Below are 55,986 nucleotides of genomic sequence, written 5' to 3'. Positions count from 1 at the left end.
GACCGGCCTTTTCCTGCATATCGCCAACGAGGCTGCGGCGGGTGATCTGATGGCGCGTTTGAGGTCAGCAGGCGTCAATGCGCGGTTTGCGGCGCTCTATCGCACGCTGCCCGTGTCTGCCGTGAACGACGCTGCGGCGAGCGCGCTGACCCGGGCGGCGCGTGTAGTCATTCTGGTGCATTCGGCGAAAGGGGCCACTGCGTTCCGGAATGCGGCGAGGGGGCTGGACCTCAGGCGGTCAATTGTTGTTGCGATCTCTGAAGCCGCCAGCAAGCCGCTTGTCAGTTGCGGTGCGCGCGCTGTCGTCAATGCGGCGCAGCCCAGTGAGACGGCGCTGATGGAAGCGCTCGACACTGCCGTTCTGGCGCTCTGAAGGCGACCTTTGATCGCCATGGGCGTATGTGTCAGTGTATTTGAAATCCCGCCTGCTAGGAGCAGACAGACCTATGAGTGACGATCCCGAAGACGATATCGCTGTCGACTCCACAGAGCCGATTGATGCTGACTTCGAACCGGCATTCGAAGACCAGAAAGCATCGCGCGCAAGCAAGGCGGGCGCGGGTCCTGGCTGGCTCGGTTTGGGCGTGGCCAGTCTTGTCGCTGCCGGTATTGGCGGCGCGATCGGCATCGTCGCCACAATGGCGCTGCCCGGGACCAGTGCAGACGGCGATGTGTCGGCCCTCACCGCAGAGCTGGATACGCTGAAGGCCGAACAGGCAACGGCAGATGTCGAGCGCAACAAGGTGATCCGGAATTCGGCTGACCTCGAGGCGCGCCTTGATGCACGACTCAAGTCTGTTGCTGCTGCAGGCGGGGACGACCTTGGGCCCTTGCTAGAGGAACTCGATGCTGTGTCAAAGCGCATCGACGAAGTGATTGCCAGCGATGATGGCGGCGAGGCGCTGGCAAAGCTGTCAACGCGGCTTGAGGCGCTTGAGGCCGTCGACACAAGCGGTGAGGCTAGCGCGCAGGAGCTGGCGCGGTCTGTGGGGGCGCTTGCCGAGCGTGTGACATCTTTGGAAACCCGGCTTGCTGACCTCCAGTCTGATATTGTGCGCAGCGGCGGGGACACGACGGAACTGACAAGCCTGATCGAGCGCATGCGCGATGATGAGGCGGCCGTCCGGGCCAAGGCTGAAGTTTCTGAAAGCAATGCAGATGCAGCCCTTGCGCTATCGGCGATAGAGGCGGCTTCACGGCAGGGCCTGACGTTTGAATCCGACTATCGCAAGCTGCGGGTTCTGTTGCCCCAATCGGCCGAGGTTCGGTCTCTTAGCGGCGTCGCGACCACGGGTGCGCCGACGCTGGCGGACCTTCAGCGATCCTTCGGGCCAGCGAGTGCCAAGGCGCGCGCCGCTGAGCCGCGTGAAAAGGAGGGGCGTTGGGGGTGGCTCAATCATGTGTTCGGCGATGCTGTGACCGTGCGGGGTGAAAACGCTGAAGAGGCAGGTGCGCCGGTCATCCTCTCGCGCGCCAAGGACGCGCTCGATACGGGAAAGCTGGAAAGCGCCGTTGCAATCATAGGCAATCTGACCGGTGAGCCAGCTGCGGCCATGGCTGACTGGACCGAATCGGCAAACCGGCGCATCACACTCGAAACAGGGCTTAAAGCCCTGAGGCTGGACATGATCGGTGGGGAGAACCAGGCGCAATGAATCGCATCTTCCTGTTTGTTCTTATCCTTCTGATTATCGTTGGCGGCGCCCTGATCGGCTTCTGGGCCGTGAATCTGCCGGGCAGCGTCGTGATCAATGATAGCCGCGGCGAGCTTGTTTCCCTTCATATGGGTGTCGCAGCCATTGCGCTGATTGTTTTTGGCGGACTCGTGGCGGCGGCCTGGTGGTTGATCAGCGGTCTTTTCGTCCTGCCGGGCAAGATTGGCCGTGCCCGCCAGTCCAGTCTCGCCCGCAAGGCCAACATGGCACTGACTGAAGGCCTGCTGGCCGCAGAGGCAGGTGACCCGACTTACGCGCTGAAACTGGCACGCAAGGCGGTCAAGCATGCCGAAGACGAGCGGTTGAAACTGCTCCTTGAGGCCCGTGCGGCCGAAGCCAATGATGACTGGGCGGGTGCCGAGCGCGCCTGGGGCCAGCTGACGCGCCTGCCGGGCGGGCAGCTCGCGGGACTGCGCGGATCTGCCATGGCGGCAGCGGAGCGCGGTGACCAGGCCACTGCAGAATCACGCGCGCGCGAAGCGCTCGGCCTGAAATCCAATGCGGACTGGCCGTTCAATTCCCTGTTCGACCTGCAAGTGGCACGAGGTGAGTGGGAGAAAGCGCTTGAGACGCTCACCATTGGTGAGAAGCGCGGCCTGATCACAGGTGACAGCCTGCGGCGACGCCGCGCCGTCTTGCAGACGGCGCGCGCTGTCGGCCTGCCGCATGATCGCAAGCAGGATGCCCAGAAGGCACTCGCTGAAGCCATCAGGGGTGCGCCGGGCTTCCCGCCTGCGGCCTTCCATGGCGCGCGGCAGCTGATGATCGACTCCAAGGAAAAGGCCGCGCAAGGCGTGTTGGAGCTAGGCTGGAAGGCGCGGCCACACCCGGCGCTGGCGCAGCTGTCACGTCGCCTCGTGCCGCAGGATGACCGCCATAATATTGCGGCACGCCTGAAAGCTTTGGTCGCCACGCATCCGACGCACCGCGAAAGCCGCATCCTGTCGGCCGAACTGGCGATGGACGAAGCCAACTGGGTCGAGGCAATCCGCTTGTTGGCGCTTCTGGTTGAGGAAAATCCGACGGCGCGCCTGTGTCTCCTGATGGAGCGCGCGCTCAAGGGCTATGGCGACAAGGACGAGGCGCAGCGTTGGGGCCGTATGGCGGCTTCAGCGTCCCGAGAGGCCGACTGGTCGGACATTGATCCCAAGGGCAACGCCTTTGACTTTGCCCAGCGCGACTGGAGCCGGCTGGTTTATGCCTTCGGCGATGTCGGGGATCTGGTTCATCCGCGCTATGAATCCTATGGCCGGGAACTGGAAGCTGGCCGGGTTCTGGCGATTGCCGGCCCTGAAGAGGAAAAGGTTGCCCCGCCCAAGGCCCCGAATGGCCCGCTGACGCCGCCGCTGGATTATGCCTCTGACGATGACTGACCGGCAGGACGCCTGAACGGCAAAAGCGTCTTGCGCTGATGCCTCGGGATGAGTATTCAGGCCGAACGCTCATTGGAGCATGCCGCTATAGCTCAGCTGGTAGAGCATCGCATTCGTAATGCGGGGGTCAGGTGTTCAAGTCACCTTAGCGGCACCATTCCCCAAAATCCTTGGAATTCGCCCGCTCGGTTCAGGACTGGACGACGAACAGTCCGGCGATGATCAGGCAGGCGCCGATCGCATATTTCAGGGTCAGCGGTTCTTTCAGGAAAAATGCGGCCATCAGCGGGACCAGTACGAAGGTCAACGCCATGAAGGAATAGGCCATCGATAGCGGAACCATTTTCAGGACATAGACCCAGGCCAGCGTCGCAACGCCATAGAGGAAGACCGCGACAATGAAAACCGGGTTGAAAAGGATGGAATAGAAGGGCGTGTCAGGCCCTTCCGCGAGCTTTGCGCCTGTCATTTTGAAGAGAACCTGACCGAACGCAATGGTCATGGGCGTCAGAACGAGCAGACCATAGACGGGCGCTGACAGGGCCTTGATGGCGCTCATCGTGCCTTGGTCTTGCTCGTGTCAGAGACGGTGTGGTGACCGGCTGGCTGACGGCGCTCGATAAGCGGCGTTGTCCCTGCGTGGTATCGTTCGCCGCGCGATGGCGCCATCGAGAGATAGTGTATGCGTTTCTGTTCAGCCCGGCCTCGGGCGACAGAGTCCAGGATAACACCCGCGATGAACGTCATCATTGAGCCCAGTAGCAGGGTCATGGCCAGCATCCAGGTCGGTATGCGGTCAACAAGTCCGGTCTCGAAATAGTCGCGGACAACCGGTGCCATCAGGAAGATCGAGGCCGCCAAAATGAAGACGGCGATATAGCTGAAGAAAAGGAATGGCCGCGTCTCCTTCATCAGCATGCCCATCATACGCAAGATGCGGAAGCCATCCCGGAAGGTGGAGAGCTTGCTGTGCGAGCCTTCCATGCGGCGACCGTAATCGAATTCGACTTCGGAGACTGGCAGTCGGAGGACAGATGCGTGAACCGACATTTCGGTTTCGATTTCGAAACCGGTCGACGACGCTGGAAAACTTTTTGCGAACCGACGGGTAAAGGCGCGGTACCCGGAGAAAATGTCCGTGAACTCGTTGCCGAACAGCGCTTTGTAGGCCGCATTGAACACACGGTTTCCAAAGGCGTGACCGCTACGTCCTGCATCCTGTTTGATATGGCGGCGCGTGCCGACGACCATGTCGGCATTGTCTTCGAGCAAGACCTGTATCATGCGCGGCGCTGCGGTGGGATCATAAGTGCCGTCGCCATCGGCCATGATGTATATGTCGGCGTCGATGTCGGCAAACATCTGGCGCACGACGTTGCCCTTACCCTGTCGGCGTGACGGGACAACGGTGGCTCCCGCCATCGCAGCCTGCTCGGATGTGTTGTCTGACGAATTATTGTCGTACACGTATATTCTTGCGCCCGGCAGAGCCTTGCGAAAGCCGATGACAACAGCTGCGATCGACTGCCCTTCATTATAACAGGGCAGCGTCACGGCTATACTGAGATTGTCGAAAGCACTGTCAGTCACACGCGGGCCACTTTCCGAATTTAGTCATTTCTACACAGGCAAGGGTTAAGGTCGTCTTTCACGCATGCTGCGCGGGGGACGATATGCGACGACCGGCCATCTCGATGACGCCAGACCGCTGGATCGCGGTTGGGTTTGGTGTGCTGATGGTTGCCTCACTTTTGGTGATGAGCGCCTTGTCGGGACACATGTCGGCGTCTGCCATGGAGGCTGACAATGCGATGCGGCTTGTCCAGATTCAGGATTTCCTGAAAGGGCAGGGATGGTTCGATTTGCACCAGGATCGGCTCGGTCTGGAAGGTGGCACGGCGATACACTGGTCACGGCTTGCTGACGTACCGATCCTTGTTATCAAATCAGGGCTCGACATATTCCTGCCATCGCAAAAGGCCCTGGAGATCGCCTGTCTTGTCTGGCCACCCTTGAGTGTTTTGCTGGTCGTCTGGGGATTGATGAAGGGCGCGCGCTTCATGGGCGGGCGCGTGGTTCTGGCTTATGTATGCATCATTGCCGCGACAGTCCTGTTCCGAAACGCCAACTTTCTGAGCGGCAGCATTGACCACCACAATATTCAGCTTGGTTTCCTGGCGATAGCCGCAGGATTTTCGCTGGATCCCGAGAGGCGCCCGGTGAGCCTGGCAATCGTCGGCGCGGCGCTTGCCTCCTCCACTGCCGTCGGTGCGGAAGTCTATCCGTTTGTAGGCATTTTCTGCGCCTTCCATGCGCTGGACTGGGCTTTTGCCGGAGCACCTGCGCGCCGGGGAGTTATCGCCTTCGGGGCAAGCTTTGCGGCTCTGACGGCCCTGTTCTTCGCGGCTTCCGTGGCTCCTGCCAATTACGGCATTGTGCATTGTGACGCGCTTTCGCTGGTGACCCTATCGGCAGCCGTTTCGGGCGGCGCAGGCCTTGCCATTGTGGTTGCGGTCTTGTCGGAGAAGCCTTTCGCCTGGCGTCTCGCCAGTCTCGCCACGCTTGGTCTGGTGTGCGGACTGTTGCTGACGGCGCAGGCGCCGCAATGCCTTGCAAATCCGCTGGATGGCTTACCGCCGATTGTCCGCACACTCTGGCTAGAAAAAGTGGACGAGGCGCGGCCCCTTTTTGCCGTCAGGCCGAATATGGCGCAGGAGATGCCTTTCATGGTCGGGGTGTCGCTGGTCGCCCTCATCGTATCGATATGGCGCGTATGGCGAGGGGTGCAGCGTCGCGCCCACTTGCTGTTTGTCGCTTTGCTGGCCGTGGATCTGCTGCTTACGTTACAGCAAGTGCGGTTCTATTCGTTCGGACATGTCTTCGCGATCCTGCCATTAGGGGCATGGGTGGCGGGCCTTTTCGCGACACGAGAGGACGGGGAGCGAAGCGCCGCTTACCTGCTGGCCCTCGCAGTGTCCCTGCCTTTGGTCTGGGGCGCGCCCGGCAGGATGTTTCGCACGCCGCCAGGTGAACTTGTGGATAATGGTAATGGCGCCTCGGCGTGCGCGAGTCCTGACATGCTCGCGGCGCTGGATGAATTGCCTGTCGGCCGCGTGCTCTCAGTCGCCGATGTGGCGCCGGATATATTGCGATACACTCGGCAGAGTGCCCTCCATGGACACTATCACCGCAACGCTGCCGGCATCGAAGCGGCACTCAATATCTTTACGTCACCGGCAGAAGAGGCGTCTGGCCTTATGCGGGAAGCAGGGGTGGATTATATTCTGGCATGTCCCGGACATGCCGAGTTGCGGATGCTTGCAGATGAATCTCCCGGCGACTTCGCTGATGGGCTTAACGCGGGGATTATTCCTGATGGCCTGAAGGTTATCCGCCGGGCCGGTGATGGCGAAACGCTCTACGCCCTTCAGCCGCTGGCTCCGAGAACATAGTCGGCTTCCGCCACATACCGGCTTGGCCCTTTACCGGAATGGCTGGAATAAAGGTGGAAACTGTCTGCCCAGAAGGCCTCACTGCAATAGGCGTGACGCGGCTGCGCCCATGCCGTCACTTCTTCCGGCGTTGCCCCGTGCAGGTAAGCCAACGTGACATGAGGCAGGAAGGGGCGGCGGTCTGGTGACAGGCCGAGGCGCCGGGCCGCCCGCTCGCACTGACCTGAAAGGGCGCGTAGCTCGTCAGTCTCTCGCACCCGTGCCCAGACAGCACTCGGCTCGCGCCGCCCGAACCAGCCAACCCCTTCTAGCCGAAGCTCCATCTCCGGCGCGCGGATTTCCCCCAGCATATCATCAAGGTCGCGGGCATGCTCGTGCGTGAGATCACCGAAGAAGCGCAATGTGATGTGAAAATTGCGCTCAGGTCTCCAGCTTGCGCCGACCAGACCTTTCTGAAGCGCTTTGAGGCCTGTTGTAATGTCCGGTGGCACAGGAAGAGCGGCGAACAAGCGATACATCGCGCCATCTCAAACAGGATTGCAGGCAAAAGAAAACCCGGCTCCACCAAGCCGGGTTCCTTTTCAGCCCCTGGTATCCCGCTTAACTGGCGAGATGGTCCAGCTTTCCGAAATGCTCGGCGAGCAAATAATAGAATGTCACGCGAGACTTGTTGCTTCCTTCTGGTTGCAACTTGTCGCAAACGGCCTTCATCGCTGCGTCGAGGTCATCCTTGGTTTGGGCCAGACCGAGCTTGCCCCGGCACCAGCGCTCTCGCACGCGGTCCAGTTCGCCGCTATCCGAGCATGAGACCAGTGAACTGTCGCGATTGCGTAATGCAATGCCAAGATGTCCGACGATCTTCTCTGCGGCGGCTTGATTGTAGCCGCTCGCATATTTCTTGATGTTTTCGGCGTAAGCCGATGCGTCTGCCATGATATATCCCCTTAGATTTTCTGGTGCCCCAACCGTTGGAACTACACCAGATCGGCGAAATTACCCTTTGGTTAATCTGAGTCAATGCAAAAGACGAAGACCTGTCGTCTTGAAGAGGCCTCTGATTCAATCCCGTTCACTTGAGAATCCCTGCGCTCCATAAGCAATGATAAAGTAAAGACATTCTGTTCTACGATAATGCTGCAAATGGCGCGGTGTATTCGGCGGGAGGGCAAGCGTCCGCTGGAGGACAAGGCAAGGGATCATGTCCGGTTTTCCTTGCAGTCGCTGATGAGTTTCACCATATTCAAAAGTAACACGCGCGCGTTTACGCGTGGAACCAAAACAGAAGGGTATTAAACCTATGAACGAATTCAATCGGGCCTACACGCCAAGAACCGGCGCCGACTCGATGGACATGTCCGTGGATGCTGGTCTGCGTGCCTTCATGTTGGGCGTTTATCAGAAACTTGCCCTCGGGATTGCCCTGTCGGGCGCCATTGCCTTCGTGGTTGGCTCGGGCCTGGTGCCGGGGCTGACGCAGCTCCTGCTCGGGACGCCGCTGTTCTATGTGTTCCAGTTCGGACCGCTGGCTCTGATCTTCGGCTCGGCCTTCCTGATGAAGAACCCGTCGCCGCTCGCGACCGGCATCCTTTACTGGGCCATCGTTTCCATGCTCGGCGTCTGCCTGTCGATCTGGGTGCTCATGGCGATGTCAGGCAACAGCGTGACGACCCGCGGCGGCGCGTCAATGACCGTCAACTTCCTGATCATGACGAAAGCGTTCCTGCTGACGGCCTCTGCCTTCGGCGTGCTCAGCCTGTTCGGCTACATGACCAAGATGAACCTGCGCCCGATTGGCATCATCGCCGTGTTCGCGCTGTGGGGCATCATCGGCATCTCGCTGCTCAGCTTCCTGTTCCCGCCTTCGGGCATGATGGAAGTGCTGATCCAGGTCGGCGTGCTGGGCATCTCGGGTGTCCTGGTGGCCTTCCAGACCCAAGAGTTGAAGCAGAGCTATTTCGCCTTTGAAGGCGATACCCGCTCGCTGGCCGTGATGACGAATTCGGGCGCCCTGAACTTCTTCATCATGTTCTACAACATGTTCACGATCCTAATGTCGCTGCTCTCGCGCGACTGATCCGGGATCCTGAAGGATCAAGAATGGACGCCCCGCAAGCCAGCCTTGCGGGGCGTTTGCTTATCCGCCGCATTGCACCCTGGCGCCGTGTGGGCTAGGGCTCGCGCGAACCTGTTTCCAGGCCCTTTTTTCGAGGAGAAACACCATGGCCCGCAAGAAAATCGCCCTTATCGGTTCCGGCATGATCGGCGGCACGCTCGCCCACATCGCAGCGCGCGAGGAGCTCGGCGACGTGGTCATGTTCGACATCGCCGAAGGCCTGCCGCAAGGCAAGTCGCTGGACCTCGCAGAATCCACCCCCGTTTATAATTCGTCGGTCAGCCTCAAGGGCGCGAACGACTATGCCGACATCAAGGATGCCGACGTCTGCATCGTGACGGCCGGTGTGGCCCGCAAGCCCGGCATGAGCCGTGACGACCTGCTCGGCATCAACCTGAAAGTCATGAAGTCGGTCGGCGAAGGCCTCAAAGCCAACTGCCCGAATGCCTTTGTCATCTGTATCACGAACCCGCTCGACGCCATGGTCTGGGCGCTGCAGCAGTTCTCCGGCTTCGACACGAAGAAAGTTGTCGGCATGGCTGGCGTGCTGGACTCGTCGCGCTTTGCCTACTTCCTGTCCGAGAAGACCGGTGTGTCGGTGGCTGACATCCACGCCTGGACACTTGCTGGCCATGGCGATGATATGGTGCCGATGGTGCGCCACTCGACCGTTGGCGGCCTGTCGCTTCCGGAACTGGTGAAGCAGGGCTGGATGAGCCAGGCAGACCTCGATGGTATCGTCGAGCGCACCCGCAAGGGCGGCGGCGAGATTGTCGCGCTGCTGAAAACCGGTTCGGCCTATTATGCGCCTGCCGAAAGCGCCATCTCGATGGCGAAAGCCTACCTGAAAGACCAGAAGCGCGTCCTGCCTGTCGCCGCCTATTGCGACGGTCAGTACGGCCTTGATGGCATGTATGTCGGCGTGCCGACCCTGATCGGCGCCGGCGGCGCAGAGAAAGTTGTCGAGTTCGATCTTAACGATGATGAAAAGGCGATGTTCGCCAAGTCGGTTGAGTCCGTGCAGGGGCTCCTTCAGGCCTGCAAGGATATCGACGCCTCGCTCGCCTAGGAGCCAGACTATGGCCATTGGGCCGACAATCGAAACCGAACGCCTGATCCTCCGCCCCCCAAGGGCGGAGGATTTTGACTCATGGTGTGCATTTCACGCCGACGAGGACGTGATGCGCCATCTCGGTGGCGTTCAGGGGCCGGAGCTGACCTGGCGGTCGATGTGCGCCATGACGGGTGCGTGGACCATTGAAGGCTTCTCGATGTTCTCGGTTATCGAGAAGGCGACCGGCGAATGGGTTGGCCGGCTCGGCCCGTGGCGGCCTTATGGCTGGCCGGGAACGGAAGTGGGCTGGGGGCTTGTGCGGTCCGCGTGGGGCAAGGGCTATGCGAGCGAGGGCGCTGCGGCAGCGATGGACTATGCCGTGGACATTCTCGGCTGGGATGAGGTGATCCATACAATTGATCCGGCCAATGCTGGCTCGATACGGGTTGCAGAGCGGCTCGGCAGCCGCGTGTTGCGTCAGGCCACGTTGCCAGCGCCGCTCATCCTAACGCTGGATGCCTACGGCCAGAGCGCCGATGAATGGCGGGCGCGGCGGATCAAAGGCGCGTGATCGGCGTCTGATCCGGCTCGCAGGCGACCGCCTTTGCGGCTAGCGTCTCTACAAGCGTCCCGAGGAGATTGCCGCCATGATCCGCACTTTGTCCCTTGTTTCCGTACTTGCCCTGCTGCCAGCGACCGCCTGTGGGCAGGAGCCGTCGGAAGAGGCCCTGAATGCCAAGGCTACTGAAGCCGAAATGGCCATCGAGGCCAAAGCGGAAACGCCTAAGGTCGGCCTGCCGAATGGGGTTGAAGCACCCGTGGTGAGCCTCGTTGATACAACAGGCATGACGCAGACGCTCGGATCGCTGGCGGGACCAAAAGGCACGGTGATTGCCTTCGTGCGCTCAGCCGACTGGTGCCCCTATTGCAAGAAGCAGCTGCTGGATCTTGAGGCCGCTGCTGCGCCGCTTGCTGCGGCGGGCTGGACGCTTGTGGCAGTCTCCTATGACCCTGTCGAAACGCTTGCAGGCTATAAGGCCGATAAGGGCCTGACATATGAATTGCTCTCCGATGAAGGGTCTGCCGCGATCAAGGCCTTCAACCTGCTGAACACGGAAGTGAAGCCGGGGTCTCGCTATGAAGGCATACCGCATCCCGCCATCGTGTTCGTCAATGCAGACGGTCATGTCGTGAAGACACTGCGCGAGGAAGGCTACAAGACGCGGCCCGCTGTGGATCTGGTGATAGAGACAGCCGAAGGCCTCTAGGCGGGTTTCATTGGTCGGCGCTCTGGCATAGTTTGCCGACAGAGAAGCCGGAGCTGACGCCATGAAACATATCCTGACCCCCCTCACTCTGGCGGCGGCCTTTACCGCCCTGCCGGCCATTGCAGATGATGCCGCCGTGCTGGACCCCACGATCAAGGCGCAGGCCGAAGCGCTTATGGAGGCTGGACTCAAGGATGATGTCGGGCTGGAATTCACGGAAAGCCTGACAACGGAGATCGGCCCGCGACTTGCCGGGTCGGATGCCGAATGGCGCGCTCGGCAATGGGCGATGATCAAGCTGAAGGACCTGAATTTCCAGCAGGCCTATATCGAGGACTTCAACATTCCCTATTGGGAGCGTGTTACCGAGACGGCGTCGGTTACAGGTAGCAACCCGCAGAATCTGGCGATCACGGCACTGGGCGGCTCCAAATCGACAGCCAAGGATGGCGTTGAGGCGGAGGTTGTGCGTTTCACCAGTCTTGCAGAACTGAAGGCGGCGCCAGCGGACTCGCTGAAAGGCAAGATTGCGTTCATCGACGAGCGGATGGTGCGGGCGCAGGATGGGTCGGGTTATGGCTACGCTGTGGGAAAACGGAGTGGCTGTGCGCAGGCGGCGGCAGACCTTGGCGCGGTTGCGTGCCTGATCCGTTCGGCAGGCACCGACTCGCACCGGATGCCGCATACCGGGGGTATGGCGCGCGAGGGGGCCCTTGGCGCGCTGCCTGCAGCAGCACTTGCAGCACCGGATGCTGACCAGCTGGCGCGCCTGCTGGAGCGCGGGCCAGTTGAGGTGAAGCTGAACATTCAGGTCAAGACGGCTGACTCGGCGGCGTCAGGCAATGTGATTGCCGAAGTGGAAGGCGCGAGCCTGAAGGAAGAGATCGTGCTGATCGGCTGTCATCTCGACAGTTGGGACCTCGGGACAGGCGCGATTGATGATGCGGCCGGGTGCGGGATTGTGGTGGCGGCGGCGAACCTGATTCAGCAATTGCCGGGCAAGCCGAAGCGGACGATCCGGGTTGTGCTTTATGGGTCGGAAGAGGTCGGCCTGTTTGGTGGCAAGGCGTATGGAGAGGCGCATGCGGATCAGTTGGACAAGCATGTGCTTGTTGCCGAGAGCGATTTCGGCGCGGGCCGCATCTGGCGCCTGGCAACGGGGTTTGGCGAGGGTGCCATGGCCTATGCCAAGGCGATGCAGGACCTTGTGGCGCCGCTGGGTGTCGTTCCGGGCGATAACAGTTCCAAGGGGGATTCAGACGTATCTGTCCTCGGGAACGCGGGGGTGCCAGCCATCTCGGCAGACCAGGACGGAACCGACTATTTTGACCTGCATCACACCCCGGATGACACGTTTGACAAGATCGATCCGGAGGCGTTCCGGCAGAATGTCGCTGTCTATGCGGCGCTGACCTATGTGGCGGCGGAAACGGGATGGGATTTCCGCAAGGCTGCGGCGCCTGCGACTGAAGACCAGTAGGCATGATCGCCGACAGGCAGGCGCGCATCGCGGCGAGTCTAGACTCGGTGCATGAGGCCCTGCGCTTTGTGCACCGCGAACTGGAGGGCGTCGCGTCAGATACCCAGCGCTGGAGATGGATTTCGGTCGGCGCGGTGATTGCCCTGCAAGGGGCGCTCGTCGCGGCTCTGAGCGGATACGAGACGGCGGAGGTGGATGATGTTGTCGATCCATCTTACCCGGAGCGCTACGCGCCCGTGACGCTTTTGCTGCGCCGCGCGCGCTCGACAGACTATCTCAATCCTCCGGAAAGACTGGTCCTGACCGGGGCGGCCGCGCGCCGGATCGAGCAGGTCATCGCCTTCCGCAATGGGGTCGTCCATGGGACATCGCCGGACATTCATGGGTATTCCGAGTCCATTCACGGACCATTCCGGGAGACTTTCTCGGCCATTCGGCACGTATTGCGGGCCCATCCCGCGTTCGAGCCGGGACCGCACGGGCTTGTCAGCGCCCTGATCGCCGACCAACTCGCTGCCATCTCGCGCAGGCTTCTCCCCGATGGTTAATGTCCGGGTCATGGTCGCGTGGCATGAATGGCTTTCATGCGACCAATCCTTCGCCCTTTCATGCTTTCGTGCGCCGCCTTCGCGTTGATCGCGGCGGCGCCGGCGACCTTCACGCGCGAGGAGCTTGATGCGCTTGAGGCTGAGCGGCAGGCGGCGATCACGCGTCTCGAGGCCTTGCAGACGGCGGGGCAGGAAACCGAGACGGACCTCCGGCAAATCGACAGCAAGCTGATCTCTGCCGCGATGGAGGCGCGCCGCCGGGAAGAGCAGGCGGCTGCCTCCGAGAAGGCGCTGATCGATCTGGGCACGCGCCGGGTGGTTGCGCAGTCGGCCTTGCTGGAAGACCGGCAGGCGCTGGAAGACCTTCTGGCAGCGCTCGCAGCGGCAAACCGTCGGCGGCCTCCGGCGCTGATCGTGTCGCCGGGCAAAGCGAATATGGCGATCCGGCGGGCGATCCTGATGAGTGAGACAACGCCGCGACTGGCGGCGCGTTCTGATACGCTCTCGGCCGAGATAGACGAGCTGAACCAGCTGGAGCGTCAGATACGCGGCGAGCGCGCGCAGCTCGAGACGGCCGAAGCGACGCTGGCGCTGAAGCGGGTCGAGATCGAACAATTGGCGGCAGCCAAGCGCGGCAGCTTCGAGGACATAACCGGCGACATAAACGTGTTGAAGCAGCGGGCCGATACACTTGGCCGCCAGGCCGAGACGCTGCGCGACTTGCTGTCGGCGCTGGAATCCAGTGCGCCTTCGGCGCCGGGCGTGAAGCCGGCAATGCGTCCGACTTTGGCTTCGGCGTCCAAGACTGTGTCCCGGCCCAAGGCGCCTTCGCCTGCGCCGCAAAGCAGCCCTGTATCGCGGCCGCTTGGCAAAGCTGCATTGGGCGGACTTACCCAGCCGACAGCCGGTAACGTACTCTATGGTTTTGGCGACAAGATGCCGACGGGCGGCAAGACGGAATGGATCACGTTTTCGACAAGACAGGCCGCCCAGGTGGTCGCGCCGACCGACGGAAAGGTCGAATATGCGCGTCCATTTCGCAGCTATGGATCAATGTTAATTTTGCGCACAAGTGACGGATACCATGTTATTCTTACAGGTATGAGCCGGATCTATGTCACCGAAGGCCAAACAGTGTCAGCGAACGAGCCAGTGGGGCGTATGCCCGACCGGGCAGATCCGCCGCCTGAGCTGAATATGGAATTAAGGCTTGGCGACAAGGTGATGAATCCGGCACAGTGGTTGCCGAGTGACAGATGAGGTCACGCATGACGGAGGATTGGAATATGCGTTCACTGCTGACGGGTGCCGCGCTTGGCATCGTTCTGGGTGGGTCGGCGGTCGGATTCTCCGCACTGGCCTGGCCACAGGAAAAGCCTGCCGATTCGCGCATGGTGACCTACCAGCAGCTCGAACTCTTCGCTGAAATTCTCGCCCGTGCCCGTCAGGACTATGTGGTCGAGGTTGACGAGAAGGCAGCGATGGAATCGGCCATCAATGGCATGCTCACCTCACTGGACCCGCATTCCGGCTATCTCAATCCGGACGACTTCCGCTCCATGCAGGTGCAGACCTCCGGCGAGTATGGCGGCCTTGGCATTGAAGTGACGATGGAAGATGGCTTCGTCAAAGTCATCTCCCCGATGGACGGCACCCCTGCAGCGCGCGCCGGCATCCAGCCGGGCGACCTTATCACCGCAATCAATGGAAAGCCGATCATCGGCCAGACCCTGAACGATGCCGTCAAGGAAATGCGCGGCGAGAAGGGGACGGACATCCTGATCACCATCCTGCGCGCGGGTGAAGACCCGTTCGACGTGACGCTGACGCGTGAAGTGATCGAACAGAAATCCGTTACCTGGGAAATGGAAAAGAACGATGTCGGCTATTTGCGGATTTCGAGCTTCAACGAGCGCACCACGCTGCTGCTCGAAGAAGGCATCGAAGGCATTTCGAAAGCCACCGGCGGCCGGCCCAAGGGCCTGATCATCGACCTGCGCAATAATGGCGGCGGCCTGCTCGACCAAGCTGTGTCGGTGTCCGACATGTTCCTGTCGGGCGGCGAAGTCGTCTCGACGCAGGGCCGCAGGGCTTCCGATGTTGAGCGCTACAATGCGCGCACGGGTGAAGTGTTCAAGGGCGTGCCTGTTGTCGTGCTGATCAATGGCGGCTCGGCTTCTGCCTCCGAGATCGTTGCCGGGGCGCTCAAGGATCGTGGACGGGCAACCATTGTCGGCACGACGAGCTTCGGCAAGGGTTCGGTCCAGACGGTGATCCCGCTGGGCGCAGATCGCGGTGCGATCCGCCTGACGACGGCGCGCTATTACACGCCGTCGGGCCGGTCGATTCAGGCATTGGGCATCGATCCCGATATCGAGATCACAAATACGCGCCTGACCGAAGAGGAACTGGCGAAGATCAAGCGCTGGTCTGAAGCCGACCTGCCGCATGCCCTGGCCAATGAAGACGGTGAAACCCGGCACCAAATGGAGATGCCGGACGAGCAGCCGCCGGAAGACTACAAGGGCGAAGACTTCCAGCTCGAACGCGCCGTGCAGATGCTCAAGGAAGGCACTGTAACGGCTAGTGCATTTCAGCGGGCTGGTTAACGAATATTTGTAAAGCGTTAACCAGATTGCGGCATCTATGGTCGTTCAGGATTCCATTTGTTGATTACATGAGGTCGCCCCATGCCTTATCGGAGAGACGCTGATCCGTCTCCTCTGCGTACCGGACTTGTCCATGCGGGGTTGAGCCTGCTGGTGTTCGGCGGACTTGCTGGCGCCCTTGGTGCCGGTATCCAGTTTTCAGGTGACCCCTCTGCGGCAGGCCCGCGCCAACAGCTTGCCTTGTTCGAAGTGATCGATGAGGGGAAACCGGAACTGAAAACCCGCCTCAAGACGGACGGAACCGACATGGCGATGCTGCCGCAGGTCGATACCGATGGTTATGCGGAAGTCGAAAGTGGCGACGAACCGAGCCTTGACGTGGCCTATGCCGAGGGCGCCGAAGCGACCGGCACCGGTGGGCCTTCGGATGATGTGATGGCCGATGGCGAGGGTGTTGGTGTTCGCATCAATGGCAAGCTCGTGAAGCCCGGCGAATCCTATGGCGAAGTCACCAAGATCGCGTCGCTGGATGACGCGCCGATTTCAGGCATGACCGAAACGCTGAACGGTGTGCGTCTGCCGCGTATCGCGCCCGATGGCCGGACGCCTTCCGAAGTCTACGCACGCCCGTTTGCCAATCCGAGCCAGAAGCCTGTTGTGGCGCTGGTCGTCGGTGGGCTGGGCATCAATGCCACGCATACGAAATCTGCGATCGAGGAATTGCCGCCGGAAGTGACGCTCTCGTTCGCGCCGGATGCAAACCGTCTCCAGTACTGGATCGACCGGGCCCGCGCTGCCGGGCACGAAGTGCTGATCGAGCTGCCGATGGAAAACTACGATTATGGCCGCATGAAAATGCATCCGCAGACACTGCTGGCTGGCAAGGGCGCCGATGTGAACGTGCCGCGCCTGAATACGCTGCTCGGTCGGGCCTCGGGCTATTTCGGCGTGATCAATTACCAGGGAGCGAAATTCGCCGAGGATGCGGCCGCTGTGCGTCCGGTTCTCGATGTGCTCGGTAAGCGCGGCGTGGCGCTGGTGGAGGATGGCAGCCTTGAGGAGGCCAGCCTCGACAAGGTGGCTGACCAGACGCATGTGCGTTACGCCAAGGCCGCCTCGCCCATCGACACCAAGCTGACGGCGGACGACATCAATCTGGAGCTGATGGAGCTTGAGACCATCGCCAAGGAGAAGGGCGCCGCCATGGGCGCAGGCTATGCTTTCCCGATCACGATCGAGATGGCGAAGATCTGGGCCAGCGAGCTTGGGCCAAAGGGCATCATTCTGGCGCCTGTCTCTGCGCTTGTCGGCACGACGCCTGCAGAATTGGTCGACGCAGAGCGTGTTGCCACTGGCAGCAAGGCGCCGGCTCCTGTAAACCCTGCCGGGTGAAAACATCTATTATTGACCCTGAACGCTATCGCCCGAATGTCGGGCTCGCCCTTTTCTCGAAGGCGGGTCACGTCTTCGTCGGCCGCAGGATAAACGGTCGCGGCGCTTTCCAGTGGCAGATGCCGCAAGGCGGTGTCGACAAGGGCGAATCACCGCGCGATGGCGCGCTGCGAGAGCTTGAAGAAGAGATCGGCGTTCCCGAAAAGCTCGTCGATGTGCTCGAAGAGACCGACGACTGGCTTTATTACGATTTCCCGCCGGACCTGAAGAAGCGCCTGCCGGGCCCCTATATTGGCCAGCGTCAGAAGTGGTTTGCCTTTCGCTTCAAGGGATCTGACAGCGATGTGCGGCTCGACCGCCACACGCCGGAATTCGATGCCTGGCGCTGGGCCCCGCTGGAAGAAACCCCGGGCCTGGTTGTGCCGTTCAAGCGTCTCGTCTATTCCGAAGTAGCCGAGCGGTTCAAACCCTGGGCCGAACCTGTGCATGGCGGCAAGATCGCCCAAGGCTGAGGGAGCGATGCATGCCGAAATCCCTGTTGATGATCCATGGAATTGGTTGCGGCGGCGACGCCTGGGACCATATGCGTCCGGGATTCGAAGCGGCGGGATGGACCTGCGAAGCGCCGACGCTTTTTCCGGATCAGCGCACATTGGAGAACCCACCGGCAAGCCTGCCGGACCTCGGCTTTGATGACTATGTCACGGCCATGCTTGAGGCCGCGCGGAAGATTGAACGCGATACGGGCAGTAAGCCTGCCGTTATCGGACATTCGATGGGCGGCCTTATTGCGCAGTGCCTGGCTGAAAAGGGCGCCGTGTCACAGGCCGTGTTCCTGACGCCGGCGCAGCCCAAGGAATGCGCCAAGATCGGATTATCCGTCGTCTACACGTTCCTCAATATTATCCTGACGCGTAATCGCCAGAAGGCCTACAAGGTGTGGCGGTCGGGCTTCCGCTTTGGGGTGCTGAATTGTGTGCCGAGGCGGCGTCATGACGCGATCTATGCGCTGGCACGCTACGATTCCGGCCAGGTCTATGGTGATATCACTGACGGGATCGAGGTGGACGAAGGACTGGTGACAGTCCCGACGCTGACCATTGCCGCATCGCAGGACCGGGCAACGCCGGCGAGCGCCGTGCGCAAGGTGGGCGAGAAATATGCGCGCTCGCCCGTGCCGGGAGACTTCTTCGAGTACCCGGACAATGCACACTGGATCGTTGATGAGCCGGGCACGGATGCTGTCGTGGCTGACATTGTGGAATGGCTGGACGAACCGTTTCCGGCGCGCGGCTGAGCGACCCATCGCTGCTTTCGGACATGAAAAAAGGCGCTCGCAATTAACGAGCGCCTTTTGAATTTTACGCCTGAGCGCGGCGGAGCCTATTGATTGGCGGCGCGCAGGAAGCGGTTGCGAAGGTCTGCATCCGATTTGAAAACGCCCGTGAACTGGGTCGTGATCGTGGTGACATCCTTGTGGTGCACGCCGCGTGTCGACATGCACTCGTGAACGGCTTCGATCAGGACGGCCGTACCCATTGGCGCGAGGCTGTCCGTGATGGCGTCGCAGATTTGCGCGGTCATCGTTTCCTGCGTCTGGAGGCGTTTGGCAAAGATTTCGACGACGCGGGCGAGTTTTGAGATGCCGACAACGGCGTCCGACGGCTTGTAGGCCACATAGGCCTTGCCGATGAAGGGCGCCATGTGGTGCTCGCAATGGCTCTCGACGTCGATATTGCGCAGGATGACGATGTCGTCATAGCCCTGAACATCTTCGAACGTACGCGAGAGATATTTGACCGGGTCTTCGTCGTAGCCTGAGAACCATTCCTTGTAGGCATTCACGACACGCTTGGGCGTATCGATGAGGCCTTCACGGCGGGGGTCGTCTCCGGCCCAGGCAATGAGCGTGCGAACGGCTTCTTCAGCTTCCTGCACGGTCGGGCGAACGAGAGGTTCCCCCCGCGACTTGTCATTCTTGGGCGTAATGGCGTCCATGGCCATGTTTAAGTGTCCTTCGACTGAGGGACGGAGGTCGAGCCGAGGCTTGGTCTGGGAAACCGGATGGCCCCCTGCCCGGACTTAACGCCCGCCCGAGTTGATACCCTCAGGGCGATGCATGATTAGATAGGCTGGCAATTCAGGCGTTTCCAGAAAATTCTTCCGTGACGCAGAGTAAATCCTTGACTGGAATCGCATTGCCCGCAGCGGTAGCCAGTGGTATCTGCCCCCTCATGAAGCTGTTTCGGACCCTGCTCGCATTGCCAAAAGGCTGTTGCTGTTAAGGCAACTAGTGCCCATTAGGGCATCCGGCCCTGCTGCAGGGCGCTGATTTTACCCCTTTTTCCGTTCGAGCCCGAAATTCCATGACTCTTCGCATTTACGATACCGCTGCCCGCGCAAAGCGCGTTTTTGAACCGCAGGATCCGGCCCGGGTGACGCTCTACGTGTGCGGTCCGACGGTGTATAATTATGCGCATATCGGTAATGCGCGGCCGCCTATCGTGTTTGACGTGCTGCGCCGGGTGCTGGCCAGCCAGTATGGCGCCAAGGCCATCGTCTATGCGCGCAATATCACAGACATCGAGGACAAGATCATTGCGGCGTCGCTTGAAACAGGCGAGCCGATCGAGACGATCACGCACAAGTTTGCGAAAATCTATAATGACGACGTGGCCGCACTGAATGTGATGGCGCCCACGATTGAGCCTTGGGCGACGGGCCATGTGCCGGAAATGATCGAGATCATCGAGAAGCTGGTGCGGACGAAGTATGCCTATGTTGGCACGCAGGGTGTCTGGTTCGCGGTGGGCTCAATGCCGGACTATGGCAAGCTGTCGGGCCGCAAGCCGGAAGACAATGAAGCCGGTGCCCGCGTCGAGGTCGAGACTGACAAGCGCGATCCGGCCGATTTCGCGCTCTGGAAGTTCGCCAAGCCGGGCGAGCCTGAAGACGCGATCTGGGATAGCCCGTGGGGCCGCGGCCGGCCGGGCTGGCATATCGAATGCTCGGCCATGGCGGCCAAGCACCTTGGCAAGACGATCGACATCCATGGTGGCGGCATCGACCTCCAGTTCCCGCACCATGAAAACGAGATTGCCCAGTCGGAATGCGCGCATGGGCAGGTGATGGCCAATTACTGGATGCATAATGGCTTTCTCGACATGGGCGGGGAGAAGATGTCCAAGTCGCTCGGCAATGTCGTGCTTATCCATGACCTGCTGAAGGCATGGCCGGGCGAAGTGCTGCGCTTCGCCATGCTGAGTGGGCACTACCGCGCTGCGCTCGACTGGAACGAGGACCTGCTGAAGCAGGCCAAGACGACGCTTGACCGCGTGTATGGCGCCCTGCGCCGCGTATGGGACGAGGAAGGTGGCAGCGCGCGCGACAAGGGCGTGCTGAAGGCCCTGTCGGATGACCTGAATACGCCCGAGGCGCTGGCTGAACTGTCGCGTCTTGCAAGCGAGGCCAATACGGCCGCCGACCACAAGGACCGCGACGCGATGGCGGATGCGCGGGCGAACCTATTGGCGGCGGGCGCACTGCTGGGCCTGTTGACCCATACGCCGAAGGATTGGGAGCAGGGCGGCGACAGCGACGGCAATGCCCGTATCGACGCGCTGGTTCAGGCCCGTATCGATGCGCGCGCCGCGAAGGACTGGGCTGAGGCAGACCGGATCCGGAATGAGCTGGCGGCTGAAGGCGTGGAAATCATGGATGGCGCGGGCGGATCGACCTGGCGGCGCGTTTAGGGCGCGCGTAAATTTCATCGAAATTCGCGCGGCGAACTGAACGCAGCGTTGGTGTGGCCGGTGTATGGTGCCTCATCACCAGTATTTCGAGGGGCCCATGCAAAGGGGCACTGGCCCGTCGTTTACCTCTCAACTAGGGTCTTCCGGTCACTCGGGAGACCCTTTTTTATGTTCCGGATTTTCGTTGTCTGCGCGGCCATGCTCCTTCTGCCCGGATGCGTGGCGACAAAAGTTGCCAAGACGGCTGTTACCGTTCCCGTGAAGGTCGCATGGGCCGGCGGTAAAATGGCGGGGAAGGGCGTCTATCATGCCGGCAAGGGCGTGCTGAACCTTGCGCATGACAATTATGAAGTTGCCGGGGCGCCCGTGGGCTTTACTGACGCGGCCCAGACGCAGAAATCGGATTTCCTGATGCTGCGGGCGGAATTCATTGATCATGACGGGCGCACGCGCGTGCTGGAGCGAAAGGTGCCTGCTGAGTCGCTTGAGGCCGAACTCGCGGCGCTGGAGCGCAAGCTGGATGGCGCGCCCATGGTGGCCGAGGTCGTATCAATCACAGTTGATGTCGTCTGAGAGCGGTATCCTGACGGATCGTTAAATTGACCATAGTGGGCGGCGCGTGGGACGAATGGGTCTCGGGCCTAGAACCCCCGTTTCAATGCACCCAATTCTTTAAAGGTCGTCCTCTTCACACCTGTTGAGGGCGGCCTCTTTTTGTCGGCCTCTGGCAGCGCTGCTTGTCATCAGAGCCGCCCAAGGCCATCTGTATGCGTGATGAGCGAACTCTATCACAATCGTATCCTGGAACTGGCAGCGAACATTCCGCATGTCGGCACGCTTGAACGCGCCGAGGCCTCTGTGCTGAAGGTGTCCCGTGTGTGCGGGTCGACGGTGAATGTCGAGATCATGCTGGACGAGCGCGGCGATCATGTCGTGGCCATTGCTGTCGAGCCAAAAGCCTGCGCGCTGGGGCAGGCGTCGACGGCGATCCTGTCGGAATATGTGGTCGGGGCGCATGTCGATGAAGTTGTCGCTGCGCGCGATGCGCTGAAGGCGATGCTGAAGGACAAGGGTCCGCCGCCGGAAGGCCGGTTCTGGGAATTGCGGCACCTGCAGGCCGTTGCCGACTATCCCCCGCGCCATACAAGCACGCTGCTGGCCTTTGAAGCCGCTGTGGCGGCGATTGAGCAGGCGCGGGCAGCACGCGGCCTTGCGCCCGTCGAGGCGTCTGAGGGATGAGTGGGCTGCGCCGCAAGACGGCCTATGTGCTGCTGCGGGTCTACAAGGCCAGTTTCTCGCTGGTCTTCTACGCGGCGGGCGCGCGCTGCCAGCACAAGCCGACCTGTAGTGAATATGGCGCTGAATGCGTGGCGCGGCATGGCTGGTGGCCGGGGGGCTGGATGGCGATTGCGCGGTTCATCCGCTGCCGTCCCGGCGGTAGTTTCGGGTATGATCCGGCGCCCGAGACAAAACCTGATGTGCCTGCGTGGCTGCCCTGGCGCTATGGCGACTGGACAACAGGCGGCAGGCCCTTCCCGAACCAGACAATTGAAAACCCGCCGAAAGCGTGAGATAAGCCCGCCCAATGACATGTTCGAACCGTCTCCTGCTGCCCAGCGGCCTGACCACGCGAACCCGCCGGGGTGCATGATCCCCGCGAGGCTGCGTCGCTGTGCGCGCTTCACGTCTCATGTACCCGGTAAACTCCCTCAGAACCCCGGCACGCCAGCCTGATGTAATCGCCACCTTGAATGGGGTGGGATTTTTAGCGAACTCGCGCTAAGCACACCGCCGCAGGCAGGCCTTTCGGAACAAGACTTTGCCGCGCCCCGTGCGCCAGACCGCTGAAGAAGACTGAAACATGATCAAAGTATCCCTGCCCGATGGATCGGTGCGTGAGTTTGAAGAGGGCGCGAGCCCGTTCGATGTCGCAAGTTCCATCTCGAATTCCCTTGCCAAGAAGGCGATTGCCGCCCGTGTCGATGGCGAATTGCGTGACCTGATGCGCCCGCTGGATGGCGATGCGCGCGTTGAAATCGTGACGCCAAATGACGCTGAGGGCCTTGAGCTGATCCGGCATGATGCCGCGCACGTGCTCGCGCAGGCTGTGCAGGCGCTCTATCCCGATACGCAGGTCACGATCGGCCCGGTGATCGATGATGGCTTTTACTATGACTTTGCCCGCGAGACGCCGTTCTCGACGGAGGATTTCGACAAGATCGAAGCCAAGATGCGCGACATTGTCGACGCCGACTATCCGATCATCCGCGAAGTCTGGGACAAGGACGAGGCGATCGCGATGTTCCGGAAGATCGGCGAAGACTACAAGGCGCAGATCATCGACGACATCATCCCGCCGGGCGAAGCGATCACGCTTTATCGTCAGGGCGACTGGTTCGATCTTTGCCGCGGCCCGCACCTGCCATCGACGGGCAAACTGCCGAAGGCTTTCAAGCTGATGAAGCTGGCGGGTGCCTATTGGCGCGGCGACTCCAAGAACGAGATGCTGCAGCGCATGTACGGCACGGCCTGGGCCAATGAGAAGGACCTCAAGGCCCATCTCGAACGCCTGGAAGAGGCCGAGAAGCGCGACCACCGCAAGGTCGGTGCGGCGCTGGACCTGTTCCACTTCCAGCCCGAAGCGCAAGGCTCGGTCTTCTGGCACCCGAAAGGCTTCATGATCTGGCGCCAGCTGGAGGCCTATATCCGCCGCCAGCAGGACGCAGACGGTTATGTGGAGGTGAAGACACCGCAACTGCTGAACTCGGTGTTCTGGGAGCAGTCGGGCCACTGGTCTAAATTCCGCGAGAACATGTTCGTGGTGCCGGACGAGATCCCGTCGACTGAGGATGATGCGCCGATCCTGACAGGCGAAGGTGACCTCATGGCGCTGAAGCCGATGAACTGCCCGGCGCATGTGCAGATATTCAAGAACGGGCAGCGCTCGTATCGTGATCTGCCGATCCGCATGGCGGAGTTCGGTTGCTGTCACCGCAACGAGGCGCATGGCGCCCTGCATGGCCTGATGCGCGTGCGTCAGATGACGCAGGACGATGCGCACATCTTTTGCCGCGAAGACCAGATCGCGGACGAGACGCTGCGCTTCCTGAAACTGTTCGAGCGCGTCTATGGCGATTTCGGCCTGTCGGAGATTTCCTACAAGCTGGCAACGCGGCCTGAGATGCGCGCCGGTACGGACGAGACGTGGGACCGTGCCGAGAAGGCACTGGCTGATGCCCTGACGGCGGCAGGCATGAAATTCGAGATCGCCGAAGGCGAAGGCGCCTTCTATGGTCCGAAACTGGAATTCCACCTGACAGACGCGATTGGCCGGACATGGCAGTGCGGTACATTCCAGCTCGACTATGTTCTGCCGGAACGCCTTGATGCAGAATACACAGGGTCTGATGGTGCCAAGCATCGTCCGGTCATGCTGCACCGCGCCGTGTTCGGGACGTTCGAACGGTTCATGGGCATCCTGATCGAGAACTATGCAGGTGCGTTCCCGCTCTGGCTCTCGCCTGTGCAGATCGTCGTGGCGGCCATTACGGACGCGGCGAACGATTATGCGCTTGAGGCGGCGGCTGCGCTGCGCAAGGCAGGGCTGCGGGTCGAGACAGATCTTCGCAACGAGAAGATCAATTACAAGGTCCGTGAGCATTCGGTGCAAAAGGTGCCGATCATTGCCGTCGTGGGCGGCCGGGAAGCAGAGGAGCGCACGTTGGCGCTGCGGCGCCTCGGTAGCCAGGGCCAGCAGATGATCAGCCTTGATGAGGCCATTGTCAGCCTCGCGCTGGAATCGCTTGCGCCTGATCTGAAGCGGGAAGTGTGATCAAGGACTCGTGACAAGTCAGGGCGTTGGCGACAGAGTGAACGGCATGTCATATGCGCCCATTCTTGCAGCCGCCTTTGTGCTCTGGCCTGTCATGGGCCTGCTTGGCGCGCAGGGTTATGGCCCGCTGCTTGCAGTTGCTGCGGTTCCTGTGCTGGCCATAGCACGCCCGAAAACACCGCCCGCAATCTATGCCCTCATGGCGCTTGTTTTTGTCGGCTGGGCAGCCTTGAGCGATATGTGGTCGCCTGCTTCTCGCGGGTTTGTCTCGGGCAACCTGCTGGAAGGCGACTTCGCGATCCGCGCTTCAGGGGTGCGGATCGTTTTAACGGCCGTTTTCGGCATGCTGGCGGTCGCAGGCGCGCTTCAGATCAAGCAGGGCAATGCGCAGCGCTCTGCGCGCGTCATGCTCGGGGCGTTTGCCGTGCAGGGCCTGCTGGTCGCGCTGAGCGCCGTGATTGGTGGTGCGGTCGTGGCGATGATCTATGGCGCAGACCCTATGGAACAGGCCAAAGGCGCGCAGAACATATCGCGCAATGCCAACGCCTTCATGATCGTGCTGCCGATATTACTGGCTTATCTCGTCGCGCGCCCCGGGTGGAAGTGGCGGGCCGTTGCAGCCGGACTTGTGGTCGCCAGTATTGTAAGCGTGATCTTCGACGACACGGATTCCGGCCTGATCGGCATCGTCTTCATGCTTGCTGCGGCTGCTGTCGTGACGCTGGCCCCCAAGACAGGATATCGCTGGCTGCTGTGTACGGTGGCAGCCTATATTGCCTCAGCGCCATTGCTGATCGGCGCCGGCGTGAAACTCATTTCACAATTGGGCATCTCGCTTCCTGGCTCGTTCCAGTCGCGCGTGTATTCATGGCAGCTGGTCATCAGCAAGTCTGTGGAAGAACCGATCATCGGTCATGGCATCGCGGCCTCAAAGACCTGGCGCGACACCTATGCTGACCATCCGGCGTGGCTCGCGCAATTGCCGGCTTCATGGGCCGAGTATCCGGTCATTCCCGGCCATCCCCATAACATGGCATTGCAGATATGGGCCGAGACAGGCGTTATGGGTGCCGTCGTGGCGGCCCTGACACTTGTTGTCATAGGGTTTCGCCTGCCGGCACCTTCCACGCTGCGGACGGACATTCGCTATGCGATTGCCGGGCTTGTGGGTGTCGTCGTCAGCCTGTTCAGTTTCTCCTATAATGTCTGGAACGATTCCTTCTGGGCGAGCATCATACTGGCCGTGTGCGGGATCATCCTGCTGTCGCGGCGGGAACGACTCTCACTGTGAGCGCACTGCCAACGACCTCCGCCATTGTCGTGAGCTATCATACCGGGCCACGGCTGCAGGAATGTCTCTACGCACTGAAGTCAGACCCTGATATTTCCGAGATCATCCTCGTGGATAATGGCAACACGCCTGAAGCCGAAGCGTGGATCGACAGTTTCATTGCGCGCACGGAGACGGCGTGTCTCATCCGGGCGGGCGACAATCCGGGGTTTGGGACCGCCGTCAATCGCGGGGCAGCCAGCGCCCTTGGGGAGCTGCTTCTTGTGATCAATCCGGATGCCATCATCAGGCGCGGGTCTGTCGGTCCTCTCTTTGCAGCGATGTCGGGACAACCGGACCCGGTTCTGGTCGGCGGCAAGATCTTTGATCTGCACGGGCGGGAGGAGCGCGGATGCCGCCGTAATACGCTGACGCTCGCGCGTGCGCTGGGACTTGGGCAGTGGACACTGGACCATGAACCGGCTCCCCTCGGACCTATCGCCGTAGGCGCTGTTTCAGGGGCGTTCTTCCTGATGCGTCGGGATGGCTTTCATGCGCTCGGCGGATTTGACGAGGATTATTTCCTCCATGTCGAGGATGTCGACCTCTGCCGGCGTGTGATCGAGGCGGGTGGCGCGGTGATCTACCAGCCGCTGGCGGGCGCCCTGCACTATGGGGCGACATCGGATGCGCCGTCCGGTGTGGTGCAGGCTTACAAGGCCCGAAGCCTTGCGCGTTATTTCCGCAAGTTCGCAAAAGGCCCGTTTGAGCGGGCGCTGGTGGCCGCGATTAAACCGCTCTTCGCTGTGGCGCTTAAGCTGCGCGCCTAGAGGATCGCTGGGATCACGCGGTCCGGTGGACGGTGACCATCGGCGAACGTCTTGATGTTAATGATGACTTTCTCACCCATCTCGGTGCGGCCTTCGATTGTGGCTGAACCCATGTGAGGCAGGAGCAGCACATTGGGCAGGCCAATCAGGTCTTCACTGACGGCAGGCTCGCGTTCGAATACGTCAAGGCCAGCGCCGGCAATCTTGCCCGATTTGAGCGCCCTTGCGAGGGCGGCTTCGTCAATTACCTCACCGCGCGCCGTATTGATGAGATAGGCTTCCGGCTTCATCAGGTCGAGGCGGCGGGAATTCATCAGGTGGAATGTCGCCGGGGTGTGCGGGCAATTGATGGACACGATGTCCATGCGCGAGAGCATCTGGTCGAGGCTGTCCCAATAGGTTGCCTCCAGCAGCTCCTCGGTGCGCGGGCTGACGGGCTTGCGGTTATGGTAGTGGATCTGCAGGCCAAAGGCCTTGGCGCGGCGGGCAACCGCCTGACCGATACGGCCCATGCCGACGATCCCGAGTCGTTTGCCAGCGAGGCGGCGACCCATCATCCAGGTGGGTGTCCAGCCATCAAACGTGCCGTTTTCCATTACCATGGCGCCCTCGTGGAGGCGGCGCGGCACGGCGAGGATCAGCGCCATCGCGACATCGGCTGTGTCGTCTGTCAGCACTCCGGGCGTGTTGGTCACGGTGATGCCGCGCTGCACGGCGCTTTGCACGTCAATATTGTCAACGCCGGCCCCGAACTGGGCGATCAGGCGCAGCTGGTCACCGGCGCGGGCGAGCACCTTGCTGTCGATCCGGTCGGTGACTGTGGGCACGAGGACGTCGGCCGTCTGGACGGCGGCGACAAGTTCCTCGTGAGTGAAAGCGTGGTCGTCCTGGTTCAGGCTTGTGTCGAACAATTCCTTCATGCGCAGCTCGACGGGGGCGGGCAGCTTCCGGGTTACGACGATCTTCAGTTTCTTGGCTGGCATCTGGCCCCCTCGTAATTCTTTCCTCGGGCTTAGCAGAGCGATCCCGGAACGCCAACGCCTGTTGTTTTACACGTGATTCATCTGGGTGTGAGAGTGTGAGGGTCTCAACAGCGAGTTTGGCTTCCTGCGCATGAAATGGGCACCCTTTTTAGTATCGGGAATCTTCCTGTTCGGCGGCTTTGCGGCGGCCGAAGGCCCGCAGGTTACGCGCATCAGCCAGTTCTCCGGCAAGGCAGTTCCGCGCTTTGAAGTGTTAAAATTTGCCGCAGTGAACGGTCGCAAGGGACCGAGCCGGGATCAGGAAATCCTCTGGCGCTACGAGCGCAAAGGGTTGCCCATGTTGATCATCAAGGAGAGCCGCGACTGGCGGCGGGTGCGCGACCCATCTGGCGACGAGGTTTGGGTGCATGCGCGCATGCTGGAGCCGGGCGCGGCGGCGATGGTGCAGTCGGCGACCGTGATGCATGAGACGGCCGATGCGGCGAGCCCGGAAGTCGCGTCACTGGAAGCTGGCGTACTTGTGCGGCTGGGCGATTGCGAAGTGAAATGGTGCGCTGTCGAGGTGCAGAATTTCAATGGTTGGGCGCTGCGCGAAGCGCTGTGGGGCGCTGACACAGGTGAGGCAGGTCTGTAATTCCGGGTGGCTCGGACGGTTGACAAGCCGGGCCGGTCACTGTGGTTAGGCGGTTACGCTAAATTCCAGGAGAATCCGCGATGTCCGGTCCGCACGATTATCACACGCCGAAGTCCAGCTATACGAAGGCTGACCTGCTCGAGTCGGGCAAGGGCGGGTATTTCGGGCCCGGCAATGCGCAGCTGCCTGCGCCGCCAATGCTGATGATGGACCGGATTACCGAGATCAGCATGGATGGTGGTGTTTACGGCAAAGGCCACGTCATCGGCGAGCTGGATATCGATCCGAGCCTCTGGTTCTTTGCATGCCACTTTCCGGGCGATCCGGTGATGCCGGGCTGTCTCGGTCTCGATGCGATGTGGCAGGCTGTCGGCTATTGGCTCGGTTGGTCCGGCAGCCCGGGCAAGGGCCGTGCGCTGGGTGTTGGCGAGGTCAAATTTACCGGCGAGATTACGCCGGATTGCAAGCTGGTGCGCTACGAGATCGACATTCACCGCGTGCGCCGCGGCAAGCTGGTTCTGGGCATTGCGGACGGCAAGGTGTTCGTCGACGAGCGCCACGTCTACACGGCCAATGACATGAAAGTGGGCCTGACGGTTCCGGGCCAGGCGACGCCGGTTTAGGGCGTAGAAAATCCGACTGAAACCCGTCAAAGGCCCTGCATATGCCGTGCAGAAACCCTTGGTCGCACGCCAAACCCTTGGATCGGTTGAGCTGTGCGGCGCTTGACGGTTTGACCGTGTCCGCCTAGCCCCTTGGGCAGAAAAACAGCCAATGAGGAGGCCCGCATGGCCGAAGAATGGAACCTGCCGTCCGGTGACCTGATGAAGGGCAAGCGCGGCATCGTCATGGGCGTCGCCAACCAGAACTCGATTGCCTGGGGCATTTCCAAACAGCTGGCTGCCCAAGGCGCCGAGATTGCCTTCACGTATCAGGGCGAGACGCTGGAGCGCCGTGTGCGCCCGCTCGTCGAGAGCATCGGCATGGACATGATGATCCCGGCTGACGTGACCGATGATGCGAGCATGGACGCCGCGTTCGCCGAGATCAAAGCCAAGTGGGGCAAGATCGACTTTCTCGTCCATTCGATTGCCTTTGCCGGCAAGGACGAGCTGCAGGGCTCTATGGTGGCCAACACGACGCGCGAAGGCTTTCGCCGCGCGATGGATATCTCGGTCTATTCCTTCATCGACTGCGCGCGGCGCGGCGCCGAGCTGATGCCGGATGGCGGATCGATCATGTGCATGACCTATCTCGGCGCAGAACGAACCGTTCCGTCCTATAACGTCATGGGTGTCGCCAAGGCGGCGCTTGAGGCCTCGACGCGCTATGCGGCGCGCGATCTCGGGCCGCAAGGCATCCGCGTCAACGCGATCTCGGCAGGCGCCATGCGCACGCTGTCGCTGGCGGGCATCAAGGGCGGCAAGAGCCTGATGGGCACGGGCCGCGACTGGTCGCTGCTGAAGGAAGACACGAGCATGGAAGGCGTCGCCGGCTGCGCGCTCTACCTGCTCTCACCGCTCGGCCGCTCGATTGCTGGCGAAGTCATCCATGTCGACGCTGGTTTCCACGTCGTCGGCGTGCCGGATGTGCCGGAGGAATAGGCCTCAGTTCACGATCGTGACGGATGGTCCTGCCAGCCGGATTGAATAGATCATGCCTTTCTTTTCGCCCATCTGGATGCTGAAGGCGGCGAGGTCTACGTCGCCCTTGAGGCCGTCGGGGACAATGGCGCCGCGCGGGGTTTGCCGGAAGGGCGTGTAGGCATGGCCCGGTGTTTCGGCTTCGAAGTGGCGGAAGGTCCAGTCATTGAGCGAGGGCTCTGCGGTGAGGCTCTGGCCCGCCGCCATGCGCAGCGGCACGTCTTCGCTGAGCGTACCGGAAAGGCCTGCAAAGACCTGCGTGGCCCAGACGCCTTGCCTGGTGACGAGGACGCCAATGGCGACATGTGTGAAGTCCGGATTCAGGATATTGGCGCGGTGGCTGGGGCTGTTCATCAGGTTCGCGTGAAGCTGCGGCAGGCTTTTCGCGAAATTGTAACGGCCCTTGACGATTTCGAGCATGGCGAGGTTTTCGGCTGAGCGCTGCAGGAGCGCGCGCCGGTCGAGCGCCGTCAGCCGGTCACCCGGAGTGCGCCCATCGGGCCCGATATGATCGAAGAAATGATTGGCGGCCATGTCCAGGCTCTGGAAGCGGGCCGGGGCGAGCAGTTCCCGGCGTAGCTGTAGGGGCGGGAGGTCATGGGCAGCGCGCGCTTCGTTTATGCGCGTCAGGAAGCCAGCCTCCATTTTCAAGTCAAACCTGTAGCCGGGAGGCAGTTGCGCAAGGCACGGGCGCACCGTCTCCACATAGTCGGCTGTGCTCTGGCCACGCGCGCCAAGGCGCAGGTCGCAGGCCTGTGCGGCGCTGGCCATGAGAATGCCGGCGCCTGCGAGTGCCAGCCATTTGGACAGGGTTCGCCTCATGCACGAAAGCCTAGCGGCGCCCAAGGGCGTGGCCCAGCTTTTTGTGCAGCCGGAACATTCCCCTTTGAGGCCGGTTTACCCGGAAGGATAAGACGGATGGGAGGTGTGGCATGTTGATGATGGTGATTGTGGTGGCGGTTGTGTCCGGGGCCTTGGTCGCCGGCGCGGCATGGGGTCTCTACGGCAAACTGCCCAAGCCATTGGAGGGCTTTCTCGTGGCGCTTGCGGGCGGCGCGCTGATCCTTTCTGTCGTGACAGAGCTGATTGAACCGTCGATTGAGACTTCCACCCTCTGGCTCTCCATGCTGATGACTGCTGTGGGCGCGGCCGTGTTCACGGGCGTCGATTACCTGATCGATGAAAAATGGAATAGCGATAGTGGCGGCGGCCTGCTGGCGGCGATCACGCTGGATGGCGTGCCGGAGAACCTTGCGCTGGGCGTTGCGCTGATTGGCGCGGAGCCCATGGCTGTCGCGGCCCTTGCCGGATCAATTCTGCTGTCGAACTTGCCCGAGGCTGCGGGTGGAGCAAAGGAGATGGCAGAGAACGGCACATCGAAAACGAAGGCGCTGATGATGTGGCTCGCTGCGGCGGCCCTGCTGTCAGCGGCGGCTGTTCTCGGCAACCTCCTGCTTGAAGGGGCAAGCCCGCATTTGCTGGCGGGGATCCGCTGCCTGGCAGCCGGCGCCGTGATTGCTTCACTGGCGACCGAAGTGTTCCCGCAGGCCTATAAAGAGGATTCCCATATGGCGGGCATTGCAACAGCGCTGGGTTTCATCCTGGCGCTTGTGCTCAGCGAGATTGGCTAGAGTTTCGCCCTGTCAGCGAGGACGCCGAGCGAGCGCAGGCGCTCGAGCACGGGCGCAACCATGCGCTCAATCGCCTCGGCATTCGGACGGACATTGCCATAGGCGGGCAGGCCCTCGTCAGCGATGACGAGATCGGCCTCGAACTTGGCCGGATGGGTCCAGCGATAATGCGCGGCGCGGACAGTGGACATGTATTGCTCAAGCACATTATCGACGTCGCGGCCGCGATCGATCACGTCGCGCCGGATGCGGCGGGCGAGGCGCAGGTCGTCGGGCGTGTCGACATAGACGGAAAGGTCGATCTGGGAGCGGATCTTGGGCATGGAGAGGGCATGGATGCCTTCGAGCAGCAGGATTGGCGCCGGCTCGATACGGCGGGTCTTTTCACTACGGTCGTGGCGCTCGTAATCATAGATCGGTTGGTCAACGCCGTGGCCGGATTTGAGGGCTTTAAGGTCGCGGACAAGGTGGTCGACTTCCTTGGAGATCGGGTCGTCATAGTTGACGCCGGCGATGATGGCCTGTCGCTCTTCCTCCGTCGTATAGTCACCATAGTGGCGCATAGGGTGGTAGTAGGCGTCTTCCCCGAACATGACAGCCTGGCCTGGGCCGAGGTGTTCGAGCAGCGCTTCGGCGAGCGTTGACTTGCCAGAGCCGGAGCCGCCGGACATGGCGATGAGGAAGGCGGATTTGCGTTTGGTCATGAGGGCTGCTTAGCGCCAAACCGGGGCATTTTCCAATAGTTCCGGTCTGTTCAGCTGTGCAGAAATGAAAAGCCCGGCCCCTGTGCAGGGCCGGGCGGGGGACGCACGATAGATGCGTGTCTACCGGCCGACGACAAGCGGGCCGCGCAGGGCGTATTCCTGCGTGTTGCGGGCCATGTCGAAGGTGACATAGGCCTGCTGGCCGGGCGCTAGCGTGCCGGTCATGTTGGCGCCATAGCCGCGCGCAACGGTTTCGCCTTCGGGTGTGGTCAGGCGCCAGCCGACGGGTTGCACGCCTTTCTCGTCAAATGTCGCCTTGATATCTGCCGGGCCCGAGACTTGAACGGGTAGGGGAGATTCAAGGTGGCCATCGACGCGCGCGAAGAGCTGGACGATGTAAGTGCGGCCATTGGCTTTGGCGATGCCGATGCCTGTATGGGTGAAGGCATCGCGCGTCATGTTGCTCGCATTGACCGGGTCTGCCCGTAGCGCTTTGAACACCGCATCAGCATCCCCTTCGCCTTCGAGGATAGCAATGTTGGCACCTGCTGCGCCAATCAGCACTGAACGGTCCAGCATGCGGACGCGCTCCAGATGGCCACGGCCTTCCTTGTCCATGTGGCCGGCATAATTGCGGGCGGCCATGTCCATCGCGTGGATGCGCGCGGCTTCTTCGAGTGAGGCAAGGGGAATGAGGGCGGGCTCATTGTTTGCAGCCCGGACGGCATCCGTTGCCTGAATGAGCGATTTCTCGAGCCTGGCATCCTTGGCGATGCTTGTCGGCGTGCTGTAGCAGGCCGCGACTTCCTGATTGTAGGCCACGGGATCGAGCGGCAGGCCGTCTGCGAGTTCGCAGGTCGACACGGCCGACGCGGGAAATGCGAGCGCCGCAAAGGCTAGCGCCGACACTGACATATATTTGTAATGTGACTGTAACATAAGTGTCACATTAGTTTCATGACACTTCCGTGTCAATGAAAATTCATCCGGGTACAGAAAGATGTAGTATTTGCGGCAGGCCGGATTGGACACTGACGCAAAGAAAAAGGGCCACCCCGAAGGGCGGCCCTGATCTGCTGCTTACAAGAAACTGTAAGTCTATTCTTCGCCTTCGGCGCCTTCGAACTGCTTGCCGGTCGCTTGATCGACAACTTTCATCGACAGGCGAACCTTGCCGCGATCGTCAAAGCCCATGAGCTTGACCCAGACCTTGTCGCCTTCTTTGACCAGTTCCTTCGGATGGCCGATGCGCTCTTTCGCCATTTGCGAAACGTGCACGAGACCGTCCTTCGGGCCGAAGAAGTTCACGAAGATACCGAAGTCTTTCAGGCCAACCACGGTGCCCTGATAGATTTCGCCGACTTCGGCTTCTGCGGTGATTTCCTTGATCATCTTCATGGCCTTTTCGATCGCCGGGCGGTCGAGCGCAGAGATCTGCACTGTGCCGTCGTCGTCGATATTCACCTTGGCGCCGGATTCTTCGACGATGCCACGGATGACCTTGCCGCCGGAACCGATAACGTCACGGATCTTGTCGGTTGGCACTTTCATGATTTCCATCTGAGGTGCGTTTTCCGACAGGCTGTCGCGCGACGTGTCGAGGGCTTTCGCCATCTCGGCGAGGATGTGCATGCGCCCACCCTTTGCCTGCTCGAGCGCCGTTTTCATGATGTCTTTCGTGATACCGGCGATCTTGATGTCCATTTGCAGGGACGTCAGACCTTTTTCGGTACCGGCAACCTTGAAGTCCATGTCGCCGAGGTGGTCTTCATCGCCAAGAATGTCGGAGAGGACGGCCACGCCGTTTGGTTCCTTGATCAGGCCCATGGCGATACCCGAGACAGGACGGGTGACCGGCACGCCGGCATCCATCATGGCAAGCGAGCAACCGCAAACCGTTGCCATCGAGGACGAGCCATTGGACTCGGTGATCTCGGAGACGAGGCGGATCGTGTACGGGAACTCGGCGTGGTCAGGCAGGACAGCCTGAAGCGCGCGCCATGCGAGTTTGCCGTGACCGATTTCGCGGCGACCAGCGCCACCCATGCGGCCTGTCTCACCGACCGAATAGGGCGGGAAGTTGTAGTGCAGCATGAACTTGGACTTGGACGTACCGTCGAGACCGTCGATGAATTGCTCATCATCGCTGGTGCCGAGCGTTGCGACGCAGATCGCCTGCGTTTCACCGCGGGTGAACAGCGAGGAGCCGTGCGTGCGTGGCAGGAAGCCGGCAATGGCTTCGATCGAGCGGACCTGATCAAGGGCACGGCCGTCGATACGCTTGCCGGTCTTGATGATGTCACCACGGACGACCGAAGCTTCAGCTTCCTTGAACGAGGCCTTGAAGGCATCGCCGGTCATCTCGCCGGGTGCTTCTTCGGTGCCGACGAGGGCCGCTTTGGCCTTGTCGCGGGCAGCGCCCACAGCAGCCTGACGCTCAAGCTTGTCAGTGATCGAGTAAGCAGCCGACAGGTCCTTGCCGACCAGTTTCTGGATGGCTTCGAGGGCAGCGGAGTTGTCGTCCGGTTCGAAGTCGAAGGGTTCCTTGGCAGCTTTTTCGGCGAGATTGATGATCGCGTCGATGATGGGCTGCATGGATTCGTGACCGGCCATGACAGCGCCGAGCATGACATCTTCGGAAAGCTCATAGGCTTCCGATTCAACCATCATCACTGCGTCGGCGGTGCCGGCGACAACGAGATCAAGGTCGGAGTCTTCGAGTTCGGCGATGGTTGGGTTGATGACGTACTCGCCATCGATATAGCCAACGCGTGCCGCGCCGATCGGGCCCATGAATGGGGCGCCGGACAGGACGAGGGCAGCCGAAGCGCCGATCATGCCGAGGATGTCGGCATCGTTCTCGAGGTCATAGGACATGCAGGTGAGGACGACCTGGACTTCGTTCTTGAAGCCTTTGACGAAAAGCGGGCGGATCGGGCGGTCGATCAGGCGCGATGTCAGCGTCTCTTTGTCCGTCGGGCGGCCTTCACGTTTGAAGAAGCCACCTGGGATGCGGCCCGATGCGTAGTATTTTTCCATATAGTTGACGGTCAGGGGGAAGAAGTCCTGGCCTGGCTTGGCCGACTTGGCGAAGCATGCGGTCGCGAGAACCTGGGTATCCCCGTAGGTTACCATGACGGCGCCGTCTGCCTGACGTGCCACTTGGCCCGTTTCAATTGTCAGCGTGCGTCCCGCCCATTCCAGCGACACGGATTGTTTGTTGAACATTTCGATTGTCTTTCTTTTCACATACGAAAAGCCCGCCGCGGCCCTATTGCCCGGCGGGCTTGTTTTTCGGACCTAGCGGCGGATGCCGAGTTCCGTGATGAGCGTCGTGTAACGCGCTTCATCTTTGCCTTTGACATAGTCAAGGAGCTTCCGGCGCGTGGCGACCATGGTCAGCAAGCCGCGGCGGGAGTGGTTGTCTTTTTTATTGGTCTTGAAGTGGTCGGTCAGGTTGTTGATGCGTTCCGTAAGGATCGCGACCTGAACTTCCGGGGAACCTGTATCACCATCCTTGATGGCGAATTTCTTGATCAGTTCCTGCTTTTTTTCTGCCGTAATCGACATCGGGTCTCTTTCTATAAAATCGCCAAAAGGCGAATGTTTGCAGTGTATTGCGGCCTCATGGACGCGGGGTTTTGAGAGAATTCGGGGCCTGGTGTCCGCAGCCGGGATGTCGTCCAGCAAGGGATTCAGGGCGATATTCGCCTCAAGGGGCGGCTTATGACGGATTTAGGCCCGTTTGGGAAGGGGGCGGGGTGATATGGCCGGTCGTCTGGCGCTGTGCGTTTTGAGGGCGTCAGGCTGTCCAAATCCCTATTCGAGTGGATGTGGTTTCAGATCGCTGGAAGCGATATGCCAGCGCAGCTGCTCTTCCGTGGCGCCAGGCACGTCGTTGACCCGTTTAATCGTGACCGGGCCGACCATGCGGAAGGGCTGCCCATCCGTCATCTCACCCGTCATGGTGACTTCCGGCTCATAGTAGAGCGAGCCGGCTGCGCCCTCGGCCTGGGCGTCCGTGTATTCGATATGGATGGACTTGTACTGCTGATAGGCGGCCGCGAATTCGGCCTCCGAGAGGCCACTCTGGGCCCCTTCGTCTCCCCATTGGGCCCGCGCTGTGGACCAATCGCCCGCTTCAAGCGCGCTGGCCCAGGTTTGCAGGACGCTTTCGGGTGTGGACGCGGTGACCGGCGCCTCAGGGGCAGGATTGGTCTGTTCCGGTGCAACGGCGCCCGGCTCTGCCATCGTGGCCGGCTCCGGGACGGGCACTTCGGTTTCAGGTGGCTGGCAGGCGGCAGCGAGGAGCGCGAGTGTGCAGATGGCGATACGGTTCATCCTTTTACTCCTTTCAAGAGTGTCGGGACATCAATCGCCAGGGTGCTGACTCGTTCCGCGATCAGGCGCTTTGGGTCTCGCGAATATTGAAAACGCGGACGGGTTCGAAATGGCCTGCGCGCACATCGCCCAGGGCGACGGCTGTTCCGTTGCAGGTGGCGAGCGCGACCCGGTCTTCCTCGTCGGCCGGATTGCGGGCATCGCGCCAGGCCTCGAGAATGTGCGGCATCAGCATGATCGTGCGGCCCTGGCGCAGGCTGGCAGCATCGCCCGGGCTGACGGCCAGATCGGGAATGCCGGTGAGGACCGATTGCAGAGGCTTCAGCGCGGCGAGCAGGTCTGCCTTTTCAGTCATGCCCTGAAGGGCCTCAACCGAAATGGCGTCCGGCGCCGAGAAGGCGCCGACGCGCGTACGGCGCAGCTGGCTGATATAGCCTTCGCACTCAAGATCGAAGGCAAGGTCCCGGGCCATCGCGCGGACATAGAAGCCCTTTCCCGAGGTAACGTGCACAACCGTATGGTCGGCATCCGGCATGCCGATCACCTTGGCCGAATGGACCATGACTTCGCGGGATTTCAGCTCGAAATCCTCGCCTTCACGGGCAAGATCATAGGCGCGCTGCCCGTCGACCTTGATTGCGGAGAATTTGGGCGGGACCTGTTCGATGAGGCCGAGATAATTGGCGAGCACCGCCTCGACGGCTTCGCGGGTGGGGCGGGCGTCGGATGTGGCCGTGATTTCGCCTTCGGCGTCCTGGCTGGCGGTGGAGACGCCCCAGCGGATGGTGAAGACATATTCCTTCTCGGAATCCATCGCCCACTGGACCGTCTTGGTGGCCTCGCCAAAGGCAATCGGCAGGATGCCATCGGCCAGCGGGTCCAGCGTGCCGCCATGACCGACTTTCTCGGCATTGTAGAGGCGTTTCAGGATGGCGACCGCTTGCGTGGATGTCATTTCAACGGGTTTGAAGAGGTTGAGCCATCCGCTGACCGGATCACCCTTGCGTTTTCTTTGACGGGCCAAATTTTTTGTCTCCTGCGGACCCGTGGCGGTTCGAACGCCGACGATCCGTCTCTTGCGGGCATATTCAAAATGAAGGCGCGGCCTTAGGCCGGGCGGCGGCTGGCGTCAACCGCAGAGGTTCAGGATGCGCTCTTGAGCTGGGCGGCGGCTACCGCCTCTTCCTCATCGGCATCGAACAGGATTTCCGGGTCGTCTGATCCAGGCGCCAGTTCAGGCCGGGCAGGGGACCTTGCCGCGGGCTGGGCCGCCTTCGGAAGTTTCAGGTCGACAATATCGAGGTTGAGGTCGAATTCACCGACGGTTTCAGTGTCGCCCGTATCCATCTTGTGGCGGACAATGTCGCGGATCTTGATGAGCACGTCGCGATTGTCGTCGACAATGGGAATCTGCCGGGCATCGGATGTGCCGATGGTAAGGCGGTAATAGGGTTCGCGCCTGCGAATTTTCGCGGCGATCATGGCAGCGCGAATGCCGAGGAAGATGCCAAGCAGCAGAAGCACGCCAGCGATGAACAGGGCGACCGTGCTGGAGGGCTTGTTGGGCATCAGGCCCCACCAGGCGAGCGCAGCCAGCGCAAAGAAGAGATTGGCGACGCAAAGCGTGGCGTGCAGGCGCTGGCTCTGGCGGTTACGGGGCATGTCCCACGGCGCAAATTCCATGGATTCGACACACATGGTGGCGATGCGGCGAATGGCGATCGTGTCATCGCCCAACTGTAGCGATGCCGCCGATATTTCGCCGTGGCGGGCGCCTTCCATATCGAGTGTCTGGCGGTCCATGAGGCCCGTCCCCCTGTCACAAGTCCATTAACGGTCTCAACAGATGGCCGGGATGTCAAATGACAATGCGGATAAGACGCCTGTGAGGCGAAGCTCAGTCTTCGAGATCGCGTTTGACGCGCGGATCGGCCAGAAGACGGTCAATATGCGTGGCTTCGTCATAGGATTTGTCGGCGATGAAGTGCAGCTGTGGCGTGAACTTCATGTCGATCTCGCGGCCCAGTTTGCCGCGCAGGAAGGCGGCCGCCCGGGTGAGGGCCTCGGCGAGCTTGTCGCGGCCTTCCTGTGTGTCATCGCCCAGCGGCGTGACGAAGATATTGGCGTGGCGCAGGTCGGGTGAGCAGCGCACCTCGCCCACGGTGATGATGACACTGGCGAGATCGGGATCGCGAAGGTCTTCCCGCGTGAGGATGTCAGCGAGGGCGTGACGGATGATCTCGCCGGCGCGGAGCTGGCGCTGGGAGGGCATGCCGGCGGAGGCGGGTTTACGAGCCATCAATTAGGAGCCTTTTCCTGCAGGCGTGTGGTGAATGCGGCGCGGGACGCCTTGTCCTTGCCGAACCATGCGTCCGGAATGATCAGCGCATCCGCACCGTTAATAAGCACAGATACATGACTGCGCGATGTGCGGACTGCTTCAACACAGGCCCAATCTATCCGGGTTTCGATACCGCCGCGCTTTACAAGAATGGCTGCGTCATCAAGTGAAATGGCCGTTTCAAGCGTCATTTCAGTGCCCCGTCCGAATTTGTGCCGGTAGGACCAGCGGATGAAGATGAGATACCAGCTGATCCCGGCAAATGCCGCCACAAGCGCCGCAATGAACCATTGCCAGTATTCCGACAGCCCGGCCATGCGCATGGCTTCGCGTACCATGACAGACATGCTGGCCGAAATGACCGGCGCGGTAACCCCGGCATAATAGACGGCCGTGGGGCCGACCGAGCCGCCGCGCGTGAGACGGGTAAGGCGTCTCACATCTTTCTCCCGGAGGAGGCCGGATATGCGCAGCGGCTTTGTCATACTGCCTGTCTTTAGGCGAGCGTCCTTGCGATTTCCTCAACCTGGAAGCACTCGATCTTGTCGCCGACGCGGATGTCTTCATAGCGTTCGAAGGCCATGCCGCATTCCATGCCGCTGGAAACTTCGTTCACTTCATCCTTGAAGCGCTTGAGCGTTTTCAGCTTGCCTTCGTGGATCACGACATCGTCGCGCAGGAGGCGGACGCCGCAACCGCGGACGACCTTGCCCTCGGAGATGCGGCAACCAGCAACCTTGCCGGTCTTCGTGATGTTGAAGACTTCGAGAATGTCGGCGTAGCCGAGGAAGGTTTCGCGCTTCTCCGGCGCCAGCATGCCGGACAGCGTGGATTTCACGTCGTCGATCAGGTCGTAGATCACCGAATAATACCGGATTTCGACGCCTTCTTTTTCGGCCAGGTCACGGGCCTGCTTGTTGGCGCGGACGTTGAACGCAAAGATCGGCGCATTCGACGAGCGGGCGAGCAGGACGTCGCTTTCGGAGATACCGCCGACAGCGCCGTGGATGACGCGGGCGCGGACTTCTTCGGTCGAGATCTTGTCGAGCGACATGGAGATGGCTTCGACGGAGCCCTGAACATCGCCTTTGACGACGACAGGGAGTTCCGAGGTTTCCACCGTGCCGTCCTTGAGGCGGCTGAGCAGCTGGTCGAGCGAAGCACGCGCGGCGGCGCCTGCCTTACCGGAGACCTGACGCTTGTTGCGGACACGGTATTCCGTGATTTCGCGGGCGCGGGCTTCGGTATCGACCACAACGAAGGGTTCGCCCGGATCCGGGGCGCCATCAAGGCCAAGCACTTCAACGGGCAGCGACGGGCCGGCATCAGCGAGTTGCTGGCCGCGTTCGTCCGTAATGGCGCGAACCTTGCCCCATTGGGCGCCGGCCACGACGATATCACCGCGTTTCAGCGTGCCGCGATTGACCAGTATGGTTGCAACAGGGCCGCGGCCCTTGTCGAGCTGGCTTTCGATCACGACACCATCAGCGGCGCGGTCAGGGTTGGCAGCGAGTTCGAGCAGTTCTGCCTGAAGTGTAATCGCGTCAGTCAGCTCATCGAGACCGATGCGCGACTTGGCGGACACTTGAACAGCCTGCGTCGAGCCACCCATGGATTCAACCTGGATGTCATGCTGCAGGAGGTCGGTAAGGACCTTTTCCGGCTGCGCATCGTGCAGGTCGATCTTGTTGACGGCGATGATGAGCGGAACGCCGGCGGCCTTGGCGTGATTGATGGACTCAATCGTCTGCGGCATGACCGAGTCGTCAGCGGCGACGACAAGGATGGCAATGTCAGTCGCATTGGCGCCGCGTGCGCGCATGGCGGTAAAGGCAGAGTGGCCCGGCGTGTCGAGGAAGGTGATCTTCTGCCCGGACTTCAGCTGAACCTGGTAGGCGCCGATATGTTGCGTAATGCCGCCGGCTTCGCCTGCCACAACGTCGGTAGAGCGCAGGGCATCCAGAAGGGATGTCTTGCCGTGGTCGACATGGCCCATGATCGTGACGATCGGTGGGCGTGGCTTCATCAAGGCCGGATCATCGGCTTCGCCCTCAAGGCCGATTTCAACATCGGATTCGGCAACGCGCTTGACCGTGTGGCCAAATTCTTCGGCAATCAGTTCCGCCGTGTCGGCATCGATGATGTCATTGCCGCGCAGCATTTCGCCCTGGTTGATCATGAATTTGACGACGTCGGCGACGCGCTCGTTCATGCGGCCTGCGAGATCCTGCAGGGTGATGGTTTCCGGCAGTGTGACTTCGACGGAGACTTTCTCGCGCTGTTCGCCACCGCCGAAACGGCGTTCGCGTTCGCGATCACGGGCCCGCTTGAGCGAAGCAAGTGAGCGTTGGCGGTCAGCGTCGTCGCCGAGCGCAGAGGAAATAGTGAGCTTGCCACGGCGGCGTTCGCCACTGTCGCGGACTGTGCGGGCGGCAGCATCGCGCGAACGGTCGTTGCGATCGTCCTTGCCCTTCCCACGTTTGCCACGACTAGCGGCTTCTTCTGCCGTCGGTTCCGGAACGGACGCGTCAGCGGCAGCATCCTGTTTGGAACGGCCGCGGGCTGGCTTGGCGTCGGCTGTCACAGGTGCGTCAGCTGCTGCGGCGGCAGCGGCTTCCTCAGCCTTGCGCGCTTCTTCTTCAGCTTTACGACGGGCTTCGGCTTCTTCGCGCTCACGCGCTTCAGTAGCCTTGCGCTCCTGTTCGGTGCGGAGGCGATCCTGGGCCGCTTCGACCTGGATGTTTTCCTTGGCGCGGTTGGCTTCTTCAGCCTTGCGCGCCATAAGAACCTTCTGGCGCGTCTTCAGTTCCTCGACTGTGATGCCCAGCTTTTTCGCCGTAGCGATCAGGCGCGCTTCAAGCGTGTCTGTTTTCTTGGCGGGTGCGTTATCTGAAGGGGTGGGGCCTGAGCCGCCTGGGCCAACCGCCCGGCGCTTCTTGGTCTCAACCACAACCTGCTTCGAGCGACCATGACTAAAGCTTTGCTTCACCGTACCAGCAGATTTGCGGGCCACGGTGAGCGGCTTGCGGCCACCCTGATTATTACCTGTATCGTTCGTTTCGCTCATACGTCCTACATATCACAATTTGAACCGAAGCGCCCATGCGTCCCGGCAAGTTTTCAAGACCGATCCTGATCCTTGAACCAGTTCAATTCGGGGGCTTCGCGAAAGCCGGTCAACCGGCGATAGGCCAGAGTCCACGTCTTCGCAATGGCTCCCTTGCGGACGAGACCGTGTATCACACGCTCCCGGCCAAAAGCCATGCCCAATTCCGCCGAGGTGAGAGCCCCAGCGACGTTCACGCTGCTATATAATGCTTTCGCGAGAAAATACACCTTGTTGCGCCCATCTTCTGCACCATCGGACGCCTCAAGCAGGATTCCGTGGGTTCTGTTGCGCAGTGCGTCCTTCACCTGGTCGTAACCAAGGATCACGCCCCCCGCCTTCTTCGCCATGCCGAGCACACTCTGGCAACGTTTCAGCAGAAGGCCTTCGACCTGATCAACCAGGCCATCGGGCACTTTTACCTGCATTTTGAAACCACGCGCGAAGGCGCCTTTGGTTGCCGCCAGCTCGATTGTCTGGCGATCAGCCTTCACCCATACACCGCGGCCCGGAAGCTTTGAATTGATGTCAGGTGTGACGACCATGTCGGGCGATAGCACAAAGCGCACCATCTCCGTCTGCGCCAGACGCTCTCGCGTCACGGCGCACTGACGGACGGGGCCCTCCCCATCCGTCGTATCACCTGCAGTGCCGGCTAAGCGCGGATCACTCTTTCGGTGCGGCTTCGTCATCGCCGCCCTCCGCTGCCAGGGCGTCGAGATCAAACTCAAGCTCTTCAAGCGCGGCGTCTGCCGCATCTGCGCCGCCGAGATCGCCAAGGGCGAGCAGGGCGCGTTCTTCTTCGGTCAGGTCAGCCGTCGACGTTTCTTCAGGCTGCTGTGCAGCGATCAGCTGTTCGATGGCGTCCTGTTCGATCCAGCCAGCGATGACGCGGGCCTTCATGATGAACATCTGGGCGTCGTCCTTGCGCATTTCGCCCTTCTTCAGGATGCCCTCGACCCAGACAGGCTTGCCATCAGGACCGGGCTCACGGAAGCCGGTGATGTCGTCGGGCACGAGGCCAGCTACGTCTTCAACAGTCTTCACGCCCTCCTGGCCGAGTTTCACGGCGAAGGCTGGCGTCATGCTGTCGAGTTCCATGACTTCGTCTTCAACGCCGAGTTCACGACGCTTGGCGTCGTTTTCAGCGGCGAGGCGATCGAGGAATTCGCGGGCGCGTTCCTGCAGCTCTGCAGCGACGTCCTCATCGAAGCCTTCGATCTGGATGAAGTCTTCCGGTGCCACGAAGGCGATCTCTTCGACCGTCTCGAAGCCTTCGGACGCGAGCAGTTGGGCCAGCGTTTCGTCGGCATCAAGGGCCTTCATGAAGAGGTCTGTGCGCTCCTGGAATTCGCGCTGGTAGCGCTCGGAGTCGGCAGACTCTGTCACGAGGTCGATCTGCCAGCCGGTGAGCTGGGAGGCGAGGCGCACGTTCTGGCCGCGGCGACCAATGGCCAGCGGGAACTGGTCATCAGCGACGACGACTTCAACGCGGCGTTCCTCTTCGTCCAGCACCACTTTCGACACTTCGGCCGGCTGCAGGGCGTTCACGATGAAGGTCGCGTCGTCATAGTTCCACGGGATGATGTCGATTTTCTCGCCCGAGAGCTCGCCGACAACAGCCTGCACGCGCGCACCGCGCATACCGACACAGGCACCGACCGGATCGATCGAGCTATCGTTCGAGATAACGCCGATTTTCGCGCGGCTGCCCGGGTCGCGGGCGCAGGCACGGATATTGATAACGCCATCATACACTTCAGGTACTTCCTGAGCGAACAGCTTGACCATGAAGTCAGGCGCGGCGCGCGACAGGAAGATCTGCGGGCCCTTCACTTCGCGGCTGACCTTGTAGAGGTAGGCGCGGACGCGGTCGTTTGGCTGGAAGTTCTCGCGCGGGATACCGTCATTGCGGCGGATGATGCCCTCTGCGCGGCCCAGGTCGACGATGATGTGGCCATATTCGACGCGCTTGACGATGCCGTTGATGATCTCGCCGACACGGTCCTTGTATTCATTATACTGGCGCTCGCGCTCTGCATCGCGCACCTTCTGCATGATCACCTGTTTGGCAGTCTGCGCGGCGACACGGCCGAAATCGAAGGGCGGGAGCTCTTCCTTCAGTTCGCTGCCGACTTCCAGTTCGGAATCGATGCGCTTGGCTTCCGAGAGGCGCAGTTCCTTGGATTCGTCTTCAAGGTCAGCATCAGCGACGACTGTTTGAATGCGCCAGAGCGTCTGTTCGCCCGTTGTCGCGTCGATCTTCGCGCGGATGTCATGCTCCTGGCCGTACTTGGCCTTGGCGGCCTTTTCGATCGCCTCCTGCATGGCTTCGACGACGATGCGCTGGTCGATCGATTTTTCCTCTGCGACTGCCTTGGCAATCTGCAGGATTTCCAGCCTGTTGGCTGAAACGCCGATTGTGTTCATGTGACGTCTCCCGTCTTCTCGTTTGTATCTGTGTCGTCTTCGGTTTCGTCGATCTCGAATTCCTCAAGACCGTCTTCGTCCATTTGCGGCGGCAGGCTGCCGTCAGCGCGGGCAGCCTCAATCAGCGCGTCGGTGAGGACGAGTGAGGCGCGGCTCATCTCATTTACATGGGCAACCAGTTTGGTCTCATCGTCCAGTTCGATATGCGCGCCGTCTTCGTCTTCACCCGTGATCGTGCCGGTAAAGCGGCGCCGGCCATCAAGCGGGCGTGCCAGTTCGATCCTGACTTCATGTCCCACCCAGCGGCCGAAATCCCCGGGCCGGGTCAGTGGGCGGTCAATGCCGGGCGTCGAGACTTCCAGCACATAGGCTTCCTTGATCGGATCGGCTTCCTCGAACACAGGGCTGAGGGCCCGCGAGAGTTTGGCGCAATCCTCGACGCTGGTCGGGGCGCCGCCGGCCCGTTCGGTCATGATCTGCAGGCCTGGCCGACGTCCGCCCATGACGCGCAGACGTACGATCTCAAGCCCGAGCCGCTCGGCCACGGGGGCAGCGATCTCGAGAATACGGCGTTCCTGTTCGGTCAGGGCAATCATTGTATTAGGGCAAATCCAGGCAAAGAAAAACGGCGGCCCCGTTGCCGGAACCGCCGCCGATATTTTTCGACTTGGGCGCTATATAGAGCCGGATGTCAGGTATGTCGAGTGTATAGTCCAGTAACGGCCAGACAGCAAAGCGGCGGCCCTGTGGTCAGGACCGCCGCTGCAGATCGTCTATGAGGACGAAATGATGACTAGAGAATCTTCAGATCCACAGCTGAGGTCTTGCCGCGGCGTTCGTCCTTATAGAGTTCGTAGGAGATCGCCTGGTCTTCGGCCAGCGTCCGCAGGCCGGAGCGCTCAACAGCCGAAATATGGACGAAAACGTCCGTGCCGCCATCATCAGGCTTGATGAAGCCGAAGCCCTTCTGGTCGTTGAACCATTTCACTTTGCCAGTTGCCATTACTTAAATTCCTTCGCGTTTAGCCAAAACGTCCAGGAACCCTCATGAACCTGATCCGCCTATCGAAACGGGTAGGAAGAAAGTCATAGCCGCCGGTCTGACGGGGTCTTGATATTCAGACCGACCGAATTCGATGACCTTATGAAACACACAAGTGCGACATTTCGTCAAGTATATCCAGTTAGGGTTGCACACGGAAGTCGAACCAGACCGGTTTGCAGTCACCCAACTGCTTGGCTTCGTAACGGGTAGGCACATGGTCAGCAGGCGCCGAACGCCAGTCAGAAGCGCGCTCGGCCTGCCATTCGAAGCCGCCATGCGCTAGGAATCGGCCGAGCGCTTCGTCAGCATAGCTTGCGACATCGGTTGCAAAACGCACTCGGGCGCCGGGCGACAGGATGCGGTGCAATGATTGCAGGAAGCCGGGCTGGACAAGGCGCCGCTTCTGCTGACGCTTCTTGGGCCAGGGGTCAGGAAAAAGGATGAAGACCTGATCCACAGACGCATCGGTGAGGCTGTCGATGAGTGTGCGGGCATCTTCCATCCACAGCCGGACGTTGGCGAGGGAGTTGTCCTCAACGCCGACAAGCGCCTTGGCCATGCCTTCGATGAAGGGCTCGCAGCCGATGAAGCCTGTCTCAGGTGCGCGGCGGGCCTGTTCGATCAGGTGCTCTCCACCGCCGAAGCCTATCTCAAGGCAAACGGGCCCCGGCGTTGAAAATAGGGTGTGGGGGTCGAGCAGGCCCGGCGTGCCGACAGGAACGGTGAGGCGCGGCAACAGGCTGTCGATAAGCTCCTGCTGTCGGCCAGACAGCGGGCGGCCGCCCTTGCGCCCAAATGTGCGGATGGGGCGGGTGGAGGGATCTTGTGTGGGGGAGGTCATGATCCCCGCCTATTGCCCCAGCGTGCCGGGGCAATCAATCCTGTTGTTTGAACTCGAATGCAGAGGCTGCAGCGCGCACAGTGTTGAGCAGGGACTTGCGCAGCGACATGTCTTCTATCTTCTGGAATGCGGCAATGAGCTCAAGCATTTCCGAATTCATCACCGGGGCGTGAATGTCGTCGCCATCCTCGGCAAACTGAGCATTCTCATGCTCGACAAAATTTTCCGCACCTTCGTAAAAATACGTTATCGGAACACCGAGTACGGAGGCTATTTCGAAGAGCCTGCCGGCCGAAATACGGTTAACGCCCTTCTCGTATTTTTGGACTTGCTGGAAGGTGAGGCTCAAAAGTTCGCCGAGCTTTTCCTGTGTGAGTTTCAGCTCCCGCCGACGCCAGCGCACCCGCTGGCCTACCACTCGATCAATTCCGCTCGGTAGTTTGTTCTCTGACATATCCCACCCGGAGTGCTTAGCGCTTGTATTTTCATGACACTTTAACGCCGCCAGCTTGCGAAAGCTAGACCTGCGAATAGACAGATGCTCAGCCAGAAGAGAATTATGCCGATGCGGTGTTGGTAAATTGTCTCTTCCGCAGGCACCGGCAAACGGCCGCGACCGTAAGCGGCACTCCAGCCTTCGGGTGCGCTGGCATAGGGTGTCCCGCGCAAAACTTCGCGGCCATAGCCATCAACAATTCCTGACGCCCCACGGCTGGCAACGCGTGCCATGGGCAGGCCGGTCTCGATCGCGCGGTAGCGATTCTGTGCATAATGCTGTGCCGGGCCCATTCCGCCCCCGAACCATGCGTCGTTGGAAATCAGCACCAACCAGTCGGCTCGACCATTCAGGTTCGCGTTGCGCGGGATAGAGGGAAAGAGGCCTTCGTAGCAGATCATGGCAACAAAAGGCGGGACGTTGTCTGCATAGATCACGGCAGGGCCAGGGCCCGGCTTGAAACCATCCGTTGCCATGCGCTGCATGGCGCCGGGAAGGATACCGGAAATGTAGCGGCCGAATGGAATGACCTCGGCGGCGGCAAGTTCGCCAAAGGGGACAAGCCTGTGCTTGTCATAGAGTGCGAGGGGGCCGGAGCGCGCGGCGCTCTGGTCGATGACGGTCAGGCTGTTGAAATAATCGCGCGCGTCATCACCCGTTATTTCATAGCGCGTGGTCCCAGCTATGAGGACACGCGGCCCGAGGTAGGCATCGATGATGTCGATGGCGTTGGGGTCCTGCAGCAGGTTCACCGGGATAGCGCCTTCCGGCCAGAGGATGATGTCGCCCGGGGCGCCTTCCTCTGTCGTCATCATCTTGATGTATTCGTTGAGGATGGGGTCTGGCCCGACTTCCCATTTCTTGTCCTGTGGCACGCCGGAATCCATCAGCACGATTTGCGTGTCGGACAGCGGCGACGGCTCGGCAATCCGCTGCGCGCCCCATGCCCAGCCAAGGGCAACGAGTATGCCGGCGCCAAACACAGGCATCATGCGCACGGCGAGGCCGCGCATATCGCGGGTGTCTACCAATGCGGCGGGGGCGGCCATTACGAAGACAGTGAGAAGGGTGAGCCAGTAGACACCGCCGATGGACGCGGCCTGCGAAAGCGCGCCGCCGGGGACCCAGGTAGTGCCAGGCAGGTTCCAGGGGAAGCCGCCGAACAAATGCCCGCGTACAAATTCAGCTAGCGAGAAGAAAAGGGCAAAAACGAAAACCCGCGAGGGCGAGGCTGACCAGAAAGCGCCTGCCATGGCGCCCGCTGCGCCCCAGATCAGGGCCATGCCGGCAGGCAGCAGGATCAGTGGCATCCACAGAAAGATCGCGTATTTTTCGGGCTCGACGAGGAAGGGCGCCGCTGTCCAGTGCATGCTGATCAGGAAGAAGCCGACCCCAAAGGCCCAGGTCCGCAGGAACACGGCCCTGCCCCAGCGCCTGTGACCTCGGGCGCCATCCAGCATCCAGACGAGGCCAGTGAAGGAAATAACCAGTACGGCGCTGAAGTGAAAAGGTGCGAAGGCGACCGCCGAGAAAGCGCCCAGCAGGAAGGCTGTGCCGGCGGCGGCCCAGCCCGTCAGGCGCGCGAACGCCTCATGCAGGGGGCCAAGGGCGGTGAACCCGTGGCTGCGCACTCCGTCTTTCATACTCTACTCCTGGGGAATTGGCTCTGCGCCAGTCTCCGGTGTGCGCAGGCGAAGGCGCCGTATGCGGCGCGCGTCTGCATCCATGACCTCGATTTCGACGCCGCTGGGGTGGCGCAGGACTTCACCACGGACAGGTACCTTGCCCGCAAGCGCGAAGACAACACCGCCAAGCGTGTCGATGTCCGTTTCCATGTCGGCGAGTTCAAGATCAATTCCGGTTTCCTCTGCGAAATCGTCGATTTCGGTGCGTGCATCGGCTTCCCAGACCCGCTGGCTCCGGCGCACGAACATGGGCTCCTCATCGTCGTGTTCGTCTTCTATGTCACCGACGATTTCTTCGACCAGGTCTTCAAGGGACACTAGGCCATCTGTGCCGCCGTATTCATCGACGACAAGACCAAGATGTATCCGCGTTGATTGCATCTTCACAAGCAGATCTGTCAGCTTCATCGAAGGCGGGACATAGAGCACTTCGCGGTGCAGGCGCTCAAGCGGCCGCTTGTTGATTTCGCCGCCTGTGGCGAGTTCCTTCACAACATCCTTGATGTGGACAAAGCCGATCGGATCATCGAGCGACTCCCGGAAGACGGGCAGTCGTGAGTGGGTCACTTCGGCGAAATACTTCAGAAGATCGGGAAACTCAGTGCCGACTTCAACAGCTTTTACTTCCGCGCGCGCCACCATGACGTCTTCAACGCGGAGCTGCTCGAACTCGACGATGCGCAGCCGCATGTCGTGGGGGGTGACGGTCGGCGCACCATCAACGGCGTCGGACGGCTGATGTTCGGCATCGTGTCCCTTGCGGCCAAAGCCGAACATCTTGCGTAATCGCCCGCTAGGGACAGGGTCTGAAGGGTCTGGGTCGCTCATCTAATTAGGTGCTTTAATCTGACTCATAGGGATTGGCTATGCCGAGTGAGGCAAGGGCCGCGATTTCCAGGGCTTCCATGATCTCGGCTTCGTCCGGCTGCATGTGATCATGCCCGAGCAGGTGGAGATAGCCATGGACAAGGAGGTGGGTGAGGTGGTCTGCGAGTGTTTTGCCCTGTGCGGCGGCATCGCGTGTGCTGATGCCATATCCGACGGCAATATCGCCGAGAAGCGGGCGATCCATCGGCAGGGCCGGGAAGGACAGGACGTCGGTCACCTTGTCGATGCCGCGGAAGTCCTTGTTGAGCTGTTGGAGCACAGCGTCGTCAGTCAGGAGAAGCGACACGGTGCCGTCAGCCCGTTCCACGCTGCGCCCGGCATCGAAGGCGCGCTGGCTCAGGGCTTCGAGGTTTCCGAGGGCGTCCCAGCCGTCATCTTCAACGATCAGGTCGATATCGATCATTGTGTGGGTCAGCCCTCTCCGGCGGCCGCGTAGGCATCGATGATGCGGCTGACGAGCCCGTGGCGGACAACGTCTGCAGCCGTGAGGTAATGCGCCTGAATGCCATCGACGCCTTCAAGAATGCGCAGGGCGTGTTTCATCCCGGATGGCTGGCTGCCCGGAAGGTCGACTTGTCCGGGATCGCCCGTCACCACCATGCGGCTGTCGCGGCCAAGGCGGGTCAGCACCATTTTCATCTGGGCGACGGACGTGTTCTGTGCCTCATCGACGATGACGAACGCATTCTTGAGCGTACGGCCGCGCATGAAGGCGAGTGGAGCAACCTCGATTTCACCGCGCGCCATGCGCCGTTCCATTTGCTCCTGTCCCATAAGGTCGCGCAGGGCGTCCCAGATCGGCAGCATGTAGGGGTCGACTTTTTCCTCAAGCGTACCCGGCAGGAAGCCGAGCTTCTCGCCCGCCTCAACGGCCGGGCGGGTTACGATCAGGCGCTGGCGCAGGCCCGTGGTGAGTTCTGCAACGCCTGCCGCGACGGCGAGGAATGTCTTGCCTGTGCCGGCCGGGCCGACGCCAAAGACGAGGGCATTGTCAGCATTTGCAAGCAGTTCGAGGTACTTGGCCTGACCGCGTGTCTGGGGCTTGATTGGCTTTTTAAGGCCGACCAATCCTCCAAATGTCTGGGCAGGGGTGAGGGCTGCTTCGAGGGCGCCTTCGACTTCCATGTCATTGGCCTCCGTGCCGCTGCGGATGCGGCGTTCGAGTTCGGCCAGCGTCGCCTCCGCGATGGAAACCCCTTCTGCGGTGCCGATCAGCAGGATCCCGCCGCCCTGGCTTTCGGCGCGCAGGCCGAAATCGGCCAGCTTGGTCTCAAGTATCTGGAGATGGCGATGGTGCGGGCCGCACAGGTCCCGCAGCCGCTCGGCATTGCGGACTTCGTAGATGCGGCTGATCGGTGCCTCGGGCGAGGCGGGCTTACGGCGCTTGACGGTCACGCGGCGTCCTCTCGGACCGATAAGCATTCGCCGGTCAGTGAATTCATGCTGGAATCGATCATGCGCACAGAGGCGATCTGGCCGATCATGCTTTCCGGTCCTTCGAAGTGGACGGCCTGCTGATAGGGCGAGCGGCCATGGATCTGGCCCGGGCGTCGTCCCTTGCCGGTGACAAGTACGTCCATTGTCCGACCGATACATGAGGCATTGAAGGCCGTTTGCTGGTCACGCAGCAGGGATTGAAGGGCCTGCAAGCGGGCATCCTTCACGTCTTCCGGCACCTGGCCGAACATCTCGGCGGCCGGCGTGCCGGGGCGCTTGGAGTATTTGAATGAATAGGCCGTGGCGAAGCCTGTCTGTCGGATGAGGTCCATCGTTGCTTCGAAATCGTCATCGGTCTCGCCCGGAAAACCGACGATGAAATCGGAGGCGAGGCCTATGTCCGGCCGGGCCGCGCGTACTTTGCGTATGATCTCGTGGAAATCGGCTGCTGTGTGGCCACGGTTCATGGCCTTGAGAATGCGATCGGAGCCGGACTGCACGGGCAGGTGCAGGAAAGGCATCATGGCGGACGTGTCGCCGTGGGCAGCGATCAGGTCGTCATCCATATCGCGCGGGTGGCTTGTTGAGTAACGGATGCGGTCAATGCCGCCGATCTTGGCAATGTGGCGGCAAAGCTGGCCAAGCGTCCAGTCAGCCACGCCTTCAAGGACAGGAGCTGCGCCGTGGAAGGCGTTCACGTTCTGGCCGAGAAGGGTGATTTCGCGAACGCCCTGCGCCGCAAGGCCGCGCGCCTCGGCAACGATATCATCGACACTGCGCGAGAGCTCGGCGCCGCGTGTGTAGGGCACGACACAGAACGTGCAGAACTTGTCGCAGCCTTCCTGCACCGAGAGGAAAGCGGCGGGACCATCCACTTCACGGGCTTTCGGCAGGGCGTCGAACTTTTCGAGCGTCTCGAACTCGGTTTCCAGGCGGTCACCAACGGCGCGGCTGACGCGGGCGATCATTTCCGGCAGCTTGTGATAGGCCTGTGGGCCCAGCACGAGGTCAACTGCCGGCTGGCGGCGGATAAGCTCTTCGCCTTCGGCCTGGGCGACGCAACCTGCTACGGCAATCGTCATCCGGCCGCCGGAGGCCTCTTTCATCTTCTTCAGCTGGCCAAGTTCGGAATAGACCTTTTCGGTCGCCTTTTCGCGGATGTGGCAGGTGTTGAGGACGACAAGGTCGGCGTCTTCGGGCCCATCAACCGGCGCATAGCCGAGGGGGCGCAAGACATCACGCATGCGTTCGGAATCATATACGTTCATCTGGCAGCCATAGGTCCGGATAAAGAGACCTTTGGCGGGCTTTGCGGTGTCGGTTGAATTCATCCGCGGGCTTATGCCTCAAAAGCGCCCGTTCTGCCAGAACCTTGTGCGGCTGTTGGGGAATGGCAGTTGGGCCCGGTTGGCAAAGTGACTAAAGCTTCACATGAGGGCAAACGTGGCTAGGGTGGCGCCAGTTTAATCAAACAGGGAGGCCGGGGAGGCCCATGGAAAATCTGATTCACTCGCTCAACGGGCTGGTATGGGGCATTCCGATGCTGACCCTGCTGCTCGGAACAGGTCTGTATCTGACGATCGGCCTGCGTTTCCTGTCGGTGACGCGGCTACCTTACGCCTTCAAACAGCTGTTCAAGAAGCCCGACAGCAATGACGAAGGTGATGTGACCCCGTTCGGCGCCCTGATGACGGCGCTGTCGTCCACAATCGGCACCGGCAATATTGCCGGCGTTGCCGCGGCCATCGCCATTGGCGGCCCGGGCGCGGTATTCTGGATGTGGATGACGGCCATTGTCGGCACGGCGACCAAGTATTCCGAAGGCGTGCTGGCCGTGAAATTCCGGGAAATTGATGCAGAGGGGCGCCATGTCGGCGGGCCGATGTATTACATCAAGAACGGTATGGGTTCGAAGTGGATCTGGCTGGGCGGCGTATTTGCCACCCTTGGTGTTCTCGCAAGCTGGGGCACGGGCGCATCGATCCAGTCGAACTCCATCGCTGATGCCCTCAATTCCACTTATGGCATCACCCCTATCATCTCTGCCGTCGCCCTGTCGGTCGGCGCTGCGGCGGTTATTCTCGGTGGTATCCAGCGGATTGCCAGCGTTGCCAGTAAGCTGGTGCCCATTATGGCCTTATCCTATCTGGCCGGTGGTCTGCTGGTCGTTGCGCTGAATATTGAAGCCGTTCCGGCTGCTTTTGGTCAAATATTCCGGGGTGCATTCGGGTTTGACAGTGCTGGCACCGGTATTTCGATCGGCCTCCTGATGCTGGCGATGCAGAAAGGTGTTGCCCGGGGTATTTTCTCCAACGAAGCAGGCCAGGGGTCTGCGCCGATCGCGCATGCTGCGGCCAAGAACCATGATCCTGTCGATCAGGGCATTATCGCGATGCTGGGTACGATCATCGATACGCTGATCGTTTGCTCGATTACGGCGCTGGTTATCCTGACCTCCGGTGTTCTGGGTGTGGATTGCATGCCGACGGCTGCAACCGCCCATGACATCCTGGCCAATGGACAGGCCGCCGGCTGTGATACAGGTGCGCCGCTGACCGTGGCGGCCTTTGATGCCTCCTTGCCGGGGATTGGCCAGCACATCGTTGCCATCGGGCTCACCGTGTTCGGTTTCACGACCATTCTCGGCTGGAGCTATTATGGTGAGCGCTGCTGCGAATACCTGTTCGGCGAAAAGTCGATCCTTCCGTTTCGTATCAGCTGGATTATCGTCGTGTTCTTCGGCGCTGCCGCGCTGATGTTCGAAGGCGAAGTCAAGAACCTTGTGAACCTTTTCTGGCTCGTGGCGGACACTTTGACAGGGATGATGGCTGCGCCGAACCTTGTCGCGCTGGTTGTTCTGAGCCCGATCGTGTTCAAGCTGACAAAGGATTATTTCGCGGCGAAGAAGAATGCGGCTGACGAGGATTCTGCAATCCCGCCAGCAGAATAGGCCGAATCTTCGAGGCAAGTCAGGCCCCGCTCCCGTTCGCCGGGGGCGGGGCTTTTTCTTGCGCGGCATGTCCAAACTCTCGCCTCAGGTGAATAGGAGGGTTCCGTGAGAGGAGGATTTCTGGCTTAATATGCCATGACGTGTGGGGACACAGACGATGATACGCAAATTCGCTCTTAGCTTGTTGGCCGCCATGACCTGCCTGTCAGGTCTTGCCATCGCTCAGCCGCGCATCGCGTTGGTGATCGGCAATTCCGACTATCGCCAGTCAGGCTGGGACCTGCCCAATCCGGCCAAGGACGCCGATCTGATTTCGCAGACATTGCAGCAGATCGGCTTTGAAGTGGTGGAAGTGAAGAATGCCACGGAAGACGAAATGGAAGTCGCCTTCCAGGATTATGGCGAGCGCCTGAAAGCGGCCGGGACCGACGCGATCGGTGTGTTTTATTATGCGGGTCATGGGGTTCAGTCGGAGGGGCTGAACTATCTGGTCCCTGTCGACGCCAATGCGCGCACCGAGCAGGACCTCTGGCGGCAGGCGCCACGCCTCGGCGATGCCCTGCAATACATAAACAGCGCGGGCAATTCGGTGAATTTCGTCATCCTCGACGCCTGCCGCAATAACCCGCTGCCCAGCGCGACCAGGGACCTCTCAGGCGGCCTCGCGCCTGTCGGACGCGCACGAGGACTGTTGATCGCCTATGCGACGGAGCCGGGCTTTACAGCCTTTGATGGGGAAAACCAGCATAGCCCCTTTACCGAAGCTCTGGCGGCCGTGCTGCCGACGGATGGGCTGATTGCGGAACAGGTCTTCAAGCGTGTTGCCGACCGTGTGAGCACCGCAACGGAGGGCGCCCAGACCCCGTTCTACAATAGCGGCCTGACGGGCGAGGACATCTGTTTTGCCCAATGCATGGCAGGTACCGGCATCTCCAGCGCCGAGCAGACCGTGTTCGACCTCGCTCAAAGCCCCTGCGAATACGCCGCTTTCCTTGACCAATATCCAGCAAGTCCACTGGCCGCGCTCGCCCGTGAGCGGGCCGCAACCTGCAATGCAACCGACGGAATCGATGGACGGGACCTGGCTGAAAGTACGCCTGGTGCGCCGGTTTACACGCCCACAGTCGTTGCCAGCGGATCTGACATAAGCGCGTCGCTCGCCTGTATCGCGGATCATGCCAAGGCGGATATGTGCAAGCCGGATGACTGGAGCAGCGTCTACGAGGACTGCAAGACCTATGAACATGCCCTGCTGGATGATGGCGGGCTGTCGCGGACGGTGAGTGAGGGCATGTGTACGGCCAAGGGCTGGCCGGCGATCATGAAGCGTTACACATGGGAAGCGCAGAACGAGGCGGCTTTCGCCCAGAAATATGCGGCACAGCCAAATGACTTCCGCTCATCCATCACCTGCCTTGATGCCTATGCCCGCACCGATCGCTGTACTGACCGGCGCTGGAGCGAAATATACGGAACGTGCCGGACTTATGATCATGAGCGGCTGAATGACGGCGTGCTGCAGGCGGCGGTAAAAGCGGGTCAATGTTCCGGGAAAGACTGGGGAACGCTGCAGATCCGGCTGGGCGCCGTGAGTGGGCTGCTCGAGCAGAAGTCGGTCGTTCCCTATGTGCAGGAGCAGATGAAGTCGAAACTGCCTTATCAGCAGGAACAGCAGCAGCAGGCCCCGCTGCCAGAGCTGGATATGGGGAAATCTTATATCCAGAAAAAGAAAAACTGAGGCACGGCGGCGCGCCCCGGCGTGCCCGAAAGAATGCCCGTAAAAACCCCGGATACTGCCCGGATAGTCTACGGAACAGCCCGAATCTTGGCCCAGAATGAGAAAAACCCCGGCCATAAGGCCGGGGCAATCCCACTCTACGCATCATAGAAGACCCGTCGGTCTTACATGAAGCCTTTGAATTTGTCCTTGAAGCGCGACACGCGGCCACCGCGGTCGAGCATCTTGCCGTCGCCGCCAGTCCACGCCGGATGCGACTTGGAGTCAATATCCAGAACCAGCTTGTCGCCTTCGGCGCCATAGGTGGAACGGGTCTGATATTCGGTGCCATCGGTCATCACAACGGTAACGAAGTGATAATCGGGATGCCCTTCTTTAATGGGATGGTCCGCCCCGTCTCCTCAC

Annotated in this window: 57 protein-coding genes and 1 tRNA gene (1 of these 58 only partly in view); 29 read left to right on the top strand and 29 right to left on the bottom strand. The window is 61.0% G+C overall.

Annotated features, from left to right (window positions below):
• From HOC_RS14615 to HOC_RS14600, 4 genes are all read left to right on the top strand, one after another.
• On the top strand, positions 1-373 hold the 3' portion of the coding sequence (locus tag HOC_RS14615; protein WP_051624931.1) for a uroporphyrinogen-III synthase. Its footprint begins 335 nt before the window's first position; the window shows 373 of its 708 coding nt (coding positions 336-708); its start codon lies off the left edge, out of view; it ends in the stop codon at positions 371-373.
• 73 nt (positions 374-446) lie between these two features.
• The gene (locus HOC_RS14610; protein ID WP_035539858.1) at positions 447-1,655 is read left to right on the top strand and encodes a COG4223 family protein; all 1,209 of its coding nucleotides are present in this window, start codon (positions 447-449) and stop codon (positions 1,653-1,655) included.
• Positions 1,652-3,088, top strand: coding sequence for a heme biosynthesis protein HemY (locus tag HOC_RS14605; protein WP_035539855.1), 1,437 nt, complete (start codon positions 1,652-1,654; stop codon positions 3,086-3,088). The genes HOC_RS14610 and HOC_RS14605 overlap by 4 nt, the downstream gene beginning before the upstream one ends.
• An 81-nt stretch (positions 3,089-3,169) precedes the next feature.
• A tRNA-Thr gene (locus HOC_RS14600) sits at positions 3,170-3,245 on the top strand.
• Positions 3,246-3,278: 33 nt separating this feature from the next.
• Here HOC_RS14600 and HOC_RS21855 read toward each other — a convergent pair.
• Both HOC_RS21855 and HOC_RS14590 read right to left on the bottom strand, forming a co-directional pair.
• On the bottom strand, positions 3,279-3,647 hold the full coding sequence (locus tag HOC_RS21855; RefSeq protein ID WP_084146346.1) for an EamA family transporter: 369 nt from the start codon (positions 3,645-3,647) through the stop codon (positions 3,279-3,281).
• On the bottom strand, positions 3,644-4,678 hold the full coding sequence (locus HOC_RS14590) for a glycosyltransferase (protein ID WP_051624930.1): 1,035 nt from the start codon (positions 4,676-4,678) through the stop codon (positions 3,644-3,646). Before HOC_RS14590 ends, HOC_RS21855 begins: the two co-directional genes overlap by 4 nt.
• An 83-nt stretch (positions 4,679-4,761) precedes the next feature.
• On the opposite strand from HOC_RS14590, the gene HOC_RS14585 reads away from it, so the two are divergent.
• Positions 4,762-6,540 carry a hypothetical protein gene (locus HOC_RS14585; RefSeq protein ID WP_156950501.1) on the top strand — a complete coding sequence of 593 codons (1,779 nt, stop codon included), beginning with the start codon at positions 4,762-4,764 and terminating at the stop codon, positions 6,538-6,540.
• Here the strand turns inward: HOC_RS14585 and thpR are convergent.
• Together thpR and HOC_RS14575 are read right to left on the bottom strand one after the other, a co-directional pair.
• The gene (gene thpR, locus HOC_RS14580; protein WP_035539850.1) at positions 6,516-7,058 is read right to left on the bottom strand and encodes an RNA 2',3'-cyclic phosphodiesterase; all 543 of its coding nucleotides are present in this window, start codon (positions 7,056-7,058) and stop codon (positions 6,516-6,518) included. The two genes, HOC_RS14585 and thpR, sit on opposite strands and share 25 nt — an antisense overlap.
• Positions 7,059-7,140: 82 nt before the next feature.
• Positions 7,141-7,473, bottom strand: a complete 333-nt coding sequence (locus HOC_RS14575; protein WP_035539848.1) for a DUF2853 family protein — start codon at positions 7,471-7,473, stop codon at positions 7,141-7,143.
• Positions 7,474-7,837: 364 nt separating this feature from the next.
• Here HOC_RS14575 and HOC_RS14570 point away from each other — a divergent pair, with 364 nt between their 5' ends.
• The 11 genes from HOC_RS14570 (at position 7,838) to HOC_RS14520 (ending at position 18,301) form a co-directional block, all read left to right on the top strand.
• Positions 7,838-8,614: a Bax inhibitor-1/YccA family protein gene (locus HOC_RS14570; protein ID WP_035539846.1), complete on the top strand. Its 777-nt coding sequence runs from the start codon at positions 7,838-7,840 to the stop codon at positions 8,612-8,614.
• A gap of 145 nt (positions 8,615-8,759) precedes the next feature.
• Positions 8,760-9,722 carry a malate dehydrogenase gene (mdh, locus tag HOC_RS14565; RefSeq protein WP_035539844.1) on the top strand — a complete coding sequence of 321 codons (963 nt, stop codon included), beginning with the start codon at positions 8,760-8,762 and terminating at the stop codon, positions 9,720-9,722.
• Positions 9,723-9,732: 10 nt separating this feature from the next.
• Complete coding sequence (locus HOC_RS14560; RefSeq protein WP_035539842.1) at positions 9,733-10,278, top strand: GNAT family N-acetyltransferase; 546 nt, start codon at positions 9,733-9,735, stop codon at positions 10,276-10,278.
• A gap of 76 nt (positions 10,279-10,354) precedes the next feature.
• Positions 10,355-10,975: a peroxiredoxin family protein gene (locus HOC_RS14555; protein ID WP_051624929.1), complete on the top strand. Its 621-nt coding sequence runs from the start codon at positions 10,355-10,357 to the stop codon at positions 10,973-10,975.
• A gap of 61 nt (positions 10,976-11,036) precedes the next feature.
• Entirely contained in the window at positions 11,037-12,455 is a 1,419-nt protein-coding gene (locus HOC_RS14550; RefSeq protein ID WP_051624928.1) for a M28 family peptidase, read from the top strand.
• Between the two features lie 2 nt (positions 12,456-12,457).
• Entirely contained in the window at positions 12,458-13,003 is a 546-nt protein-coding gene (locus HOC_RS14545; RefSeq protein ID WP_035539840.1) for a hypothetical protein, read from the top strand.
• 36 nt (positions 13,004-13,039) lie between these two features.
• Positions 13,040-14,263, top strand: coding sequence for a murein hydrolase activator EnvC family protein (locus HOC_RS14540; protein ID WP_162174861.1), 1,224 nt, complete (start codon positions 13,040-13,042; stop codon positions 14,261-14,263).
• Positions 14,264-14,271: 8 nt separating this feature from the next.
• Positions 14,272-15,612, top strand: coding sequence for a S41 family peptidase (locus tag HOC_RS14535; protein WP_241767041.1), 1,341 nt, complete (start codon positions 14,272-14,274; stop codon positions 15,610-15,612).
• Between the two features lie 81 nt (positions 15,613-15,693).
• Positions 15,694-17,004, top strand: coding sequence for a divergent polysaccharide deacetylase family protein (locus HOC_RS21400; RefSeq protein ID WP_084146344.1), 1,311 nt, complete (start codon positions 15,694-15,696; stop codon positions 17,002-17,004).
• Complete coding sequence (locus HOC_RS14525; protein ID WP_035539837.1) at positions 17,001-17,516, top strand: RNA pyrophosphohydrolase; 516 nt, start codon at positions 17,001-17,003, stop codon at positions 17,514-17,516. The genes HOC_RS21400 and HOC_RS14525 overlap by 4 nt, the downstream gene beginning before the upstream one ends.
• Before the next feature lie 11 nt (positions 17,517-17,527).
• Positions 17,528-18,301: an alpha/beta hydrolase gene (locus HOC_RS14520; protein WP_035539834.1), complete on the top strand. Its 774-nt coding sequence runs from the start codon at positions 17,528-17,530 to the stop codon at positions 18,299-18,301.
• An 86-nt stretch (positions 18,302-18,387) separates the two neighbouring features.
• Here the strand turns inward: HOC_RS14520 and folE are convergent, their stop codons facing one another.
• Positions 18,388-19,002 (bottom strand): GTP cyclohydrolase I FolE, encoded by a 615-nt coding sequence (folE, locus tag HOC_RS14515; RefSeq protein ID WP_035539897.1) that lies wholly within the window; start codon positions 19,000-19,002, stop codon positions 18,388-18,390.
• 368 nt (positions 19,003-19,370) lie between these two features.
• Here folE and cysS point away from each other — a divergent pair, with 368 nt between their 5' ends.
• The 7 genes from cysS to HOC_RS14480 all read left to right on the top strand — a co-directional run bounded on the left by cysS (position 19,371) and on the right by HOC_RS14480 (position 26,688).
• On the top strand, positions 19,371-20,756 hold the full coding sequence (gene cysS / locus HOC_RS14510) for a cysteine--tRNA ligase (RefSeq protein WP_035539832.1): 1,386 nt from the start codon (positions 19,371-19,373) through the stop codon (positions 20,754-20,756).
• 168 nt (positions 20,757-20,924) lie between these two features.
• Positions 20,925-21,329, top strand: a complete 405-nt coding sequence (locus HOC_RS14505) for a hypothetical protein (RefSeq protein ID WP_035539830.1) — start codon at positions 20,925-20,927, stop codon at positions 21,327-21,329.
• A 201-nt stretch (positions 21,330-21,530) separates the two neighbouring features.
• On the top strand, positions 21,531-21,995 hold the full coding sequence (locus HOC_RS14500; protein WP_206741580.1) for an iron-sulfur cluster assembly scaffold protein: 465 nt from the start codon (positions 21,531-21,533) through the stop codon (positions 21,993-21,995).
• Positions 21,992-22,327, top strand: a complete 336-nt coding sequence (gene yidD, locus HOC_RS14495; RefSeq protein WP_035539825.1) for a membrane protein insertion efficiency factor YidD — start codon at positions 21,992-21,994, stop codon at positions 22,325-22,327. The genes HOC_RS14500 and yidD overlap by 4 nt, the downstream gene beginning before the upstream one ends.
• A gap of 290 nt (positions 22,328-22,617) precedes the next feature.
• Positions 22,618-24,588 carry a threonine--tRNA ligase gene (gene thrS / locus HOC_RS14490; RefSeq protein WP_035539823.1) on the top strand — a complete coding sequence of 657 codons (1,971 nt, stop codon included), beginning with the start codon at positions 22,618-22,620 and terminating at the stop codon, positions 24,586-24,588.
• A gap of 46 nt (positions 24,589-24,634) precedes the next feature.
• Entirely contained in the window at positions 24,635-25,879 is a 1,245-nt protein-coding gene (locus HOC_RS14485) for an O-antigen ligase family protein (protein WP_035539822.1), read from the top strand.
• Positions 25,876-26,688, top strand: coding sequence for a glycosyltransferase family 2 protein (locus HOC_RS14480; RefSeq protein ID WP_051624926.1), 813 nt, complete (start codon positions 25,876-25,878; stop codon positions 26,686-26,688). The genes HOC_RS14485 and HOC_RS14480 overlap by 4 nt, the downstream gene beginning before the upstream one ends.
• On the opposite strand, the gene HOC_RS14475 is transcribed toward HOC_RS14480, so the two are convergent.
• Positions 26,685-27,671: a 2-hydroxyacid dehydrogenase gene (locus HOC_RS14475; protein WP_035539821.1), complete on the bottom strand. Its 987-nt coding sequence runs from the start codon at positions 27,669-27,671 to the stop codon at positions 26,685-26,687. The two genes, HOC_RS14480 and HOC_RS14475, sit on opposite strands and share 4 nt — an antisense overlap.
• A gap of 130 nt (positions 27,672-27,801) precedes the next feature.
• Between HOC_RS14475 and HOC_RS14470 the strand changes: the two genes are divergently transcribed.
• The 3 genes from HOC_RS14470 (at position 27,802) to HOC_RS14460 (ending at position 29,909) form a co-directional block, all read left to right on the top strand.
• On the top strand, positions 27,802-28,305 hold the full coding sequence (locus HOC_RS14470) for an SH3 domain-containing protein (protein WP_051624925.1): 504 nt from the start codon (positions 27,802-27,804) through the stop codon (positions 28,303-28,305).
• Positions 28,306-28,385: 80 nt separating this feature from the next.
• Positions 28,386-28,928: a bifunctional 3-hydroxydecanoyl-ACP dehydratase/trans-2-decenoyl-ACP isomerase gene (fabA, locus tag HOC_RS14465; protein ID WP_034736430.1), complete on the top strand. Its 543-nt coding sequence runs from the start codon at positions 28,386-28,388 to the stop codon at positions 28,926-28,928.
• Between the two features lie 165 nt (positions 28,929-29,093).
• Entirely contained in the window at positions 29,094-29,909 is an 816-nt protein-coding gene (locus HOC_RS14460; RefSeq protein ID WP_035539819.1) for an enoyl-ACP reductase FabI, read from the top strand.
• Between the two features lie 3 nt (positions 29,910-29,912).
• On the opposite strand, the gene HOC_RS21395 is transcribed toward HOC_RS14460, so the two are convergent.
• Positions 29,913-30,770 (bottom strand): CAP domain-containing protein, encoded by an 858-nt coding sequence (locus tag HOC_RS21395; protein ID WP_051624924.1) that lies wholly within the window; start codon positions 30,768-30,770, stop codon positions 29,913-29,915.
• A 110-nt stretch (positions 30,771-30,880) separates the two neighbouring features.
• On the opposite strand from HOC_RS21395, the gene HOC_RS14450 reads away from it, so the two are divergent.
• On the top strand, positions 30,881-31,579 hold the full coding sequence (locus tag HOC_RS14450) for a ZIP family metal transporter (RefSeq protein ID WP_035539817.1): 699 nt from the start codon (positions 30,881-30,883) through the stop codon (positions 31,577-31,579).
• On the opposite strand, the gene udk is transcribed toward HOC_RS14450, so the two are convergent.
• The 21 genes from udk to miaB form a co-directional block, all read right to left on the bottom strand.
• A complete protein-coding gene (gene udk / locus HOC_RS14445; RefSeq protein ID WP_035539815.1) occupies positions 31,576-32,283 on the bottom strand; it encodes a uridine kinase in 708 nt (235 codons plus the stop codon). The genes HOC_RS14450 and udk overlap by 4 nt on opposite strands.
• A gap of 120 nt (positions 32,284-32,403) precedes the next feature.
• The gene (locus HOC_RS14440; RefSeq protein WP_035539813.1) at positions 32,404-33,222 is read right to left on the bottom strand and encodes a CAP domain-containing protein; all 819 of its coding nucleotides are present in this window, start codon (positions 33,220-33,222) and stop codon (positions 32,404-32,406) included.
• Positions 33,223-33,381: 159 nt separating this feature from the next.
• Positions 33,382-35,511, bottom strand: a complete 2,130-nt coding sequence (pnp, locus tag HOC_RS14435; RefSeq protein WP_035539809.1) for a polyribonucleotide nucleotidyltransferase — start codon at positions 35,509-35,511, stop codon at positions 33,382-33,384.
• A 72-nt stretch (positions 35,512-35,583) separates the two neighbouring features.
• Positions 35,584-35,853 carry a 30S ribosomal protein S15 gene (rpsO, locus tag HOC_RS14430; protein WP_034736417.1) on the bottom strand — a complete coding sequence of 90 codons (270 nt, stop codon included), beginning with the start codon at positions 35,851-35,853 and terminating at the stop codon, positions 35,584-35,586.
• Positions 35,854-36,102: 249 nt separating this feature from the next.
• The gene (locus HOC_RS21390; RefSeq protein WP_051624923.1) at positions 36,103-36,624 is read right to left on the bottom strand and encodes a hypothetical protein; all 522 of its coding nucleotides are present in this window, start codon (positions 36,622-36,624) and stop codon (positions 36,103-36,105) included.
• Positions 36,625-36,685: 61 nt separating this feature from the next.
• The gene (truB, locus tag HOC_RS14420) at positions 36,686-37,648 is read right to left on the bottom strand and encodes a tRNA pseudouridine(55) synthase TruB (RefSeq protein WP_035539807.1); all 963 of its coding nucleotides are present in this window, start codon (positions 37,646-37,648) and stop codon (positions 36,686-36,688) included.
• Between the two features lie 119 nt (positions 37,649-37,767).
• Positions 37,768-38,427, bottom strand: a complete 660-nt coding sequence (locus HOC_RS14415; RefSeq protein ID WP_035539805.1) for a hypothetical protein — start codon at positions 38,425-38,427, stop codon at positions 37,768-37,770.
• 94 nt (positions 38,428-38,521) lie between these two features.
• Positions 38,522-38,923, bottom strand: coding sequence for a 30S ribosome-binding factor RbfA (gene rbfA / locus HOC_RS14410; protein ID WP_035539802.1), 402 nt, complete (start codon positions 38,921-38,923; stop codon positions 38,522-38,524).
• Entirely contained in the window at positions 38,923-39,405 is a 483-nt protein-coding gene (locus tag HOC_RS14405) for a YcxB family protein (RefSeq protein WP_162174860.1), read from the bottom strand. The genes rbfA and HOC_RS14405 overlap by 1 nt, the downstream gene beginning before the upstream one ends.
• A 56-nt stretch (positions 39,406-39,461) precedes the next feature.
• On the bottom strand, positions 39,462-42,032 hold the full coding sequence (gene infB, locus HOC_RS14400; protein ID WP_035539798.1) for a translation initiation factor IF-2: 2,571 nt from the start codon (positions 42,030-42,032) through the stop codon (positions 39,462-39,464).
• A 53-nt stretch (positions 42,033-42,085) separates the two neighbouring features.
• Positions 42,086-42,763: an RNA-binding protein gene (locus HOC_RS14395; protein WP_035539795.1), complete on the bottom strand. Its 678-nt coding sequence runs from the start codon at positions 42,761-42,763 to the stop codon at positions 42,086-42,088.
• On the bottom strand, positions 42,738-44,501 hold the full coding sequence (gene nusA / locus HOC_RS14390) for a transcription termination factor NusA (RefSeq protein ID WP_035539794.1): 1,764 nt from the start codon (positions 44,499-44,501) through the stop codon (positions 42,738-42,740). The genes HOC_RS14395 and nusA overlap by 26 nt, the downstream gene beginning before the upstream one ends.
• A complete protein-coding gene (rimP, locus tag HOC_RS14385) occupies positions 44,498-45,097 on the bottom strand; it encodes a ribosome maturation factor RimP (protein ID WP_035539790.1) in 600 nt (199 codons plus the stop codon). Before rimP ends, nusA begins: the two co-directional genes overlap by 4 nt.
• Positions 45,098-45,294: 197 nt before the next feature.
• Entirely contained in the window at positions 45,295-45,504 is a 210-nt protein-coding gene (locus tag HOC_RS14380) for a cold-shock protein (RefSeq protein WP_034736399.1), read from the bottom strand.
• A gap of 181 nt (positions 45,505-45,685) precedes the next feature.
• Positions 45,686-46,387 (bottom strand): tRNA (guanosine(46)-N7)-methyltransferase TrmB, encoded by a 702-nt coding sequence (gene trmB / locus HOC_RS14375; protein WP_035539788.1) that lies wholly within the window; start codon positions 46,385-46,387, stop codon positions 45,686-45,688.
• Positions 46,388-46,421: 34 nt separating this feature from the next.
• Positions 46,422-46,841 carry a helix-turn-helix domain-containing protein gene (locus tag HOC_RS14370; RefSeq protein WP_035539786.1) on the bottom strand — a complete coding sequence of 140 codons (420 nt, stop codon included), beginning with the start codon at positions 46,839-46,841 and terminating at the stop codon, positions 46,422-46,424.
• Positions 46,842-46,882: 41 nt separating this feature from the next.
• Positions 46,883-48,526, bottom strand: coding sequence for an apolipoprotein N-acyltransferase (gene lnt / locus HOC_RS14365; protein ID WP_035539783.1), 1,644 nt, complete (start codon positions 48,524-48,526; stop codon positions 46,883-46,885).
• 3 nt (positions 48,527-48,529) lie between these two features.
• Positions 48,530-49,396, bottom strand: a complete 867-nt coding sequence (locus tag HOC_RS14360; protein WP_035539782.1) for a transporter associated domain-containing protein — start codon at positions 49,394-49,396, stop codon at positions 48,530-48,532.
• Between the two features lie 13 nt (positions 49,397-49,409).
• Positions 49,410-49,859, bottom strand: coding sequence for an rRNA maturation RNase YbeY (gene ybeY, locus HOC_RS14355; RefSeq protein WP_035539781.1), 450 nt, complete (start codon positions 49,857-49,859; stop codon positions 49,410-49,412).
• Between the two features lie 8 nt (positions 49,860-49,867).
• Positions 49,868-50,809, bottom strand: coding sequence for a PhoH family protein (locus tag HOC_RS14350; protein ID WP_035539884.1), 942 nt, complete (start codon positions 50,807-50,809; stop codon positions 49,868-49,870).
• Positions 50,810-50,847: 38 nt separating this feature from the next.
• Positions 50,848-52,224 carry a tRNA (N6-isopentenyl adenosine(37)-C2)-methylthiotransferase MiaB gene (gene miaB / locus HOC_RS14345; RefSeq protein ID WP_035539779.1) on the bottom strand — a complete coding sequence of 459 codons (1,377 nt, stop codon included), beginning with the start codon at positions 52,222-52,224 and terminating at the stop codon, positions 50,848-50,850.
• 161 nt (positions 52,225-52,385) lie between these two features.
• Between miaB and HOC_RS14340 the strand changes: the two genes are divergently transcribed.
• A complete protein-coding gene (locus HOC_RS14340) occupies positions 52,386-53,843 on the top strand; it encodes an alanine/glycine:cation symporter family protein (RefSeq protein WP_035539777.1) in 1,458 nt (485 codons plus the stop codon).
• A 157-nt stretch (positions 53,844-54,000) separates the two neighbouring features.
• Positions 54,001-55,581, top strand: a complete 1,581-nt coding sequence (locus HOC_RS21385) for a caspase family protein (protein WP_051624922.1) — start codon at positions 54,001-54,003, stop codon at positions 55,579-55,581.
• Positions 55,582-55,745: 164 nt separating this feature from the next.
• On the opposite strand, the gene rpmE is transcribed toward HOC_RS21385, so the two are convergent.
• Positions 55,746-55,961 carry a 50S ribosomal protein L31 gene (rpmE, locus tag HOC_RS14330; protein WP_035539774.1) on the bottom strand — a complete coding sequence of 72 codons (216 nt, stop codon included), beginning with the start codon at positions 55,959-55,961 and terminating at the stop codon, positions 55,746-55,748.
• Positions 55,962-55,986: the final 25 nt, after the last annotated feature.

The sequence above is a fragment of the Hyphomonas oceanitis SCH89 genome, from assembly GCF_000685295.1.
GTDB classification, from domain to species: domain Bacteria; phylum Pseudomonadota; class Alphaproteobacteria; order Caulobacterales; family Hyphomonadaceae; genus Hyphomonas; species Hyphomonas oceanitis.
This window is presented reverse-complemented; position numbering and strand designations above follow the sequence as displayed.

Excerpts from the sequence above, each read along its gene's own strand:
- HOC_RS14610 (WP_035539858.1), top strand. The coding sequence starts at position 447 with ATGAGTGACGATCCCGAAGACGATATCGCTGTCGACTCCACAGAGCCG.
- HOC_RS14605 (WP_035539855.1), top strand. The coding sequence starts at position 1,652 with ATGAATCGCATCTTCCTGTTTGTTCTTATCCTTCTGATTATCGTTGGC.
- HOC_RS21855 (WP_084146346.1), bottom strand. The coding sequence starts at position 3,647 with ATGAGCGCCATCAAGGCCCTGTCAGCGCCCGTCTATGGTCTGCTCGTT.
- HOC_RS14585 (WP_156950501.1), top strand. The coding sequence starts at position 4,762 with ATGCGACGACCGGCCATCTCGATGACGCCAGACCGCTGGATCGCGGTT.
- thpR (WP_035539850.1), bottom strand. The coding sequence starts at position 7,058 with ATGTATCGCTTGTTCGCCGCTCTTCCTGTGCCACCGGACATTACAACA.
- HOC_RS14575 (WP_035539848.1), bottom strand. The coding sequence starts at position 7,473 with ATGGCAGACGCATCGGCTTACGCCGAAAACATCAAGAAATATGCGAGC.
- HOC_RS14570 (WP_035539846.1), top strand. The coding sequence starts at position 7,838 with ATGAACGAATTCAATCGGGCCTACACGCCAAGAACCGGCGCCGACTCG.
- mdh (WP_035539844.1), top strand. The coding sequence starts at position 8,760 with ATGGCCCGCAAGAAAATCGCCCTTATCGGTTCCGGCATGATCGGCGGC.
- HOC_RS14560 (WP_035539842.1), top strand. The coding sequence starts at position 9,733 with ATGGCCATTGGGCCGACAATCGAAACCGAACGCCTGATCCTCCGCCCC.
- HOC_RS14555 (WP_051624929.1), top strand. The coding sequence starts at position 10,355 with ATGATCCGCACTTTGTCCCTTGTTTCCGTACTTGCCCTGCTGCCAGCG.
- HOC_RS14550 (WP_051624928.1), top strand. The coding sequence starts at position 11,037 with ATGAAACATATCCTGACCCCCCTCACTCTGGCGGCGGCCTTTACCGCC.
- HOC_RS14545 (WP_035539840.1), top strand. The coding sequence starts at position 12,458 with ATGATCGCCGACAGGCAGGCGCGCATCGCGGCGAGTCTAGACTCGGTG.
- HOC_RS14540 (WP_162174861.1), top strand. The coding sequence starts at position 13,040 with ATGCGACCAATCCTTCGCCCTTTCATGCTTTCGTGCGCCGCCTTCGCG.
- HOC_RS14535 (WP_241767041.1), top strand. The coding sequence starts at position 14,272 with ATGACGGAGGATTGGAATATGCGTTCACTGCTGACGGGTGCCGCGCTT.
- HOC_RS21400 (WP_084146344.1), top strand. The coding sequence starts at position 15,694 with ATGCCTTATCGGAGAGACGCTGATCCGTCTCCTCTGCGTACCGGACTT.
- HOC_RS14520 (WP_035539834.1), top strand. The coding sequence starts at position 17,528 with ATGCCGAAATCCCTGTTGATGATCCATGGAATTGGTTGCGGCGGCGAC.
- folE (WP_035539897.1), bottom strand. The coding sequence starts at position 19,002 with ATGGACGCCATTACGCCCAAGAATGACAAGTCGCGGGGGGAACCTCTC.
- cysS (WP_035539832.1), top strand. The coding sequence starts at position 19,371 with ATGACTCTTCGCATTTACGATACCGCTGCCCGCGCAAAGCGCGTTTTT.
- HOC_RS14505 (WP_035539830.1), top strand. The coding sequence starts at position 20,925 with ATGTTCCGGATTTTCGTTGTCTGCGCGGCCATGCTCCTTCTGCCCGGA.
- HOC_RS14500 (WP_206741580.1), top strand. The coding sequence starts at position 21,531 with ATGAGCGAACTCTATCACAATCGTATCCTGGAACTGGCAGCGAACATT.
- yidD (WP_035539825.1), top strand. The coding sequence starts at position 21,992 with ATGAGTGGGCTGCGCCGCAAGACGGCCTATGTGCTGCTGCGGGTCTAC.
- thrS (WP_035539823.1), top strand. The coding sequence starts at position 22,618 with ATGATCAAAGTATCCCTGCCCGATGGATCGGTGCGTGAGTTTGAAGAG.
- HOC_RS14485 (WP_035539822.1), top strand. The coding sequence starts at position 24,635 with ATGTCATATGCGCCCATTCTTGCAGCCGCCTTTGTGCTCTGGCCTGTC.
- HOC_RS14475 (WP_035539821.1), bottom strand. The coding sequence starts at position 27,671 with ATGCCAGCCAAGAAACTGAAGATCGTCGTAACCCGGAAGCTGCCCGCC.
- HOC_RS14470 (WP_051624925.1), top strand. The coding sequence starts at position 27,802 with ATGAAATGGGCACCCTTTTTAGTATCGGGAATCTTCCTGTTCGGCGGC.
- fabA (WP_034736430.1), top strand. The coding sequence starts at position 28,386 with ATGTCCGGTCCGCACGATTATCACACGCCGAAGTCCAGCTATACGAAG.
- HOC_RS14460 (WP_035539819.1), top strand. The coding sequence starts at position 29,094 with ATGGCCGAAGAATGGAACCTGCCGTCCGGTGACCTGATGAAGGGCAAG.
- HOC_RS21395 (WP_051624924.1), bottom strand. The coding sequence starts at position 30,770 with ATGAGGCGAACCCTGTCCAAATGGCTGGCACTCGCAGGCGCCGGCATT.
- HOC_RS14450 (WP_035539817.1), top strand. The coding sequence starts at position 30,881 with ATGTTGATGATGGTGATTGTGGTGGCGGTTGTGTCCGGGGCCTTGGTC.
- udk (WP_035539815.1), bottom strand. The coding sequence starts at position 32,283 with ATGACCAAACGCAAATCCGCCTTCCTCATCGCCATGTCCGGCGGCTCC.
- HOC_RS14440 (WP_035539813.1), bottom strand. The coding sequence starts at position 33,222 with ATGTTACAGTCACATTACAAATATATGTCAGTGTCGGCGCTAGCCTTT.
- pnp (WP_035539809.1), bottom strand. The coding sequence starts at position 35,511 with ATGTTCAACAAACAATCCGTGTCGCTGGAATGGGCGGGACGCACGCTG.
- rpsO (WP_034736417.1), bottom strand. The coding sequence starts at position 35,853 with ATGTCGATTACGGCAGAAAAAAAGCAGGAACTGATCAAGAAATTCGCC.
- HOC_RS21390 (WP_051624923.1), bottom strand. The coding sequence starts at position 36,624 with ATGAACCGTATCGCCATCTGCACACTCGCGCTCCTCGCTGCCGCCTGC.
- HOC_RS14415 (WP_035539805.1), bottom strand. The coding sequence starts at position 38,427 with ATGGACCGCCAGACACTCGATATGGAAGGCGCCCGCCACGGCGAAATA.
- rbfA (WP_035539802.1), bottom strand. The coding sequence starts at position 38,923 with ATGGCTCGTAAACCCGCCTCCGCCGGCATGCCCTCCCAGCGCCAGCTC.
- infB (WP_035539798.1), bottom strand. The coding sequence starts at position 42,032 with ATGAGCGAAACGAACGATACAGGTAATAATCAGGGTGGCCGCAAGCCG.
- HOC_RS14395 (WP_035539795.1), bottom strand. The coding sequence starts at position 42,763 with ATGACGAAGCCGCACCGAAAGAGTGATCCGCGCTTAGCCGGCACTGCA.
- nusA (WP_035539794.1), bottom strand. The coding sequence starts at position 44,501 with ATGAACACAATCGGCGTTTCAGCCAACAGGCTGGAAATCCTGCAGATT.
- rimP (WP_035539790.1), bottom strand. The coding sequence starts at position 45,097 with ATGATTGCCCTGACCGAACAGGAACGCCGTATTCTCGAGATCGCTGCC.
- HOC_RS14380 (WP_034736399.1), bottom strand. The coding sequence starts at position 45,504 with ATGGCAACTGGCAAAGTGAAATGGTTCAACGACCAGAAGGGCTTCGGC.
- trmB (WP_035539788.1), bottom strand. The coding sequence starts at position 46,387 with ATGACCTCCCCCACACAAGATCCCTCCACCCGCCCCATCCGCACATTT.
- HOC_RS14370 (WP_035539786.1), bottom strand. The coding sequence starts at position 46,841 with ATGTCAGAGAACAAACTACCGAGCGGAATTGATCGAGTGGTAGGCCAG.
- lnt (WP_035539783.1), bottom strand. The coding sequence starts at position 48,526 with ATGAAAGACGGAGTGCGCAGCCACGGGTTCACCGCCCTTGGCCCCCTG.
- HOC_RS14360 (WP_035539782.1), bottom strand. The coding sequence starts at position 49,396 with ATGAGCGACCCAGACCCTTCAGACCCTGTCCCTAGCGGGCGATTACGC.
- ybeY (WP_035539781.1), bottom strand. The coding sequence starts at position 49,859 with ATGATCGATATCGACCTGATCGTTGAAGATGACGGCTGGGACGCCCTC.
- miaB (WP_035539779.1), bottom strand. The coding sequence starts at position 52,224 with ATGAATTCAACCGACACCGCAAAGCCCGCCAAAGGTCTCTTTATCCGG.
- HOC_RS14340 (WP_035539777.1), top strand. The coding sequence starts at position 52,386 with ATGGAAAATCTGATTCACTCGCTCAACGGGCTGGTATGGGGCATTCCG.
- HOC_RS21385 (WP_051624922.1), top strand. The coding sequence starts at position 54,001 with ATGATACGCAAATTCGCTCTTAGCTTGTTGGCCGCCATGACCTGCCTG.